At 43.2% G+C, this 57671-nt stretch carries 38 protein-coding genes (2 of these 38 running past the window's edge); 20 read left to right on the forward strand and 18 right to left on the reverse strand.

Annotated elements, in window-relative coordinates; all coding sequences use genetic code 11:
- The 5 genes from Q8W40_RS07785 to Q8W40_RS07805 all read right to left on the reverse strand — a co-directional run.
- Positions 1 to 162, reverse strand: the 5' end (the start) of a protein-coding gene (locus Q8W40_RS07785) for a DUF3147 family protein (protein ID WP_305396621.1). Its footprint begins 189 nt before the window's first position; 162 of the gene's 351 nt are visible here — the first part of the coding sequence; its start codon is at positions 160 to 162; its stop codon lies beyond the left edge, outside the window.
- A gap of 206 nt (positions 163 to 368) precedes the next feature.
- Complete coding sequence (locus tag Q8W40_RS07790; RefSeq protein ID WP_305396622.1) at positions 369 to 839, reverse strand: GyrI-like domain-containing protein; 471 nt, start codon at positions 837 to 839, stop codon at positions 369 to 371.
- A gap of 80 nt (positions 840 to 919) precedes the next feature.
- A complete protein-coding gene (locus tag Q8W40_RS07795; protein WP_305396623.1) occupies positions 920 to 2647 on the reverse strand; it encodes an ABC transporter ATP-binding protein in 1728 nt (575 codons plus the stop codon).
- Complete coding sequence (locus Q8W40_RS07800; RefSeq protein WP_305396624.1) at positions 2640 to 4424, reverse strand: ABC transporter ATP-binding protein; 1785 nt, start codon at positions 4422 to 4424, stop codon at positions 2640 to 2642. The genes Q8W40_RS07795 and Q8W40_RS07800 overlap by 8 nt, the downstream gene beginning before the upstream one ends.
- A 143-nt stretch (positions 4425 to 4567) precedes the next feature.
- The gene (locus Q8W40_RS07805) at positions 4568 to 5533 is read right to left on the reverse strand and encodes a helix-turn-helix transcriptional regulator (protein ID WP_305396625.1); all 966 of its coding nucleotides are present in this window, start codon (positions 5531 to 5533) and stop codon (positions 4568 to 4570) included.
- A gap of 253 nt (positions 5534 to 5786) precedes the next feature.
- Here Q8W40_RS07805 and Q8W40_RS07810 point away from each other — a divergent pair, with 253 nt between their 5' ends.
- The 5 genes from Q8W40_RS07810 to Q8W40_RS07830 all read left to right on the forward strand — a co-directional run bounded on the left by Q8W40_RS07810 (position 5787) and on the right by Q8W40_RS07830 (position 8788).
- Entirely contained in the window at positions 5787 to 6485 is a 699-nt protein-coding gene (locus Q8W40_RS07810; protein WP_305396626.1) for an aspartate/glutamate racemase family protein, read from the forward strand.
- 6 nt (positions 6486 to 6491) lie between these two features.
- Positions 6492 to 6860, forward strand: a complete 369-nt coding sequence (locus Q8W40_RS07815; RefSeq protein WP_305396627.1) for a glyoxalase — start codon at positions 6492 to 6494, stop codon at positions 6858 to 6860.
- Positions 6861 to 6869: 9 nt separating this feature from the next.
- On the forward strand, positions 6870 to 7529 hold the full coding sequence (locus Q8W40_RS07820) for a glutathione S-transferase family protein (RefSeq protein ID WP_305396628.1): 660 nt from the start codon (positions 6870 to 6872) through the stop codon (positions 7527 to 7529).
- A 468-nt stretch (positions 7530 to 7997) separates the two neighbouring features.
- On the forward strand, positions 7998 to 8327 hold the full coding sequence (locus Q8W40_RS07825) for an antibiotic biosynthesis monooxygenase family protein (protein ID WP_305396629.1): 330 nt from the start codon (positions 7998 to 8000) through the stop codon (positions 8325 to 8327).
- Positions 8324 to 8788, forward strand: coding sequence for a GNAT family N-acetyltransferase (locus tag Q8W40_RS07830; RefSeq protein ID WP_305396630.1), 465 nt, complete (start codon positions 8324 to 8326; stop codon positions 8786 to 8788). The genes Q8W40_RS07825 and Q8W40_RS07830 overlap by 4 nt, the downstream gene beginning before the upstream one ends.
- Before the next feature lie 71 nt (positions 8789 to 8859).
- Here Q8W40_RS07830 and Q8W40_RS07835 read toward each other — a convergent pair whose 3' ends face one another.
- Positions 8860 to 10002, reverse strand: a complete 1143-nt coding sequence (locus Q8W40_RS07835) for an acyl-CoA desaturase (RefSeq protein ID WP_101110585.1) — start codon at positions 10000 to 10002, stop codon at positions 8860 to 8862.
- 267 nt (positions 10003 to 10269) lie between these two features.
- Between Q8W40_RS07835 and Q8W40_RS07840 the strand changes: the two genes are divergently transcribed.
- From Q8W40_RS07840 to Q8W40_RS07850, 3 genes are all read left to right on the forward strand, one after another.
- Complete coding sequence (locus Q8W40_RS07840; RefSeq protein ID WP_305396631.1) at positions 10270 to 11610, forward strand: alpha-amylase family protein; 1341 nt, start codon at positions 10270 to 10272, stop codon at positions 11608 to 11610.
- A gap of 671 nt (positions 11611 to 12281) precedes the next feature.
- Positions 12282 to 16361, forward strand: a complete 4080-nt coding sequence (locus Q8W40_RS07845) for a galactose-binding domain-containing protein (RefSeq protein WP_305396632.1) — start codon at positions 12282 to 12284, stop codon at positions 16359 to 16361.
- Between the two features lie 620 nt (positions 16362 to 16981).
- On the forward strand, positions 16982 to 19294 hold the full coding sequence (locus Q8W40_RS07850; protein ID WP_305396633.1) for a methyl-accepting chemotaxis protein: 2313 nt from the start codon (positions 16982 to 16984) through the stop codon (positions 19292 to 19294).
- Positions 19295 to 19605: 311 nt separating this feature from the next.
- On the opposite strand, the gene Q8W40_RS07855 is transcribed toward Q8W40_RS07850, so the two are convergent.
- Both Q8W40_RS07855 and Q8W40_RS07860 read right to left on the reverse strand, forming a co-directional pair.
- The gene (locus Q8W40_RS07855; RefSeq protein WP_305396634.1) at positions 19606 to 20691 is read right to left on the reverse strand and encodes a GGDEF domain-containing protein; all 1086 of its coding nucleotides are present in this window, start codon (positions 20689 to 20691) and stop codon (positions 19606 to 19608) included.
- Positions 20692 to 20693: 2 nt separating this feature from the next.
- Positions 20694 to 21185 carry a molybdopterin-dependent oxidoreductase gene (locus Q8W40_RS07860; RefSeq protein ID WP_305396635.1) on the reverse strand — a complete coding sequence of 164 codons (492 nt, stop codon included), beginning with the start codon at positions 21183 to 21185 and terminating at the stop codon, positions 20694 to 20696.
- A gap of 563 nt (positions 21186 to 21748) precedes the next feature.
- On the opposite strand from Q8W40_RS07860, the gene Q8W40_RS07865 reads away from it, so the two are divergent.
- The 4 genes from Q8W40_RS07865 to Q8W40_RS07880 all read left to right on the forward strand — a co-directional run bounded on the left by Q8W40_RS07865 (position 21749) and on the right by Q8W40_RS07880 (position 30343).
- Positions 21749 to 23908, forward strand: coding sequence for a transporter substrate-binding domain-containing diguanylate cyclase (locus Q8W40_RS07865; protein ID WP_305396636.1), 2160 nt, complete (start codon positions 21749 to 21751; stop codon positions 23906 to 23908).
- Complete coding sequence (gene codB, locus Q8W40_RS07870) at positions 23905 to 25143, forward strand: cytosine permease (protein ID WP_305396637.1); 1239 nt, start codon at positions 23905 to 23907, stop codon at positions 25141 to 25143. Before Q8W40_RS07865 ends, codB begins: the two co-directional genes overlap by 4 nt.
- A gap of 41 nt (positions 25144 to 25184) precedes the next feature.
- Positions 25185 to 26525, forward strand: coding sequence for a sigma-54-dependent transcriptional regulator (locus tag Q8W40_RS07875; protein ID WP_305396639.1), 1341 nt, complete (start codon positions 25185 to 25187; stop codon positions 26523 to 26525).
- A gap of 686 nt (positions 26526 to 27211) precedes the next feature.
- On the forward strand, positions 27212 to 30343 hold the full coding sequence (locus Q8W40_RS07880) for a galactose-binding domain-containing protein (RefSeq protein ID WP_305396640.1): 3132 nt from the start codon (positions 27212 to 27214) through the stop codon (positions 30341 to 30343).
- An 837-nt stretch (positions 30344 to 31180) separates the two neighbouring features.
- Here Q8W40_RS07880 and Q8W40_RS07885 read toward each other — a convergent pair.
- The gene (locus Q8W40_RS07885; RefSeq protein ID WP_305396641.1) at positions 31181 to 34012 is read right to left on the reverse strand and encodes a galactose-binding domain-containing protein; all 2832 of its coding nucleotides are present in this window, start codon (positions 34010 to 34012) and stop codon (positions 31181 to 31183) included.
- Positions 34013 to 34863: 851 nt separating this feature from the next.
- Between Q8W40_RS07885 and Q8W40_RS07890 the strand changes: the two genes are divergently transcribed.
- Positions 34864 to 35880, forward strand: coding sequence for a TAXI family TRAP transporter solute-binding subunit (locus Q8W40_RS07890; protein WP_224055865.1), 1017 nt, complete (start codon positions 34864 to 34866; stop codon positions 35878 to 35880).
- A gap of 91 nt (positions 35881 to 35971) precedes the next feature.
- Entirely contained in the window at positions 35972 to 38089 is a 2118-nt protein-coding gene (locus tag Q8W40_RS07895) for a TRAP transporter permease (RefSeq protein ID WP_305396642.1), read from the forward strand.
- A gap of 54 nt (positions 38090 to 38143) precedes the next feature.
- Here Q8W40_RS07895 and Q8W40_RS07900 read toward each other — a convergent pair whose 3' ends face one another.
- Positions 38144 to 40306: an ATP-binding protein gene (locus Q8W40_RS07900; protein ID WP_305396643.1), complete on the reverse strand. Its 2163-nt coding sequence runs from the start codon at positions 40304 to 40306 to the stop codon at positions 38144 to 38146.
- Between the two features lie 206 nt (positions 40307 to 40512).
- Here Q8W40_RS07900 and lhgO point away from each other — a divergent pair, with 206 nt between their 5' ends.
- The gene (lhgO, locus tag Q8W40_RS07905) at positions 40513 to 41715 is read left to right on the forward strand and encodes an L-2-hydroxyglutarate oxidase (RefSeq protein ID WP_305396644.1); all 1203 of its coding nucleotides are present in this window, start codon (positions 40513 to 40515) and stop codon (positions 41713 to 41715) included.
- A gap of 101 nt (positions 41716 to 41816) precedes the next feature.
- On the opposite strand, the gene Q8W40_RS07910 is transcribed toward lhgO, so the two are convergent.
- Together Q8W40_RS07910 and yjeH are read right to left on the reverse strand one after the other, a co-directional pair.
- A complete protein-coding gene (locus tag Q8W40_RS07910) occupies positions 41817 to 43688 on the reverse strand; it encodes a methyl-accepting chemotaxis protein (protein WP_305396645.1) in 1872 nt (623 codons plus the stop codon).
- A gap of 519 nt (positions 43689 to 44207) precedes the next feature.
- Positions 44208 to 45464 carry an L-methionine/branched-chain amino acid transporter gene (gene yjeH, locus Q8W40_RS07915; protein ID WP_305396646.1) on the reverse strand — a complete coding sequence of 419 codons (1257 nt, stop codon included), beginning with the start codon at positions 45462 to 45464 and terminating at the stop codon, positions 44208 to 44210.
- A gap of 194 nt (positions 45465 to 45658) precedes the next feature.
- Here yjeH and Q8W40_RS07920 point away from each other — a divergent pair, with 194 nt between their 5' ends.
- On the forward strand, positions 45659 to 46096 hold the full coding sequence (locus Q8W40_RS07920) for an Lrp/AsnC family transcriptional regulator (protein ID WP_305396647.1): 438 nt from the start codon (positions 45659 to 45661) through the stop codon (positions 46094 to 46096).
- A gap of 68 nt (positions 46097 to 46164) precedes the next feature.
- Here Q8W40_RS07920 and Q8W40_RS07925 read toward each other — a convergent pair whose 3' ends face one another.
- A complete protein-coding gene (locus Q8W40_RS07925; protein WP_305396648.1) occupies positions 46165 to 47586 on the reverse strand; it encodes an aminotransferase-like domain-containing protein in 1422 nt (473 codons plus the stop codon).
- 96 nt (positions 47587 to 47682) lie between these two features.
- On the opposite strand from Q8W40_RS07925, the gene Q8W40_RS07930 reads away from it, so the two are divergent.
- From Q8W40_RS07930 to Q8W40_RS07940, 3 genes are all read left to right on the forward strand, one after another.
- Positions 47683 to 48642 carry a DMT family transporter gene (locus tag Q8W40_RS07930; RefSeq protein WP_305396649.1) on the forward strand — a complete coding sequence of 320 codons (960 nt, stop codon included), beginning with the start codon at positions 47683 to 47685 and terminating at the stop codon, positions 48640 to 48642.
- Between the two features lie 41 nt (positions 48643 to 48683).
- Positions 48684 to 49298 carry a LysE family translocator gene (locus Q8W40_RS07935; protein ID WP_305396650.1) on the forward strand — a complete coding sequence of 205 codons (615 nt, stop codon included), beginning with the start codon at positions 48684 to 48686 and terminating at the stop codon, positions 49296 to 49298.
- Between the two features lie 488 nt (positions 49299 to 49786).
- Positions 49787 to 50326, forward strand: a complete 540-nt coding sequence (locus Q8W40_RS07940; protein WP_305396651.1) for a GNAT family N-acetyltransferase — start codon at positions 49787 to 49789, stop codon at positions 50324 to 50326.
- A gap of 73 nt (positions 50327 to 50399) precedes the next feature.
- Here the strand turns inward: Q8W40_RS07940 and Q8W40_RS07945 are convergent, their stop codons facing one another.
- The 5 genes from Q8W40_RS07945 to xdhA are packed head-to-tail and all read right to left on the reverse strand — an operon-like array spanning position 50400 to position 57010.
- On the reverse strand, positions 50400 to 50930 hold the full coding sequence (locus Q8W40_RS07945; RefSeq protein WP_305396652.1) for a GNAT family N-acetyltransferase: 531 nt from the start codon (positions 50928 to 50930) through the stop codon (positions 50400 to 50402).
- Positions 50931 to 50943: 13 nt separating this feature from the next.
- Positions 50944 to 52260: a guanine deaminase gene (gene guaD, locus Q8W40_RS07950; protein WP_305396653.1), complete on the reverse strand. Its 1317-nt coding sequence runs from the start codon at positions 52258 to 52260 to the stop codon at positions 50944 to 50946.
- Positions 52261 to 52290: 30 nt separating this feature from the next.
- On the reverse strand, positions 52291 to 53142 hold the full coding sequence (gene xdhC, locus Q8W40_RS07955) for a xanthine dehydrogenase accessory protein XdhC (protein WP_305396655.1): 852 nt from the start codon (positions 53140 to 53142) through the stop codon (positions 52291 to 52293).
- Between the two features lie 27 nt (positions 53143 to 53169).
- On the reverse strand, positions 53170 to 55569 hold the full coding sequence (xdhB, locus tag Q8W40_RS07960; RefSeq protein ID WP_305396656.1) for a xanthine dehydrogenase molybdopterin binding subunit: 2400 nt from the start codon (positions 55567 to 55569) through the stop codon (positions 53170 to 53172).
- Complete coding sequence (xdhA, locus tag Q8W40_RS07965; protein ID WP_305396657.1) at positions 55562 to 57010, reverse strand: xanthine dehydrogenase small subunit; 1449 nt, start codon at positions 57008 to 57010, stop codon at positions 55562 to 55564. The genes xdhB and xdhA overlap by 8 nt, the downstream gene beginning before the upstream one ends.
- A 615-nt stretch (positions 57011 to 57625) precedes the next feature.
- On the opposite strand from xdhA, the gene Q8W40_RS07970 reads away from it, so the two are divergent.
- Positions 57626 to 57671 carry the start of a heme-binding beta-barrel domain-containing protein gene (locus Q8W40_RS07970; protein WP_305396658.1) on the forward strand. Its footprint extends 575 nt past the window's final position, so the window shows 46 of its 621 coding nt (coding positions 1–46); its start codon is at positions 57626 to 57628; its stop codon lies off the right edge, out of view.

Here is a 57671-nt window from a genome sequence, read left to right on the forward strand (position 1 = left end):
TTCTTTCGGTTGCCCTTCAAAATGAAGCCAAATTAATGCCAATACGGTCACTAAGGGAAGAGATGCCAAAAGCGCACCAAGTTTGTCGCTACGCTTTGCGAGCTCAGATACTAAAACAATAATGGTAGCGGTGATGAAAAACTTGGTGACAATCCATGCCATAAAAAATTCCAATTGATTGAGCAGAAGAAGGAGTACTTATTCAGCGGATATCATACTCTATATTGAATTCTTTGTATTTAACGCAGCATGATTGGCACACAGTTCCTTGACATACGGAGATAGCGGACATGCACCAACGTCATATTTTTAAGGAAAATACAGAGGTTGGTGCGGTGTTAGAAAATCAGAGTATAGAGAATAGAGGCTTATGTGGTTGGGGTAACGCCAATATAAATTTCAACTTCATCCTCGCTTTTGTACTTTTCAAAATCCGTACGGTACGCTCGCTTATATTCACAACCTTCGGTAGAAAAGAATACCCAGATTTGCTGCCAAAGTTCGACGACCATATTCGGCATGCTTCCCTTGTTACTAAAAACTAAGTACTCGCCAGATTCGACTAGAGATACTTCTAGTGTACTTTGATCACTTAGCTTATTTTGAACATCTAAATGAGTGGCTCCTGCCGTTACATCAAATTCACCAAGATGATCCGACTCGTACTGATGATAGATTCCAAAAACTTCAGATTCAGTTTGAAGGTTTGGGGCAACATTAACGTAGAAATCTTGCCAAAGAGCCCCAATTTTTAAGCCAGACGTTTTCATTTCATCATGATTGTTTGTACGGATAGTTAATCCGTGAACTGCAAATTGTTCGATTTTTTCCATGCGCATATTCGAGCTCCTGTCGCTAAACTGACGTGTGTAGCCTTTAGCTTAAAGAGCGCAAATGACAGATTGTGTCAGGAGGGCAGTTAAGATGCTTTCATTGTCCACCCATGGGCCTGCTGTTGCGCGTTCCATAGCGATTGATATAGACCAGCCGTGTTATTCAATTCTTGGTGGCTTCCCTGCTGCTGAATTTTGCCATCGTCGAGCACCAATATTTGATCGGCGTTGACAATGGTATTGAGTCGATGAGCGATCATAATGACGGTTTTCTTCTTAATCAGCGCGCTTAAGGCTTGCTGTATTTCATGCTCATTTTCAGGGTCCAGTGACGCTGTAGCTTCATCCAGTAATACGATGGGGGCATCTTTCAAAATCGCCCTAGCAATAGATAAACGCTGTTTTTCACCGCCAGATAACGTTGCTCCCCCTTCACCTATCAAGCTGTCTAGTCCATGAGGTAAGTTAGAAACAAATTCCCAGCAGCACGTTGCTTTACAAACTTCTTCAACTTTCTGCCTGCTTGGTTTTTGCAATCCAATGGTCAGATTATTGAATACGGTATCGTGGAAGAGGTAAACCTCTTGGAATACCATGCTGATTTGGTCAGCTAAACATTCAGCAGTAAGCGATTGAACATTATGACCACCAATTTTAATGTCCCCTTCACTGGTATCCCAAAAGCGAGCAATCAAACTGGTTATAGTTGTTTGTCCGCTTCCTGATGGACCGACAAGCGCAGTTAAGCTTCCCGGCTGGCAAGAGAAGCTAATACCGGATAAAACTGGGTTTTGGGCGTAAGTAAAACTGACGTTTTCGAATTCAATGCTGGGTTCAAGCTTTCGGTTTACCTCTCCTTGAGGAAGCTCTGGTTCTTCGAGTACGTCTTGAATCCGGTTAGAGGCTTGCTGCATAAAGCTGTATTCAGCAAGGTAAATTGCGATGGACATAAGAGGTTTGAAAAAGCGGCTCGACACAATCAAAAATAGGACCGCAACGTGAGGTGCTAACTCGCCGCCAGCGTATAGATAGATCAGCGAGATCAGCATTGTTGCAAATCCGAGTTCGACTAAGCACACAAAACTAAGAGGTGCCACACCCGCTACAAATTCGTGCTTAAGGCTCATTCTCTGAATATCTTTAAGCTGATTATCGAGTTTGGAGAATCGTGTACCAGCTAAGTTGTACGATTTGAGAAGTTTGATGGCGAGAATATACTCCATCAAAGAACCCGTCATTTCAGCCACTTTATCCAGCAGTTTTCTGCTCAGTATCGCCCCTGCCTTTTTCAATAAAATAAAGGTCACAATGGCGATGGGAAGACCAATGCACATTGCGAGGCTTAGTCGCCAGTCTTCAAAGGTTAAGCCTATAGCGACTAAAGCGGCCAAACTGATGGTAACGACCAATTGGGAGAAAAGATGGGAAAATATTTGCTCGGTAAAAGTGACGTCTTGTAGCATGGTTGCGTTAAGCGCGCCTGGGTCTGTTTTTAGTAAATACCCCATTGGTACTTTTTTTAATTTACCTGCCAGGTTTTGACGGATATTAATGCCGGCGTCGTATCCAAATATTTGGCTATGAACCATTACGTATCGAGCCACAACGATGCGCAAGGCAAATAAAACCAGCATGGAGCCGCAGCAAACCCAAATAAAGTTCAAGTTCGGTTGTGGCAGAAACATTTCCTTAATTACCAAATAAACCACAACGAATGGAATACCCATAAGGAAAGCTTCTAGAAAACCAACGAGGATATTTCGTGTTAGCCCTTCGTTTTCTGTACCAGTCAGAGCTTTCATTTGTTTAAGCATCAATAAGCTCCTTTTCTGTTCCTTGCTCTTTTGTTGATAAACTCCATTGACGAGATGCTTGATGAGAATGCCAAAGGGTTTGGTAAACATGGCACTCGCTCAGCAACTCCGTATGCGAGCCTTGTCCAACCAAACGCCCTTTTTCAAGAACCAATATTGAATCTGCATGTACGATGGTGGACAACCTATGAGCGATAACAATGACGGTTTTACCAACCATTAACGTTGCCAAAGCGGACTGAATGAGTGCTTGATTGTTGGCATCTGCGTAAGCCGTAGCTTCATCCAAAATGAGAATTGGGGCGTTTTTCAAGATTGCACGTGCTATGGCGATGCGTTGTTTTTCTCCTCCGCTCAGTGACATGTTTTCTCCTAGCACGGTTTCGTACCCGTTAGGCATATCACAAATGAAAGAGTGGGCTTGAGCGGCTTTGGCTGCGGTGATTATGTCATCTAGTGAAGCATTACTGCCCATAGCAATATTGTCGCGAACAGATTGGTTTAAGATGATGCTGTCTTGAAAAACATAAGCCGTGTTGTCCATTAAGTACGAAGGAGAAAGTGATTGAATAGGTTTTCCACCGATGAGTATCTCACCACTTGATGTATCCCAAAACCTAGCAACTAACATAGCTAATGTTGATTTCCCTGACCCAGAAGGGCCGACCAACGCCGTCATTGAGCCTTGATTAATTCCAAAAGAAACATCTTTGAGAACGAGATCTGATTCATCGGAGTAGCGGAAATCAACGTTCTGGAATTCCACATCAAATTGAGTCAGTGTTTCGCTTTTTTCGGGTTCAGACAACGAACGTTGTGCCATTAAGGACTGGAGCCTATTTACACCTTCGAAAATTTGGCTCAAGTATCCACTTAACATTGTGATGTTGTAGAGAGGTTCCATCATTCCCACGCCAAGCAATATACATAAGGTAAAACTCGCGACATCCAAGCTTCCTTGTGACCAAAAGAAGACGCCTAAAGGCAATAGCACCAAAAGCCCGCTGTCTAATAGCGTTTTGAATGCAGCAAAAGGCCAACCTGCGTCTTTAATCCATTGCACAACCAGTTTGTGGTAGTTATCTAGGCTTGATGTGAAAAGTTTATGAGGTTTTCCCCCGGCATTAAACGCGCGAATCACGGGCATTGCACGCACATATTCTGTAACGCTGATATTAAGATTTTCTAATGATTGGTGGTATTGTCGAGTTTTATCTTCAAATCCTTTGTACATGCTCATTTGGGTAATGATTGCGAGAGGAATTGGCACTAAAGCAGCCATCGCCATTCGCACGTCGATAAACAGTAAGAAAACAAATACCGCTATTGGCGTAATGATGGATGTAACGAAATCGGAGATGTGGTGGGCGACAAATAGCTCTACTCTTTCAACATCTTCTGAGAGGATCTTTTTGATTTCGCCAGAACTCTTATCATTAAAGAACCCCATTGGCAGCGTTGCCATATGACCCAGTGCGAGTGTTCGAACTCGATATTGAATGGCGAATGCGGATTTATGAGAGAGCATAACTGCGCCTAACAACATGGCATAACGAACCAACATAAAGGCGATGGCGTACCCAGCCCAACTCCAAGCTTGTGATACGTCAAAACTGTCACTTAGTAATTGATCCAATACCAAATAGGCGAAGTAAAATGGAGCAAGTCCGCAAAGAGCACTAGCAGCTGACAGAATTATGGAAAATACGAGCTTGAGTTTGTGTTCTGCGGAAACCTGAAAAAGCCACTTTAGACTGGCTGCTGCTTCCTGATTCATTGAACTACCTTTCTTCCTTTCAAAAGTTAGACTCATTTTGAATGAAGGAACTGGAAAGACTGCTCAATGGCGGATTATTTTAAAGTGTTGAAAAATAAAAATAATTATGCATTGTGGGGCTTGTTTATCCAGATCGGAAAAAGCTATTGAGTGAGTTTTAGGTAGTCTCTTGGTGTTATCCCAAAATGTTTTTTGAACGCGACAGAAAAATGTCCGTGATTTTGATAGCCCACCTCATTAGCTACTCGAACCACGTTACTGCGTTGTTCTAATAGTATCTCTCTCGCGCGTTCCATTCTTTGTTGGTGGAGGTAGCCAAATGCGGTTTGTTTGAAAACCTCTTTGAATCCTAGCTTCAGTTTAAAATCGTTCAAGCCGACTTTTTGCGCCAGTTCTATAAGAGATGGTGGTGCGTCCATTTGTTCTAGCAATAAGTTTTTAGCTGTATAAATCTTGTTTATGTCTGCTTGACTCAATTTTCCTGATTGAAGATTAGAAGGCGACATTTCTTGCAATACCAGCGAAAACAAATGCCAGCCAAGCCCTCTGAATTGCAATGTCTCCGCTAAGTCGCTGGTGCTGCTGGTGAGCATCTGTCGCGCAATCGCCATCATGCTCTCGTTTGCGTCAAACGTAAACAAAAAGGGTTTTGGTTGGTTTTGAAAAGCGGGAGAGAAATAGCGCTCTAGATCCTTACATTGATAGCTTTCTACGAGTGACCTTACTTGGTCGATAGAAATGTTAACTGATACACCTTGAAATAAACGGCTCTGAGCTCGTGTATAGCCGGAAACTTCATCTGAATAATAGATCGCAACTTTGTTCGGGGATATCAGAAAGCGCTCACCCAAAGACTGCAGATAGCATTCACAGCAACTGCCTGTGCTAACAAAAATGGTGATCTCTCGAGGACCAAACCCATCGCTAGAGAACAATTCGACCGGACGGTTAAATGTTCCCTGCATACGCATAGAGTGTAAGCCTTTATCTAGGTTGAATCGGTTGACTTCTAAGGACCCAAATGACGCGTTCAGCCCGTAGTAGCCTTTTTCGGCAACCGTTTCAAACATTTCGATGTGGTCAAACTGAAACCGATAGAATCCGTTCATTACAAATGAGAGTTATTATCAATAAATCGTGAGGTTAATGGTTAGCCTTCTTTATTACAAGTAGATAAATTTTCTGGGTGTGATCGATGCTTCAGAACAAAAAAATCGAACATTGAGCCTTCAGCTCATACATAGAATAAAGACTCGGCAGTGACAGTAACTTAAAAATTTATCAATAAGATGCATATTTATATCGAAGTTTTGTTGGGTCTTTGTTAATTTGTAAAGGAAATTTAAATATGAGGTTGGCGTAATGAAAGTAATAGGGATGATTGGCGGCATGAGCTGGGAATCGACAACCAGTTACTACCAAGCTCTAAATACACTGACCAATCAGCGATTGGGAGGATTTCATTCTGCTAAAATTTGCCTGTACAGTGTTGATTTTGCTGAAATTGAAGCACTTCAGCGTGCAGGCGAGTGGAGTAAAATGGCCGAGATCCTCTCCAATGCAGCGAAATCTCTAGAAGCTGCTGGGTCTGACTGCATTCTGATTTGTACAAACACAATGCACAAAGTAGCGCCAGAAGTTCAATCTTCTGTTTCCATACCTCTTCTTCATATTGCCGATCCAACGGGAAATGCTCTGGTTTCAAATGGCATTACAAAGGTAGGGCTTCTTGGAACACGTTTCACAATGGAGCAAGCTTTTTATCGTGAACGTATAGAAACGAATTTTGGTATTTCTGTTGTTGTGCCTAACGAAAAACAGCAAGCGGAAGTACACCGGATAATTTATGAAGAATTATGCCATGGGCAGATTTTAGATTCGTCCAAAGCGACGTATCTAGATGTCATTGGCTTGTTAGTAGAGCAGGGTGCGCAAGCCATAATATTAGGTTGCACTGAAATAGCATTGCTGGTTAAGCCTTCCGATACCGTCACTCCTCTTTACGACACGACACACTTACACGCGCAACACGCCGTTGAATTTGCTTTGGCTAAGGACTAAAAAATAATGACACATAATCTTAAAACCGTAGATATTAAGGTTTTTATCCCTGCAGTAAATTATGAATTGTGCAAAGCCTTTTATATCGACTTAGGGTTTGAGTTAAAAAACGATATGGGTGATCTTGCGTTCTTTTCGCTTGGACATACCAATTTTCTACTTCAGGACCTCGCAGAAGCAAAGCATACCAACGAGTTGATGATGCACCTCCAAGTTGAGGATGCTAAAGCATGGCACCACGCGGTGACTGAAGGTCAAATTAAAGAGAAATATGACGTAAATGTTTCCCCTTTAATTGAGCAACCTTGGGGAATGCTGGATTTTACTGTGGCAGACCCAAGTGGCGTTCTGTGGCGTATTGCTCAAAATATTTAAGTGGTCATCATGATTAAGTTATACGGACGTAAGACCTCGTTTAATGTACAGAAAGTACTTTGGTTTTTGGAAGAGCTTAACCTCGATTTCTCATTGATTGAGCTAGGTGGGCGATTTGGTGGGTTGGATGACCCTGAATTTTCCAAATTGAATCCGATGAAGAAAGTCCCCGTATTAGTGGATGGCGATAAAGTAATTTGGGAGTCGCACTCTATATTACGGTATCTAGCGAGCGAATACGGTGAACCGCAAACGCCTTATCAACGTTCTGAATATGAAAGATGGATGGATTGGTCCCAAGTGATTTTTCAACCCGCGTTTATGGGAACGTTTTGGGGTTTCTACCGCATGCCTGAAAGCAAACGGGATATGCGCCAAATAGATAGAGATTTAAGCACATGCGTGGGGGTACTAAATTTGGTTGAATCGACGCTGCAGCACTCGCATTTGGAGAATTCAAACCGAGAATATCCAGTTTTGGTTGGAACTAAACTTTCTCTTGCTGACGTGTGTGTAGGGGCGATCCTCTATCGATTAACCGAGCAAGGGCTTAATATCAAGCTACCTCCAAGAGTAAATGAATGGTATCAAGCGTTAAAACAGCGAGTAGGATACCAAAAGTGGATCATGAGTGATTTCACTGAACTTAAAGCGAGAGAAGATTATTAAAAGCGATGACGTTATCGCTTATACCCAAGTAACCTCAAGTTGCAGGATTCAGAGCCTCATAGTCTGTTCCAGTTCAAGGAGAAGGACGCAGTGGAATGACGAGTCCTTTCCAAGTTCTTTGACGATGAAATGGGACAGAATATGGGCTCCCAAGGGCGAGTTTAACTGGCTTTCATACTGCGTTACCGATTATTGATTTAGAACGACTAGATCTTCAAATCGGTGCCTTGTCTGAAAGCCAGTTAACTCTCGCTGAACCAAGCATCTTGAGGTCACTTGGGTATAACAGTTAGGGGAAAGGATCGATGGGGTCTAGGGTTATCAGGCCTTAGACGCCAACAAACCCCAATATCTAAGCCAATACTCAACAAATAGAGTAAGAGCTTAATAAAACTTGTATCCAGCTTTGTACGTTTATATCCAAGCATCTGGGTATAGTTACTGGATACTTTGTGAAGGAGTATATAGATGTCGTTAATTTCAAACACACCAGAGCCTCCGTATTACGCGGTGATCTTTAGCTCAGTAAAAGGTCCAAATGATGAAGGTTATGGCGATACAGCGAACCGAATGCTGGAGCTAGCAGAGCAGCAATCGGGTTATTTGGGTGCAGAATCCGCACGGGAAGATCTTGGCATTACGGTATCTTATTGGCGAGATTTGGACTCAATCAAACAATGGAAATCCAATGCTGAACACCTTGAGGCGCAAAAGCTCGGTAGAAAGCAATGGTACCAGTCTTACAAAACACGAATTGCAAAAGTAGAGCGCGATTATAGTTTTGAGGAGGACATATGATTCTGATTCGACACTATACCGAGCAAGATGCTAGAGCGACTTGGAAGTTGTTTTTCCACACTGTACGCAAAGTGAATTTAGGCGACTACAGCGAAGATGATGTAAAAGCATGGGCACCTGAACGTTTCGAACTGGCACGATGGCAAAAGCGAATGAACAGCATAGAGCCATACATTGCTGAACTGAATGGCAAAGTCGTCGGCTACGCTGATTTGCAAAAAGATGGTTTAATCGATCACTTCTTTTGCCACCACCTATACCAAGGGAAAGGCGTTGGAGCGGCATTGATGAACCATATTTTCTCTGTCGGTAAAGCGAAAGGCATAAATCGATTTTATTCAGAGGTGAGTATTACGGCAAAGCCGTTTTATGAACACTTTGGGTTTGAAGTTGTACAGCGACAAGAAATAGAGCTTCGGGGTAGAACATTAACCAACTTCCTGATGGAAAAACACGTTTAGATTGATAGCCTTACCTTGAACGCAAAAACTCACCAGCTGGTGAGTTTTTTGGTTTTAGTTCGCGTTAAAGCTTACGCGTATTGTGCGACCAATCTGTCCCAACTTTTTTGTTTGGTTTTCAGTGTCGCGCGCACTTGTTGGTAACGAACTTTGAGCAGCGACGCTTCGTACTTACGAGTCAGGTCGGTTTTTTTCGCTTCCATAAGCTGCTTTTTGACTTCGTAATATTCCTGCATTTGTTTCCATAGCGCGTCATACTCTGATTGCAGAGAATCGATTATTGTCGCGCCTTGCGGTTTGTTTTGAATGTTTTCCTTTGCTTTACGTAGCTGCATCTGTATCCGAGCACGCTCAATTCGAATGGCTGGGCAACGCGTCAGTTTACTGGCCAAGCCAACCAAGGAAAATAGCCGAATCATCCATTTGGTTGGATCGTACTGCCACCAATGAATGCCATTGCGGTAATCATTTTCAAAGATATGGTGATAGTTGTGGTAGCCTTCGCCAAACGTTAGAAATGCTAAAAATCCGTTATCCCTTGCCGTATTCTTGTCCGTGTAAGGCTGAGAACCCCAAATGTGAGCCAGTGAATTGATAAAGAAAGTCGTATGATGGTTTAGCACTAACCTAACGGCACCAGTGACCAGCAACATTCCCCAAACATCCCCATGTAAAAGACCGAGCAACACTGGAACGCCAACATTCATAGCGATAGCAAGCAGTAGGTAGTGCTTATGCTGCCACATGACGATGGGGTCTTTTTGAAGATCTCGGCAGTTTGAATAATCGGAATAAGTGGTCTTGTTGTAATGTCTTAACATCCAGCCAATGTGTGAAAACCAAAAGCCCTTTTTAGCTGAATAAGGGTCTTTGTCGTTAACATCAACGTGTCTATGGTGAACTCGGTGGTCAGACGACCAATGCAGCGCACTGTTTTGAAGAGCGAAAGCTCCACCCAAAGCGTAAACAACCCGAATGATGGGATGTGCTTCGTAGGCCTTGTGTGCCCAAAGACGATGGTAACCAGCGGTGATAGAAAGGTTACAAAAACTGAACGTGACGACCAGCCAAATCAGGTGTTCCACTCCATACCCAAATTGATACCCGTACCAAGGTGCAACCAACACCGCCAAAAGCATACTGATAGAAAATACCCCAATATTAAGCCAGATGAGGGGGGGCTTTTTTTCGGTGTCGACCATTTTTTTGTTCATTCCATTTTTCAGCTTACACATGTTCACTCAAAGATATTCAGCGAACATGTGTAAGTCAATAGTTAAGTTGTAATAATGTTGTTGATATCCAATCATCTTGAGCTCTCTGGGTATAGATTAAGCCTAGCAGTGCACAAGGGGAAGAGGAGGCATTTTAATACGGGTAGACTTAACGGGTTGAATCTTTGAGGGAATGGTTGCATTTGAATCATCTTGCTTATTAAGATATTGACTGAACCATCTGGGGAATGTGGAGCCACTTAAAGAATGTTACAAAATCAAGGGCGTTCAAATGTGATATTGCATGCGTTTGACTGGAAGTACAGCGAAATTGCTGAGCACGCAAAAAAAATAAGCCGACTAGGCTATCGTTCGGTATTGGTATCGCCCCCATTAAAATCATTGAAAGAAGGCAAGGGTCAATTTTGGTGGCAGCGATATCAGCCACAAGATTACAGGATCATCGATAACCCTTTAGGTAACACCAACGATTTTAAACACATGATGCAAGCACTTATGGCGCATGACATTTGGGTATATGTCGACGTCGTTTTTAATCATATGGCCAACGAATCGGATGTACGCTCTGATCTGCAGTTTCCTGCGCAATCCGATTTGGAAATCTACAAATCGAATGCCCCATATTTTGATGATCTCAAGTTGTTCGGAGATCTTTCACATCCATTGTTCGATAAAGACGATTTTGTCGAACCATTTGGCATTGTTGATTGGCGCAACAAGTGGGAAGTACAAAATGGTCGAATTAGCAGCGGACCAGCAGACCCTGGTTTACCCACCCTTAAAGACAACCAGCATGTTGTTGAACAGCAAAAGCATTATTTGAAGGCTCTAAAGAAGTTAGGAGTACGTGGTTTTCGAATAGACGCGGCTAAGCACATGAGCTTGCGGCACCTCGAAAAAGTGTGGGGGCCGGATATTACGGAAGGTATGCATATCTTTGGTGAAATCATTACGGATGGCGGGGCAACCAAGCAAGAATACGAACTCTTTCTGAAACCTTATTTAGAGAAAACAGAGCTCGCGGCATATGACTTTCCGCTGTTCAATACCTTGTTTAAAGCCATGAAACCGGAAGGAACACTGGAATCATTAGTCGACCCTTATGCTTTAGGTATGGCTCTATCCAACCCTAGAGCCGTCACATTCGCCATTACTCATGACATTCCCAACAATGCCGTATTCAACGATTTAGTAATGGATGAAGCCAGTGAATGGCTAGCCTATGCTTATTTATTGGGGCGAGATGGTGGGGTGCCACTCATTTATGCAGAGCCACCCGCTAGAGCAATGGCGCACCAACCCAACATCAACCGTTGGGGATACAGTTGGCAAAGTGAAAAATTAAAAGCACTGTTGGAATTCCACAATAAAATGTACGGTGAAAAAATGATATTTCATTTTATAAGTAAAGACGTCATTTTATTTTCACGTGGAACGAAAGGAATTATGGGTATCAATAAAGGTAAGAATATTCATTCAGTTGCGAACATATACGTCGACAACCGAAATATTGATAGAGATTTACTTTCCCAAATTGAGTTTTTGGAAATAAAACCCAACGATTATTTACTTCATTATTTTATGTGAGAAGTAGTCTTGTACTCAAGATCTTCGAGGGATAGGTTACCCTGAAGTCAGCGGTCTTTAAAACCGTAACTATTAACCTTAGCTTTTAGGGAATTTGGTACCAGTCAATTATAATCAGGTGATTAACTTCACATTTATATAAGTTTTCTAACAAAAATAAGTTTGTTTTTTATTTCATCTCAATATTGATATTTTCATTATGTTTATTGTTTTTTTCTATTAAAATCATCAAGTTAAAACAGCTCTTTTCCGATTATTTTTAGTTTAACTTTTTCTTCACTCCTCTTTTAAATTTGTCAGAAAATCATCTATAAATATGATTTTTAAGGATTAATTTGTCTTTCTGTTTTTATTTTATAAATTATTATGAGTTTGGTATTTCATATGTGGAAGTAAATTTTAAATGTGATAGATTGATGCGCTATTGAATGTAGCACATTATAAATATTGCCGTTACACCTAGAAATGAATTTCATGTGGTAATGATTCTCGAGGAATGGGACTAAAGGATTAGTCATAAGTAACTAAAAACTGGAACTATTTAAAAAGAAAACGAATGGTTAATACATAAAAAAGTATGGTTGGAATAATGGGGGTTTATTTATTAATACCGTATCTCTTCGTTCAGTTTTGGTGATATAAATCTTATTATACAAAGGTAGTAAAATATTATGTATCGAGTTAACTCAAAAACAATATACAAATCCCTTTTGTTTATTGGATTGTTTTTTTCATTAAATCAAGTGTTCGCAGCAACAAAGCTATATGTTTCAAAAGTAGGTAATGATAATAACAGTGGTACTATTGAATCTCCATTTGCAACTCTAGAAAAAGCAAAGCGTGCAGTGAACTTGCTTTTACAACAACCTGGAGATGATATAAATGTATTGGTAAGAGGAGGCACCTATTATTTAGATAGCCCTTTAACATTTGGACCGAGTGACTCAGGAAGTACGTCTCGATCTATCACTTACTCATCATATCCAGGTGAAAATGTTGTCATTAGTGGCGGTAAACGTATTCAGCCTACATGGCAGGGCGATGTGATTAAGCAAGCATCAATTGGTCGTAATTTAGTTTTTGACCAGTTATTTGTAAATGATAGTCGTCAGATATTAGCACGTTACCCAAATTACGATAAAAATGTAGCAGTACTAAATGGATATTCACCTGATGCTACTAGCGCAGCACGTATCGAGACTTGGAGCAACCCTGCAGGTGGGTTTCTGCGTGGAATTCACGATCGTGAGTGGGGAGGTAACTCATACAAAATACTCGGAAAAAGAGGCGATGAGTTAGATCTCGAATGGATTGGTGATAACAATCGCGGGAGCTCTATTCATGTCAACAAAAGAATGGTTGAAAACATTTTTGAGGAATTGGATTCTCCTGGAGAATGGTTTTATAACAAACAATCAGGAATACTTTATTATTACCCAGCAGACAACATAGATTTAGATAATGCGTCGATAGAAATTGCAGTACAAGAGGAGCTTATCAGGGTTCTTGGTACCTCAGAAAATAAAGTGTCGCATCTTACGTTTTCTGGATTCACATTCACACATACGCACCGAACAATGTTTACTCGACCACATGAAAGACCATTGAGGTCAGATTGGGGCTTTGCTAGAGCGGGTGCGGTATATATCGAAAATGCTCGGAATATCGCTGTACGTGATTCAAAGTTTGAACAAGTTGGTGGGAATGCCATCTTTGTCAGCGGAGATAACCAGTATCATGTATTTGACAACAATGATGTTACTGATGCTGGTTCATCTGCATTTTTCATCGCGGGTCTACAAAGCGCAGCGAGAGATCCTTCAACGTGGGATTTCGGACACAAAGCATCGATCTCAGATGAAGAAATTGGTCCTCAATCCGATGATTACCCAAAAAACATAACAATCAGTCGAAATTACATCAACAATATCGGTATCTTTGAAAAACAAACGTCTGGTGTTCAAATAACCATGAGCCAAGACATTCTTGTATCTCAAAATACCATCCACAAGGTTCCCCGTGCCGGAATAAATATTGGTGATGGAACTTGGGGCGGGCACATCATAGAGTTCAATGATATATGGGATACCGTTCGAGAAACTCATGATCACGGAGCATTTAACTCGTGGGGAAGAGACAGATTTTGGTCTCTTGGTGGATTCTGCACATTAGGCTGTAAAGGTGAGTTAAAAGAACCCTATGCATTTCATGATGCAGTTAAAACAACCACTATTCGAAACAATCGCATTAATCATCCAACGCACGGATGGGGAATCGATTTAGACGATGGTTCATCGAACTATGACATTTATAATAACCTAGTACTTGGTGGGGGCATTAAACTAAGAGAGGGTTTTGGTCGTAATGTGCATAATAATATTCTGGTTAATGACACGGTTCACCTCCACGTGGCTTATTCGAGAACTATTCCTGCACTTTTTGACCGAGTCGAAAACAACATTATAGTTAACGACCGTAGGTATGAGTTAGTTCGAGCAAATATAGAACGCGCACATACAGTGTTTGGACAAAATGTGTTTTGGAACAATGGAACTTATGTTGAACCAGATGCCGATTCTAACTCACATGACCAGACATCGATTGTTAGAGATCCAGCGTTTAGCGACGTCAACAGCAACGACTATACTATAAATGCAGACTTATCTTCCCAAGGTATTGATTTTAATGGGTTCCCCATGAACAGCTTTGGTAAGCCTGGTGACTACCCTCGTGCACCAAGTGTGAACGGAACGGGAGAGAAGGAACGACCGGATCCAGAGCCATTAATGGATGCATCTATAACGAGTATATATTCTACCGCTTTGCGATCTGCACTAGGATTACCTAGCCGTTCAGGGATTGCATTTTCTGAAGTTCATCCTAGTTCTTATGCATATAGCCAAGGGTTCCGTGAAAGTCATGCGTTGATAGAGTTAGATGGAACAAGCTTAACGACGGACAAAGATTATTTTTGGCAGGTTTATAATAAAATTGAACCTGGCACAGAAGTAAATGCAACTACCTTTGTCAATCAAATGCCAAATAAAATCTCTTTTTCGAAAACATCTCGCAACGAGATGATTAATGATACTTCTGGAGTTGTTTATAGTTCTGATTGGGAATTTAGCGAAGGACGTTCGTTTGGAGACTTTAATGATGATGTTCATTTTGCAACTTCCCTTGGTCAATCCTTTGAACTTGAGTTCTATGGAACAGGGATTGAGTACATTAGCGAAAAGAATGCAGACATGGGGACGGTCGACATCTACATAGACGATGAATATGTCGGGCAGGTTGATGCTCGTAATCCTAGCCGATTAACACAACAAGTATTATTTAGCGTCAATGATTTATCTCCAGGTCTTCACAAAATCACCGGCGTAATGACAGGTGGGCAATTCATGCTTGTTGATGCATTTAGGATATTACGTGATGGATGGAAAGCATCTAACAACGAGTTGATTAACGATACTTCTGGAGTTGTTTATAGTTCTGATTGGGAATTTAGCGAGGGACGTCCGTTTGGAGACTTTAATGATGATGTTCATTTTACAACTTCCCTTGGTCAATCCTTTGAGCTGGAGTTTTATGGAACAGGAATTGAGTACATTAGCGAAAAGAATGGGGACATGGGAACGGTCGACATCTATATAGATGATGACTATGTCGGTCAGGTTAATGCTCATAATTCTGGTCGATTAGTACAACAAGTATTATTCAGCGTAAATAATTTATCTCCAGGTTTTCACAAAATCACCGGGGTAATGACAGGTGGGCAATTCATGCTTGTAGATGCATTTAATATACTCCGTGATGGTTCAAAAATTCATTATCCGAATGTAGCCCGAGGTAAAGTTGCCGTGCAATCTAGTACAAGTTACGGTGGTGCAGCTTCACGAGCAGTTGATGGGAGTACAGATGGGTCATATTCCAGCAACTCGACTACCCATACCAATATCAGTGGGTCTGCAAATACCAAGTGGTGGCAGGTAGATTTGGAACAAGTTCATGCGATTGAGCAGATAAAAATTTGGAATCGAACAGATTGTTGTTCACATAGGCTGCAAGACTATTACGTATTTGTCTCTGATCAACCTTTTCAATCTGGTACGTTAAGTGAGTTGCTTTCAGATGCCACTATTAAATCGTATAAGTTCACTTCAGAACCTACTCCCATACCTTACCAAGTTATCAATCTACGTGGAATTACAGGTCAATACGTAAGACTTCAACTAAACGGCTCTGAAGATAAACCTTTGAGCCTTGCTGAGGTAGAAGTATTTGGTTTGCCAAACGTCGCTGAAAGTAAATCAGCACAACAATCCAATGTAGGTTATGACGGCGAGGCAGAAAGGGCGTTAGATGGTAATACTGATGGTAATTTCCATAATGGCTCTGTTACCCATACGGAATATGGTCCAGCTAGCAACCATTGGTGGCAGGTAGATTTGGGCAAATCTCATATGATTGGTCATGTTAAGTTGAGCAACCGAACGGATTGCTGCTCTTCGCGCCTAAGCAATTATTATGTACTCGTGTCGAATACGCCGTTTAGCTCAGATGATTTAAGTACATTGCTGAGTGACCCTTCGGTTGCCCATTTCAATTTCAGGACTTTATCTGAGGCTTCACAAAGTATTAACCTCAATAATACTCATGGTCGATACGTTAGGATACAGTTAGAAGGAAACCATGCTTCTGTTCTGAGTCTCGCAGAGGTTCAGGTGTTTGCGCTTGAAGGAATCCAATAGACTCAGTAATACGATGACATTGACGTCTGCAAGTCGAAATAGGTCACTACCAATTCGACTTGCAAGCGGAAGCCCAGTTGCTTGTCATAGACAAAGAAGTCACTGAAACTGTAATTTTGAGGTTACTTGTGTATACAAGTAACCTCAAAGTGTCATTTTATTTTCATGTAGAAAGAAAGGAATCACGGGGTTAAACAAAAGTAAACATATTCAAATCAGTAGTGAATTTGTACGTTGACAACAGAAATACTGAAAGAAGCTCATACTCCCAAAATTGAGTTCTTGGAAATAAAACCAAATGACTATTTAATCCATTGTTTTAATTAACCTAATCCGTCCTGTTTTCTTTAGCTCAAACTCTAAGTGCATATCCTTTAATTCTATGTGGTTATATTTAATGACTATAAAATATAACCACTCTATACAAAGGGTTATTGGTGGAATTTACTAACCTACTGCATTTTTATTATGTAACCCATTACATTCTGTACCAAACTTAAACCTGATAGAGCAATAAAAAATTAAAACATATAAAAGTCAGCAGGCTGTCGCTAATTTCTATTTATGTGGAATTTACCGCCGATAGAAATACACAATAAGAAAGCTGATAAGGTTATAAAATGAAGATCGCAACTAAAATTATTCTCGCTTGTTCTTCTCTCTGCGCGATTGGGGTTATCGTCAGCGGAAACTTCGTAGCCTGGAGAGCGTCGGATTTATCCGAGCAAGCAATTTACGATAGAGCCATTAGTCAATTAATTTCAGTCCGAGAGATAAAAAAACGGGAAATCGAAAGATACTTTGAACAGATTCAATTTCAGTTAGAAACGCTAGCAGATGATATTTCGACCCAAGCGGCATTAAGAGATTTCACTTCAACATTCAGCGAGTACCCAAAAGAAAAGGTGAGCTCTGCTGATGTGAATACACTTAAAAGTTACTACAGCGACGGATTTGGGCAAACATACCGAGACAGCAATGGTACCAAGTCGGGTAATGAGTTAAGCCGTTTGAGCCAGATAAGTGATGTAGGTACAGCACTTCAAGCCCGTTACATTGGCGTAAACCCGAATGCGCTTGGTGAAAAGCACCTCTTGAAGTCAGATACATTGAATACTCCATACGATAAAGCTCATGCCCTATACCATCCTCCCATCAAGCACTTTCTTGAATCGTTTGGGTATTACGATATTTTCCTAGTAGACAATCAAGGAAGCATTGTTTATTCCGTCTTCAAGGAATTGGACTACGCAACTAATCTTCTCTCTGGTCCTTATAAAAACAGCGGACTAGCGGAAGCGTTTAACGGCGCAAAATCTAAAGCCAAAAACGACTTTTTCTTGGTTGATTTCAAGCCATATTATCCATCCTATGAAGCGGCGGCCTCATTTATGGCTGCACCCGTATTTGAAGGCGGTGAAAGGCTTGGGGTGTTGATTTTCCAAATGCCTGTTGATGCTATTAATAGCATCATGACTTACGATGGAAAATGGGCAGATGCTGGGCTTGGTGCAAGTGGAGAGACTTATTTAGTTGGTCAAGATAGCTTACTCAGAAGCCAGTCTCGTTTCTTACTTGAAGATAAGCAAGGTTACATGCAGGCGCTGACATCCGCTGGTATTTCTGCTCGAGTGGTTTCTGAAATCGGTGACAAAGACAGTGCAATTGGTCGTCAACTAGTAGATACCAAAGGCAGTAAAGCGGCGCTTAGTGGGCAAGTGGGTAGCGAAATTATTTTGGACTACCGTAATGTTCCTGTGCTATCCGCATACTCGCCTATTACAGTGGCAGGGTTGAAGTGGGCGATTCTCAGTGAAATAGACGAAGCAGAAGCTTTGGCAGATGTTGGACGCTTAAACAGTGCTGTGTTTGCAACAGTAGGTATTAGTACTGTTGTGTTACTCGTGTTATCTGCGATAGGAGCATCGGTAGTCGGAGGGGGAATCGCTCGACCAATTAAAGCCGCTGCACAGCAAATATCTCATATCAGCAGTTCTAAGGATCTTACTGCGAGGCTCGATAACAAAGGTAAAGACGAGATGTCTGATCTCGCCACAGCCCTGAATGATTTATTTAAACAGTTACAAGGCATAATTAAAGAGTTTAGTAGCGCGACAAATGAGTTGACTGAAAATAGCCAAACAATGTCAACCGCTATGGGTGATACACGCAATGCTGTGAGTGAACAGCACAACAAGTCGGATTCTGTTGCGGCAGCTGTAAACGAATTGAGTGCATCAGTATCAGAAGTGGCGCAGTTTGCCAGCCGAGCCGCTGAGTTCGTGAAAAATGCGAATGACACAGGGCAACGCAGTGCCACCATAGGACGCGCGCTTGGTAATGAGATGGGGCAGTTGACCGATCAAATGAAACAAGCCAATCAAGCAATTGAAAGGCTGTTAAAAGAGAGTAACTCAATTGGTGAAGTGCTCGATGTAATTCAGTCGATTGCCGAGCAAACGAACCTCTTGGCTTTGAATGCTGCGATTGAAGCTGCGCGAGCCGGAGAGCAAGGTAGAGGCTTCGCCGTCGTAGCGGACGAAGTTCGCTCACTCGCAAGCCGAACTCAAGCATCAACTGAAGAAATTCGTGGCAAAATTGAGGCGTTGCAAGGAGAAACGCAAGCTGTCGCCGACGGCATCACTAACGCGAATTCGTCTGTAGAGCGAGGAACCGAAAGTTGCCGACAAAATACGGATATGCTTGATCAAATCACGAATATGCTGACCGAATTGAATGACATGAATTTGCAGATAGCAACGGCTGCCAATGAGCAGTCTTCCGTTACGGATGAGATCAGTAGCAGTATTACGTCCATTGCTGATGCATCGATGCAGGTTTCAAACCAGACCAATGAAATAGATAACGTTGTTTCTGGCTTGTCCGGCCAAGCGACAGAGTTGAACAAGAAAGTTGGGCAGTTCCGATACTAAATTCCATTAATCCAAACTAAAAAAGCAGTGCTGTATTATCAGCACTGCTTTTTTGTTTCTCTGTATCCACATTCACCTCGCGCAATCCTATAAAATCCCGTCTAATCTTTCGTTTATTAGCAAGAAAGCTTTTAGTAAGAGAATTTTTAACAAAGGAGCTTTGAGGAGTCCATCGCTTAGCTTCTATGGAATAGAAAGCCCTAATTTGAATCTAAAGATCGGGTTATTGAATCTAGATATAGGGTTATGATTACAGCCAAGCATCATGAGTATCGTACATAATGGCTTGTCAGCACTGCTAACGTTGAGTGTTAAGCCGCATCATCAAAGAAATCATAACAATTACCGCCATTGGATTTTGCCTGATACATAGCAATATCTGCCGATTTTAGAATGTCGACCCAAGATGCTTGGTATTCACTGTCTAAACAGATACCTATACTGACCCCAACCTTGCAGTCTATAGAGCCAACACGTATAGGCTTCGACAAGGATTCAATAATGCTTTCTGGTAACAATTGAGGCTCTGTCTGGCTTTGTCTAACAATAGCAAACTCGTCGCCACCTAACCGTGCGATAAAATCTGTGTCATTACATGTTTCTTTGAGACGTGCGCTGATTTTCTTCAACAAATGATCACCAACATCGTGACCATAAGTGTCATTGACGAGTTTGAACCCGTCGAGATCCAATAGCAACACAGTAAATTGCGCTTGATTCTGGCGTTTTAAGTCTTTGAGTTTGTTTTGTAAAGCGGCTCGGTTTGCTAGCCCTGTTAAAGAGTCGTGGTAGGCTAAGTGGCTTATCTTTTGGCGGTCTTTCAGCGTCACGTATAATAGAAAGCCTCCACATAGGGCTAGTCCTGCGTAGCTGTATCCCATAATACTGTTTAAACGAACCAGTTCATAATCACGTAGGTAATTATTTTCTGCTACACGTTGGAATTCTTGATTCATCAACGCGTTAATTGTTTCAGCCGTTTGTTGCCCTTTCGCCAAATATTGTGAGAAATGAATGGCATTAAATGAATCAGAAGTTGGATCCAGTGTTTTAAATGATTCAAAAGTACCAATAATAATCTCTAATCGACCTTGCTTTTCCATCAGATTAGCCGATTCCGACCCAACTAGTAGAATTTCAAAAGCGGACCATGTTAAATCATAGCTGGTAATTAGGTCGTCAATATTGGTTGTTCCTCTGAAATAATCTTTAGCAGCCGTCAGATATTCTTGATGCAGCAACATGAGTTGCACTAAAGCTCTGCCAGTAGAATGTTCATTTACCGCTAATAAATCCAAACTTTTCACTATTTGGGTAACGCTGACCATCGCACATAACAAAAAAAGCACCGCTACAACTATCAAGACTGGGGTTTGAAAACGGCTGGGTAGAGGCATTATCAAGGTTCCTTCGAAAACACTTCGACATTAATCAGCTGCCACACCATATAGTCGTTAAATATTTGAGGTTGGAGTTCTTCGTGATGATCTTTAGGCAAAATAAGCCACAATGGTCCTTTTCCGCGAACCGACATTTTTTTACCGTTGTCTTCCCAAGCTAATATAGGGGCGAATTGACGAATGCGTTCAAAATCAAGCGTCACTTCGTACTTATCGAGTGCTTTCAAAGTCAGCCACGAACCTTTTGCTTTGGCATCATTTAAGATGTCTTCTAGCTTAGGTCCCTTATAGGTATGGGCTTCATTCGTCCATGGCGTGTTGGTAGTAATTAATAATTGAGGAAATGATTTGATGTTTTCTAAAGTGTAACTGGTAGGATTTTCGACGTCACCAGTAACACTTAACACTTTATTTTTACCTTGCGCGGAGGTAAGTCCCGAAAAAACAAGTAAAAATATTAGGACAGAGAAATTTTTAAGTCTTACGCGCATATTCCCTCCATGAGAATTTTAAAATCAGAAGTACTAAACAACTTATTATTTTAAGGTCAAATTCCGTTTGATTGTATGAATTTTGAGATTTGTCTTGTAATCAAGAATAGCATGCGGTTCGCCAATTATCCTGAACTTTACAGATATTTAGTGATCTTTAATCTTGTTTGGAAAACTTGAAAATCGGCGGGGAAGCAATGGTTTTTAACAATCAGCTCAATATTTGTTTTTACAACAATGAGTTCGATCCAAAAGAAAATATGTATAACGCGGAAAATAAGGTTTTTATTATGGGGATGAGAACGAAAATTAATATATATGCATATTATTTAATGTGAATTCCTACGCTATTCACTAAGTTAAACTATATTTAAAGGTTAGAATTATAATCTTTAGTAATTACTTTTGAAGTTGATCACACATGAGTAGCAAGTATTAACGAATTGGAATCAATATCACCGGTGACTGAGTTAAAATTAGCCCCCGTTATATTGTGACACTCAATCCATATCATTCTTGGATTTTCACTTTCAGCTCAAATTGAAGAGGATACTCTCCCTTAGATGTATAAATTTTCACATATTCTACGTTGGATTTTTCCATTAGTAGTGACGTTGATATTAGTGGCTAAAGCTCAGGGAGAGGAAGCACTAACAGCCAAAGAGAAACTGTTCCTAGAACGGCATCCAGTATGGAAGGTACATTCGGAAGATTATTGGCCTCCGTTCAATTATCGAGAATTTGGTGAGAGGAAAGGCTATTCAACGGAATTGGTACTTTTGCTTGCTCAGCAAGTGGGTGCAAAAGTTGAATTTGTTGATGTGGCAGACTGGGCTGAGGCGTTAGATAAACTCAAGGCAAAAGAGCTTGATATCATTTCTAACATGACGCCTACCCAAGAAGGTAAGCAATTCGCCAAGTTCACCGATTCAAGAACCATTACTGTGACAAATGCTCTCGTATCGAGTGATGCTATAAGCCCTGTAACTAAATTGTCTGATTTGATAGGAAAATCACTTGCGGTTGTGCAAGGGGCAGCAGAAATTCCCGTTATCCGAGAAAACTACCCTGAAATTCGTTTGGTAGAAACCCAAGATACGCTTCATTCCATTGAAAAAGTGGTGAGCGGCAGAGTCTCTGCCGCACTTGATAGCGAGCACGTTTTACGCTTTTACCTCGAAAACTACATCGATTCTCCCCTCCGTGTTACTTCTCTAACAGAGAACGTTAACCTGGGAGTTTATTATCAAACCCTAGCGGTTCGAAAAGATCGTCCAGAGCTTGCATCTATTCTTGATAAAGCCTATTTGTCTTTGTCGCCTGAAACCATTCAATCGCTTAAGCGTAAATGGCTGACTAATAACCAGACAAACAAAGTCAATGTGCTCAACTTAAACCGAGATGAGCGCATGTATCTGAATGAAAAACAAGTCATACGATATTGTACTCACCCAGATTTCTTACCTGTAGAGGGTACTTTGGATGGAAAAGCGCAAGGAATGACAGGTGAGTATGTTCAGTATTTTGAGAAAAGCCTCGCCATAAAATTCGAACACGTGTTAAGTGCAAGTTGGAAAGAATCGCTTCAAAACATCGAAGCGGGTAAATGTGATGTACTCACTCTAAGCCGTCCAAACAAATCTCGTTTGGATTACATGACCTATACCCAACCCTATCTTTCTTTGCCTGTCGCCGTCGCTATTCATCAGAATACGCCTTATGCCGCTGAAATCAGTGCGCTGGTGGGGAGATATGTTGGCTTTAACCGAAATCATGGTCTTGCGGATGAATTTCGTGAGCGTTACCCAGATGTTAACTTTGTTCCTGTAGACTCGGCATTTACGGGGCTTCAAATGGTTGAGAATAAAGAACTCTTTGGGTTTATCGGTGCACTTCCAGTTGTGACCTATCACCTGCAAAATTACTTCCCTAATCTTATGGTGGGGAGCCGGATGAATCAGTCGTTTCCCCTGAGCGTTGGTGTAAATAAAGCCGAAGAAAAATTAGCTGACATCCTCAATAAAGCCATTGAGAAAATGGACATTCGTTTGCATTCCTCCATTCTAAATTCATGGACACCAGTAAACTACAAACCTGTGAGCGATAAAAGACTGGTTTGGGCAGTGCTAACTATTGGTTTCATCGTGGTGTGTGCGATAGGGTACAGCTACTATGTGTTGCAGATGAAGTATCGCAAACTAGAAGAGCTCTCCACAAAAGATCAGCTCACGGGGCTGTATAACCGTTATACCATTGATACCGTTTTGGCAGAGCAAGTCGCGCAATTTGGTTTTAGTCGTAAACCCTTCAGCGTGATTCTCGGGGATATTGATCACTTTAAAATATTGAACGATCGCTATGGTCACCTAATCGGAGATCAAGCTTTGATAACCATGTCCCGAGTGTTTGAAGAAAACATATCAGATTCTGATTTGGTGGGGCGATGGGGAGGAGAAGAACTGATCGTTATCTGCCCAGGAAAAACCGAAGAACAAGCGGAGTACTTAGCTGAAACGTTGAGGCTTGCGATTAATGCAGAACATTTTGATGAAGTTGGCACTATGAGTTGCAGTTTTGGTGTTGCTCAATACTTCGCGAAGCATTCCATCACCGATTTAATGCAAAGGGCAGATAGAGCCCTCTATCACTCCAAACGTATGGGACGAAATACCGTTACTAGTTACACCGACTTTCACCTTCAATATAAAGGTGATGCGACATGATTTTTGATGAAAACTTTAGCCTTCGCCCTGTTCCTTATTACGCGAGAAAGCGGACGCTGGCTTTAGGTCTAGTGCTGGTTGGTCTTACTTTCTTCTCTGCTAGTATGCAAGCGGGTGGTGTGGTTTGGGGGGGATTATCAACGTCAGACTTTATCTGGGTAGTATTGGTGGGCAACATTATGCTGGCTTTGTACGCAGGCCTACTCGGTTATATCGGTTCAACAACAGGGCTATCAACTCATCTTCTGACCCATTTTTCGTTTGGGCATAAAGGCTCTTGGCTTCCCTCTTTGATATTGGGTGGTACGCAAGTTGGTTGGTTTGGCGTTGGGGTTGCCATGTTTGCCATTCCCGTGAGTAAAGTTATTGGGGTGGATGTGCGCATTCTGATTGGAGTCAGTGGCTTGCTAATGGTTAGCACCGCCTATTTTGGTATGTCGGCCCTCATATTTCTCTCTGCTATCGCGGTTCCATCCATCTTATTGTTTGGTGGTTATTCCGTTATGTGTGCACTTGAAACCTTTACGGTAGGTGCGCTCTATGGTGAATTGAATTCTATTCCAAATAAATTGAGTACAGCAGAAGCCTTAACCTTAGTAGTGGGGACTTTTATTAGCGCCGCCACCTTAACCGCTGACTTTGCGAGATTTGCCAAAAACCATAAAAAAGCCCTGTTCATTACAGTATTGGCCTTCTTGTTTGGTAACTCTGTAATGTTTGTGTTTGGCGCACTGAGCAGTTCTAGCATCGGGTATGCTGATTTGTTTGATGCCATGCTGGCACAGGGATTATTGATTCCAGCCATTGTTGTTTTAGGTTTGAATATATGGACAACCAACGACAATGCTTTGTATGTGTCTGGACTGGCATTTTCGAACATCACGCGCTTACCTAGTCATCGTTTGTCGGTGCTTAACGGGTTGCTTGGCACCTTATTTGCGCTTTGGCTTTACGATCACTTTATCGAATGGCTACATTTTCTTTCTCTCGCCATTCCTCCCGTTGGTGGGGTGATCATTGCTGACTTTTTAATGCGTCGTCATCAATATCAAGATTACGCTAGCGTTGAATTTCAAGAAGTGAATTGGTTGGGCATTTATGCGTTTGTGATTGGTATCATCGGAGGCGCTATTCTACCCGGAGTTGTCCCCGTAAATGCCGTAATCATAGCTATGTTGTCCTACTGGGTGTTACATTTAAAGCCTGTGAAAGCGGCAATATGCAGAGCGTCGTAATCACAGGACCTAACTCCAGACATTAAAAGGCAGTATTCAGAATGGATTCTCAAATCGTACTGATTGAAGATGATGACATCGTTCGCCAAGCAACCAGCCAATGGCTACAACTCGCAGGATTTTCCGTTACCGAATATGCCGATGGTACGTCGGCATTAGAAGGGATTTCGCCTTCCTTTTCAGGTGTTATTGTCAGTGATGTAAGGCTGCCTGATTACGATGGCTTGGCATTAATGAATGCTTTGCTACATCGAATTCCTACGGTGCCTATTGTGTTGGTTACTGGGCATGGTGATGTAGACATGGCAGTAAAAGCCCTTCGTGATGGAGCGTTCGACTTTCTTGAGAAACCGTTTGATCCTGATCGCCTTGTTGATACTGTAAGCAATGCATTCTCCTCATTGCAAGCCAATCAAGAAAGCCAGCAAAGGCTGGAGTACTTGGATCAGTTAGACGGGTTAGAGCAAGTTCTGATTGGGCAAAGTGACGTTATGGTGAATTTGCGTCAGCAATTGGCGAAAATAGCGATGATGGACACGAACGTCATTATTTATGGTGAAACAGGGTGTGGGAAAGAATTGGTGGCGAATTGTCTCCATAACCTCAGTACACGAACTGGTCACCGATTTGTGCCCATTAACTGTTCGGCGATTCCTGAGAATTTGTTTGAAAGTGAGCTATTTGGTCATGAAGCGGGTGCATTTACTGGTGCCGGTAAACAACGAATCGGTAAGTTAGAGTATGCCGACAAAGGGACTCTGTTTCTGGATGAAATTGAAAGTATGCCTTTGTCTATGCAAGTGAAAGTACTCAGAACGTTACAGGAGCATACGGTAGAAAGGGTAGGTGCAAATAACCCGATTCAAATCAATCTACGAGTGGTTGCGGCAGCGAAAGACAATCTATTTGGCCACTCCAATTTCCGTCAGGATCTCTATTATCGGCTTAATGTTGCACAACTTTCGCTTCCCCCTCTTAGGGAGCGCGATAAAGACGTCGTCATTTTGTTCGAACATTACACCCGTCAGGCGAATCCAGAATGTCGCCCAGCGACGCTCAGTGATAAACAGACACTATTGAGTTACCGTTGGCCGGGCAACGTTCGAGAGTTACGAAATGTGGCGACGCGTTTTGCTCATGATGACCTTTCGGTCGCTGATATTCTGTCGGAGTCGGCATCGTTATCATCAGAACCTGTTATAAACACCTTATCTTTAGCAACCCAAGTGCATAACTTTGAACGTAAAGTGATCGACAAATCGTTGCGTGAGCACAAGGGGAACATCACCCAAGTAATGGCTGAATTGGACCTTCCAAGGCGAACACTTAACCAGAAAATGCAAAAATACGGTTTAAGCCGGCAGGACTACCTTTCTAAGTAACCGATTTAAAAAGCTTTATACCCTATCTGAGATGAGCGAAATTTCCTGATAGCTCAGTGGAGTTCCGCTCAAAGGTCAGATAACTCATCTCAAGTCATATTTCATTAGCCTGTTGTTATTTTCGACAGTGAAGATCAGTGACGTCTCCGATTGCCTATTGAGATCAATATTGCATTGTGCATGAAATTATATGTAACGAAGTGGTTTTTTACTCATTTTGAAGTCTGATTTTTTGATGACAACGCATAAGTGTATGAAGAATCAACCAATGTTAAGTCGATGGAAAACATCATAAGACTTGGTATTTAAATAACCTCCCGAAATCAAAGATATCAATAAATATATTTAAACTCATCATGTTAGTGTGGGTTTTACTCAATGTAGATACCTTTCATCCTGTCATTAATACGTGCATTTTTGCGCATGAGTTAAAGCTTGTACTTACGTGACATGTATCATTATTGTAAATATAAAATTAAATTTTATATTTACATTCTTGAGGTCCCGCCCATACTTAAATTCGTGGGAATCATTCTCACTATTGTCCATAAATGATGACAGCGGGATTGAAAGGGCTTCCGTGAATTTCCTTTCTTTTGCGTCAAAATGGACAGAAAAAGGCGCATATTTTGCGCGAAAAATTGAATAAGGTTTAGTCACAACAAACTCAAGGAAGAGGTATTTTCGTGAAGCTGAATTATTTACCGTTACTTTTGTCTGCTTTGGTCTCGCAGAACATTCTGGCCGCCGAGCCGGAAGATGTTCTTCCGGTGCCATCAGAGAGACAACTATCGTATCTTGATAATGAGATGAATGCATTTTTCCATTTCAGCCTTAATGGGTACTACAACCGCGAATGGGGAAATGGAACAGAAGATCCTGAAATATTCAACCCTCACCAGTTCAATGCAGACGAGTGGGTACAAGCTGCAAAAGATATGGGTGCGAAAAATATCATTTTGGTTGCCAAGCACCACAGTGGTTTCCATCTATTCGATAGCCCTTATTCTGACTATGACGTGGCAAATACACCTTGGGGAAGAACTCAGGCGCCACCGCGAGATATGATGAAAGAGGTCAGAGACGCTGCGATTGATAACGGCATTAAATTTTCTGTCTACTTGTCCCCGTGGGATCGTCACCATCCGAACTACGTTGTTTATAGAGACGACTACTCTAGTGAAGATGACTACGATCAAGCGATGAAGATTTATGACGATTTTTTCTCCAATAGTTTGCAGTATGTCCTTGATAATTATGGTCCGATCCATGAAATGTGGTTTGATGGTGCCGGCACGGGGCCTCAATTTGGTCGGACCGGCTTGGATTTCGAGCGCTTTATCCAAACAATCAGGAATACGTCACCTGAAACAAACATAGCAATCGTTGGACCAGACATTAGATGGGTTGGCAATGAACACGGAACAGCACCGGAAAATGCTTGGAGCATCCACCCGCTTTCTGACCGTGACGACAGATACAACGAAACTGGTGTGGTATTAGATGGTCGCTTCAGAGGAATGTCCTCTTCGGAGCGTTTGAACTTTTATCCTAATGAGTGTGACACGCCTATCCTAGAAGACGATCACGGGCATATTAAGTGGTTCTGGTGGGATTCTCATCGGGTAAGGAGTCAGGATACACTGTTTAATACTGTTTATTTTGACTGCGTTGGTCATAACAGTAGCTTGCTGCTCAATTTGTCTCCAGATACCGAAGGTAAAATTCCTCAAAATCAGTCGGTTGCTGCAAAAGCCCTGGGTGATTCCATTCGCATGACATTTTCTAACAACCTTCTTTCCGGTGCGTCAGTTAGTGCGAGCAGTATCCATGAATCGACGTACAATCCGAGTAAGGTCCTTGACGGTAATAAGAATACCTACTGGGCGGCGCAAGATAAAAGTGGATGGCACCATACACCTAGCGTCTCTATTCAGGAAGAGTCGTTAACATTTACAATGGACACTCCGATCAGCTTTGATGTGTTTTCAATTTCTGAACCCATTTTTAAGGGGCAACGTATTACTCACTTTTCAGTGCAGTCCCGTTTAAATGAAGGAGAATGGAAAACCATCGTTGATAAAGGGCTTATTGGAACCAAGCGCTTAGTCAAACTCCCTAGCCAAGTGATTGCAGACGAGCTCAAGGTGGTAATTGATGGATCGCGAGATGTGCCGCTCATATCAGAAGTGGGTGTTTATAAACACGAGCAAAGTAAAGTGGACGTTACATTTAGCCCATCTGAGACACTTCAGCCGCAACCATTTGAAGTGACGCTTACCTCCCCAATAGATAATGATACAATCTACTATACAACGGATGGTTCAGAGCCTACGTACAACTCACCGGTTTATACAACCCCAATTTCCATTTCTCAGCCAACGACTATCAAAATACTCAGCCGTTCAGCCGGAATTAAAAGCAGCAAGCAATATTTCTTGGGTACAGCTAAAAACCTGGCGATAGACTCTCGTGCAGTGGTGTACCAATCTAGCGTTCATGCTTCTGGTGCAGGTCCAGAGCGGGCTGTTGATGGTAATGTCAGTGGTCATTGGGGGCATCGTTCTGTTACCCATACAGGAGAAGCCGCAGGAGATGCTCAAGACCCGTGGTGGGAAATAGATTTAGGGCGAGAAGTCTTTGTTAGTAACATTGTTTTGCATAACCGAACCGATTGTTGCTCTGAACGATTGGACAACGTGACGGTTCTTGCTCATTTTGAGCCGTTAAATAGCAAGGTGCCACTTCAAGTCAAAAATCATCAAGGCGTGTTTGTAGGTAACACGGGCGAAAATGTCGGTAGCAGTGTATCGATTCCGGTAAATAGGCAGTCTCGTTTTATACGAGTTCAGGCGGAAGGCAGTGACCGCTACTTATCACTTGCAGAAGTACAAATAATGGGAATAGAGAGCAGCGATATTGTTCATAACGTCGCCAAGAATATGTATACGGTACAAAGCTCAAATCTTGGCGGCGAAGATACATCGAATAAAGCTGTTGATGGTAATACAAATGGCAATTTTAGAAATGGATCAGTGAGTCATACCAGTGAGAATGGAAGTGTAGGTGATACATGGTGGCGTGTGGATCTAGGTGAATCTAAACCCATTTCCCAAATCCGGATCTTTAACAGGACGGATTGCTGTTCAGATCGTCTAGCGAATTTCGATGTGTTGGTATCAAACAACCCGAATATTGGAAGCAATGTGGCTTGGAGTCATTACCAAGGGCAACCTGTTGGTGACTCATTGAACTTAAATCTCAACAACGTACAAGGTCGTTATGTAACGTTGAAAAAACGCGACAACACTATTCTTTCGCTTGCTGAAGTCGAAGTCATGTCAACTGAACGGAGTCTTGGTTTGAACGTATCAACCTTTAAGCAGGCTTCACAAAGCTCGGAACATAGTTCTGGAGCGGCTGCTTCACGGGCAGTGGATGGTATCGATAGTGGTATTTGGGGGCATGGTAGCGTTTCACACACAGGAGATAATGACACAAATGCATGGTGGCAGGTCGATTTAGGTGACAAGCGTACTATAGGATTGGTAAAACTCTTAAACCGTACCGATTGTTGTGGAGATAGGCTGGAAAACCTTCGTGTTCATATAAGTGATAGCTCGTTTGGTAATGCGACGAATGAGGATATTATGGCACGTGATGATGTGGTGACGGTTAACTACAGTGGTCCAACTAAAGCGGAAATGGATATTGTAGCGGGTTACTCAGGTCGTTATCTGCGTATCAGTCGAGATGGTGTGACTGAACCTTTGCACATAGCTGAGGTAGTGGTTATTGAACCCATCGTCGGAGATTGAACCAACACTTGAAGGTAAGGAGGAGGAGGCTAACTAAGCCTCCTTTTTTTATCTGAAAATAAAAAAGCCTGACTTAGGTATTGGGCAAAAAGTGATATCTGGTCGTGCGTTGTGAAGTTCTACTCACTTTCAGCATGTTGGTGTGCAATATAGTGAAGTATTTATACCGCAAGGCTCGTTGAGTTGGTTGTCCCGACCAAAATGCGTACTAGCGCACTGGAAATCATGTTCAGATAAATAGACAGACTGCGATAGTCAATATCGACTAAAAACTAACCAAGCAACCTGAACAAGGGCTTCTACGACTTTTGCTCATGTTTCCTGCCATCTAATTGGTGGTTAGATCTCGTGCATTCTTCAGCTCGGATGCAGGTATCCAAAGTCGTCATCATTACATATTGGAAAGGGCTTGGTATTAAACTGCGTTCTTTCTCGGGTACTGAAACAGAAATGAGCCTCTGAATCCTGCATCTTGACGTCACCTAGGCATATACAAATATGAATGAGTATTTGATCAGTATCGCTGATTTCCTTGTCACATCTACGATGTTAGTTGTTTATTGAGTAGAACAACTGCACACCCAGCCTCTGCCTTGTTCAAATAACCCACAACTAGTTGTAAAAACAGAGACGAGAAAGTCTTCAAGCGAGTTCATAGCAAGGCATACTTTGCCTGCGCAAACTTAGAACGGCTATAGATCTTAATTATTATTACTCTAGTGGGAGGTGAAAGCGCTGGTTTTTTGGGTTTGTGGGATATATCGGGAGAAAAGCCAGTGATGTAAAATCACTGGCTTTGATTTGGTTAGGTATTTTTACTTTTATATCTGAAAGTTATTACTCAATCTCAACTTCCGCGAAGCTTAGTACGCCAGTATTTTCTTTTCGAATTAAGACGTGCCTTGCTGAAACGGTTGGAATAAGTACTTCGGCTACATCGCTGATTACATTGACCTTAATAACATGCTTTGATGCATTAATGTTTTGGCTTAATGAAGCCGTTGTATCAGGAAGGTCATCATACAACATGATGTATACATCATTGGTTCTTGTTAAACAGCAATCAGTTCGCGAATGAATTGTGATTTTGTTGATAGCCTGAGTATTGCCTAGATCCACGCTCCACCATGGTTCAGCCTCACTTTGAGTATGTGTAATTGTCCCTGTGCCGAAGTATTTACCAACAACGCCATCAACTGCTTTTTCAGCATATCCACCTACGAGTGTTGAGCTTTGTGAAGCATTTTGGTTGAGCGCCAAGTTATTTGAGACATCAGGGGCTTTCAATACGATAACTTCTGCGAGAGAGAGAATACCTTGACCCTCAATCTGCACGCGGATATAACGACCATTCAGAATTGAGGAAATGTTCCAAGACTTCCCTACAGCATCACGACTGTATTGAGTAATATTTGTATCATTTTTAAGTTGTTCAAGTGTTTTCCCCTGCATTGAGGTATCGGATACAAACACATAGACATCTTGAAGCCTGCGGAAACAGCAGTCAGTGCGGTTAAGCAACGTAATATTGGTAAACGCTTCCTGCGCACCAAGGTCAATTTCCCACCAAGGGTTGAGCTCGTTCGCTGTGTGTGTCACGGATCCATTGTGGTAGTTACCATCAACGTTTTGGTCAATGGCGCGCTGGGCGCTGCCGCCATATTGGGTAGAGCTCTGGGTCGCTGTGCCATTTACGGTAAGGTTTCGTGAGTATTGGAGTACCTCTATTTCTGCAGTATTCAGTACCCCATAATCTGCACTTTGAACTTTTACGTAGCGTGCATTGCCATTGACTCTCGAAGAGAGCACACGTCCAGATTCACTTTTATCCAGCAACGCAATGTTTTCAAGTGCCTGTAGATTACCTGTTGAATCCCAGAGAGAATAATCAATCGGGGAATCACTCCAGTGAACCGCAATTTTATTCAGTCGATCAGTGCAACAATCTGTGCGGTTCCACACGCGAACTTCATCGACATGATGAGTGCTTTCCAAATCAACAGACCACCAAGGTTGATCCTCTGTCTGCGTGTGTTGGAGCGAACCCCTTGAAACGTATTCTTGGTTAACCAAGTACTGGTTTTCACCTGAATAGTCGCCATCGACGGCTTTATTACTGACAAGACCGCCAAAGGTTGAGCTTTGAGAAGTGGTTTTCCCAAACGCGACATTGTTACCGGGAATTTTCTGATTTATAAATACCAATTCATCTTTGATTTCATTGATATCTTTCATGTGTTCTCTGATAAATTCTGGCATGGTTCCAGCTTGTACAATAGGAAGGTTCAGCAGGAATGTGCCATTGGGTGTAAGCGTTGTTTCGTAGAGAATTTTTGCAAGAAAATAAGGATCTTTTGGACCCCCTGAAGCATTAAACGAGAACCAGTTACCCGCAGAAATGCCAGAGTACATGGTGTTGAACCCTTTGACATGAATAAATTCGGGATCCAGTCCATCAGCTAATGTTTCTAGTGACGTTAAGTCTGCAGTGTCGTTCGAGTATTCCTTATCATTATTCACTATTATTGTTGATGGTGATATGTGACGGATAAAGTCACGCAGATCTTGATAAGGGACATAGTCATAAGATGCAATCTGTCCCCATGCGTCAAACCACAGTAAAGGTACCTCGCCATATTCCGTCAACAGCTCGCGCAACTGATTTTTAATAAATAGTGGATCTTGCGTCCGCTTCGTCCAGTTAATTACTGTCAGCCCATTGCTGGTATCAACACCTTCCGGTCTTGGAGCTGTCGATGTCGTGTTTATCTTTGGATCGCGTCTGTCCCATATAGAAAAATATATCGCGGGTGTTACGCCCACTTCCCTAAAAGACTCCATGTACTCGGCAACAACATCACAATCACAAGGTGAGTTTAGAGAATTATGATCGGTGTATTTCGTATCCCAAAGAGAAAAGCCATCATGGTGCTTTGCAGTAAGCACGGCATAGGTCATGCCAGCTTCTTTTACGATATTCGCCCACTGGCGAGTGTCTAGATTTGTCGGGGAAAAGTTTGATACTGGAACGAAAGGATCTGCCCACTGCCTGTAATCATAGGTGGACATATTGTAGTGCAGGAATGCACCATATCGGTGTTCATCAAGGAACTCTTTTACAGGGAGGGGCGGAAGGGTCTCGTCACCGAATATTTCTACTTCAGCAAGTGATAGATAGCCGTTATCCGGCTTTTTAACCATCACGTACTGATAATTTTCAGACACTGCTTGTGAAACGATATCGTTTGTGTTGTCAGAATAAGAAATTGACCGTACACCATTGTGATTGTTCAACTCAGTAACAGTCATCTCTGACATATCAAAGTTGGAGAGATAAACATTAAAATTGCTATTCCGCTCTTCGCAGCAATCATTGCGAAAATAGATCTTTATCTCTTTAAGGTTCTTGCTGGTTCTGAGGTCAACTTGCCACCAGGGTTCGATCTCATTATTGGTATGTGTAACTGAATCAAAATTGTAGTTTTGGTCAGTGCGCCCGTCTATAGCCCTTTCAGCAGTTCGACTAGCATAATCTGAGCTTTGCGTTGCTATACCCGCGAGTGCGTAATTTCGTTTATCTCCTGTATTTGCTGGTGATGCAATTGCACCTCCAGCAAACAATAGCATCGCGCCGGATAGCAAGATTGGTTTTAAGAATGCCAAATCCATTTGGGTACTCCTTTGAGTAAGCTTTTTCATTGATCAACGATGTTGTCCGTTAGTTCTATAACCTTTAAGCCCATAAGACACAACTAGTACAAACCAAACTTAATGTAGCATGTTGTAGTTTTGTGTGTTTTGTTTGAGCTTCATGCGGCTGTTTGGCATGTTGTGTTCGTTTTTTAGGCTATCTTATAGTTGTATTCATTGCAAATAAAATAGATTGTTTTATATATGAAATTATCCGGTGATCGGGTAGGTAGATTTGTATAAATGGATTAGCTATACCCAAGTAATCTCAAGATGCTCGATTCAGCGAGAATTAACTGGCTCTCAGGTAAGGCACCGATTTGAAGAGCGAGTGGCTCTAAATCAATAATCGGCAACACAGTATGAAAACCAGTGAGGCTCCCCCTCGAGAGCACATATTCTGTCCCATTTTCTTCGTCAAATAACATGGAAAGGAGTCGTCATTTCTCTGCGTTTCTTCTTGAACTGAAACAGAATATGAGGGTATGAACGTGCCAACTGAGGTTACTTAGTCAATCTGTAATGAGCGAAATTTTGCCGATAGCTTGGTGGAATTGTGTTCAAAGGTCAGATAATTCATCTCAAGCCATATTTAACAAAGAATTTACATAAAACGCGATGAGCAAGATTTTGCTCATCGAATTTAACTCGTATAAGCAGAATTTTGCTCATTTAGATAGGGTGTTGTTTTAAATTCTATATAAAACAATAGGTTATTTTTTGGCGCGTATGTTGCTATAGGGAATGGAAACAACAAACGCTCACAGGATTCAATTAAGCGATCGCGCTTGAAAGAAAAGGTGAGCCAATAACCCTACATGGAGCGTAACATGTTAAAAAACAAACTCGTAAAATCTCTTCTTCTCGCCACCACACTTGCGGCTTCGGTTTCTGGTGTCGCATCAGCAGCAGAAAATCGCAGTTACATTTTAGCAACAGCATCGACTGGCGGTACTTACTACCCAGTTGGGGTTGCATTGGCAACACTAAGTAAAATTAAGTTGGAGCCTAAGCATAAATTCGCCCTATCTGCCATCAGCTCAGCAGGGTCGGGTGAAAACGTAAAACTGCTTAGAGAAAACGAGGCGCAGTTTGCTATTCTTCAGGGTTTATACGGTGCTTGGGCATGGAATGGCGAAGGCAAAGTGAAACAATCTGGTCCTCAAAAGAATTTACGCTCTGTTACCATGCTTTGGCAAAACGTTGAGCATTTTGTTGTTCGTTCTAAGTTTGCAAAAACAGGAACAGTGAGCGATTTGGCGCAGATGAATGACAAGAAATTCTCTATTGGTAAAAAGAATTCGGGTACGGAAGGATCCGGTCGTCAGATTATGTCTGGCTTAAACGTTGACCCAGATAAATTTAACCTCGCCTATCTGGGCTATGGTGCCAGTGCCGATGCACTACAAAATGGCGCTATTGATGGTATGAATACCCCAGCTGGTGTACCGGTTAGTGCAGTTACTCGTGCTTATGCCGCGCTTGGTAACCAGATTCAAGTATTGAACTTTACTGACGCTCAAATCAAAGAAGCCAACAATGGATACGAATTGTGGACGCGCTTCGTCATCCCTGCAAACACTTACCCGGGTCAAGACAAAGACATCAACACGATTGCGCAACCTAACTTCTTAGCCGTTCGCGACGACATTAGCGACGATGATGTTTACATGCTGACTAAAACCATTTACGAGAACCTAACTTTCCTAAATGGTATTCACAAAGCAACCAAAGCAATGGCGATTGAAAAAGCGATTTCTGGTTTACCTGTACCATTACACCCAGGTGCGGCTCGTTACTACAAAGAGCAAGGCATCACTATTCCATCACACCTAGTTGTTCAGTAACCGATAGCCCAATAACCCTCACTGCACCCGAGCCGAATTCCCCCCGGCTTGGCTCGGGTACAGTTTTTCTGCCGTACCTGAGGAAAATATCATGGAAGAAAAACAAGACGTCGATTTGGCGCAATTTGAGCTGCCTATAAGAACGGATTTTCCGTGGCTAACGACGTTTATCACGGCTGTAGGCATTGTTCTGGCTGGGTTACATATTTGGTTTAATACGTTAGCGACACTGCCGGAACTGTGGGTTTCAGCTACACACTTTGCAGGGTTTTCCTTAGTGTGCGCTCTGCTTTACCCTGCAAGAAAAAGTTGGAAGAAGAGTCGATTTGCTCTCGCCATTGATATGATTATTGCCGCTGCTGCGGTGTCCTGTTTGATTTACATCCCTCTCGCTGAAGACGCTTTGTATGATCGTGGCGTGAAATTCGTTACGTTGGATTGGGTGTTTTCGCTGATGAGCATTGTCATTGTGCTAGAGGTGATTCGACGCACGATCGGCTGGTTCATTCCAGTGCTTATTATCATCTCACTGACTTACGTGGTTTGGTGGGGGCAATGGGTTCCCGGTGTATTTCACTTCCCAGGGTTAAGTGCAGAAACCTTACTTTATCGCAGTTTTTACAGTTCAGAGGGCATGTTCGGGACGATTTCCAGAATCAGCTGGAGCTATGTATTCATGTTCATTCTCTTTGGCGCATTTCTAGTCCGATCTGGCGCGGGTGATTTCATTATTGATGTTTCCCGTGCGGTCGCAAACAAAGTGATCGGCGGTCCTGGGTTTGTGGCGGTTATGGGTTCTGGCTTAATGGGATCTGTTTCGGGTTCCAGTGTGGCCAATACGGTTTCAACGGGTGTTATTACCATCCCGCTTATGCAGCGAGCTGGTTTTCCTTCAAGGTTTGCAGCAGGTGTCGAAGCTGCCGCTTCAACGGGTGGGCAGTTGATGCCACCAGTGATGGGAGCCGGCGCTTTTATCATGGCATCTTACACGCAGATTCCTTATGTCGATATCGTGGCAGTGTCCATTGTTCCAGCCATGATCTACTTTCTCTCTGTCGCGTTCTTTGTTCGGATCGAGGCAAAAAGAAGTGGTGTGCACCAAGTAGAAGCGAACAGTGTACCAGTGCTTAAAGTGTTGGCTTCGGGGTGGCATTACCTGATCCCTCTAGTGGTGCTGGTTTACCTACTCGTTTCTGGCTTTACACCAACGTATGCTGCGGGTATCTCTATCATATCGGTCGTTGTTTCCTCTTGGCTGTCGCCGAATAAAATGGGCGTTAAGGCTATTTTTGAAGCACTGGCTCAAGGGTCGAGAAACATGGCAACCACTGCTGTGCTTTTAACGGGTATCGGGCTTGTGATCAACGTGATCAGCACAACGGGTGTGGGTAATACGTTCTCGCTAATGATCAATGAATGGGCGAGCGGTTCCCTCATGATCATGTTAGTACTCATTGCCTTAGCATCATTGATTCTGGGAATGGGTTTACCTGTTACCGCAGCGTATATTGTACTCGGTACTTTGTCGGCTCCTGCTCTTTATAACTTGATCGCTCAAGACCAACTGCTAGAAATGCTGACGTTAGGGCAACTACCAGAGCAAGCAAAAGCCATATTTATGCTGGCAGCGCCTGATCAACTTGCATTGTTGAATGCACCGATGGCTGTAGAAAAAGCGCAAAGCTTGATTGCATTGGTTCCAGCGGAGTTTTTACCCACCTTACTTGAGCAAGCGATAGGGATAGAGAAAGTTGGCCTAGCCTTGCTTGCGGCGCACTTAATAATCTTTTGGTTATCGCAAGACAGTAATGTCACGCCGCCAGTCTGCTTAACCGCGTTTGCAGCAGCAACCATTGCACGAACGCCTCCGATGCGAACAGGCCTCACTGCATGGAAAATTGCAAAAGGGCTGTATATCGTGCCTGTTCTGATGGCCTATACCGCGTTGGTGAGCTGGGATCTTATTTCGGTGATATCGATTGGTGTGTTTTCTGTATTCGGAGTTTATGCACTTATCGCGGCTCTAGAGGGGTATTTAGAATCTCCTTTGAGCTGGTGGTTAAGAGTTGTTGTGGCAGTTCTTGGTGTTGTGATGATGTGGCCAGATGTTCCATTAGTAATACGTGTTGCCGCTGTCGCTGTATTTATCGGCTTGTTTTATTACAGTTACCAAAATGACAAAGTGGCAGGAGAAATTAGGGCTAGCTAAATGGGTTTCCTATTTTATTTGGCAGGCAGGGGCGGTTGACCTTTTGAGATGAACCTAACTGGCTTTCTTCAAGCTTAATGTAAACGTCATCCCTGATTCGAATACGGGGGTGGCGTTTTTTATTGGGCTACTGCTGTTGTTTTTTGCCCATACCTTTCCTTGCATTTCCTTCATGCTATTTGCGGATATTGCCAAGCCCAATCCAAGCCCTTGTCCTACCTTTTTACTGGTATAAAAAGGTTCGAATAGGTGCTGCAATGCTTCGTCTGTAGAGCCCGTACCGTTATCTCGAATATGTAGCTCTATGGTGTCCTGTAAAACCGTACTCTCTATCTTCAGCATTGGCGATGTCGATTGGTTCATTGCATCAACCGCATTTGAAATAAGATTCCCAATAACCAGAGCAAGACGGTGCGGCTCCCCTAATGCATCTGGCATAGGGCTAGGCCAATTCACGGTGACTTGAACCGATTTTAGTGTGTCGGCGTGCAATCTAAGAACTTCTTCTGTGATAGCCGAAATGGAAAGCGGAACAAGCTCTTGTGAGCGGCTGTAGGAGAACGTTTTAAGTTCACTGGTCATCGTCGCCATTCGGTCAATTAAGCTGTCTACTAATTTCATGTTTGCCTTGAGTAAGTCGGTTTGCTGGCGTTCTATCAGCACACCGCTGCTCGAAAGCAAGGTTCTAATACCCGTTAAAGGTTGATTGAGCTCGTGTGTAATGGCACTCGACATTCGACCTAATGCCGCCATTTTGCTGTTTTGAACCAGTTCATCTTGCGCCGCTTCGAGCGCTAAGGTTCTAGCTTTCACACGTTCTTCTAATTCTAGATTTGCCTTTTGAAGGGCATTTTCTGCTTTCTTACGCTTGCTGATATCAATAAGGGTGGCGAGGTAACCAGATTGCGCACCAAACGTCATGTAAGTCAGTGAGAATAGAGTGGGGAAGCGAGAGCCATCACTGCGCTGTGCCATCACTTCAACCGCGCTGAGTTCGGTAATGTCTTTATTTCTTTGCGTCTGAAAACCAGCGTGCTCTGAAGATCTAGCGTTCTTTGAAGTATCAATGCGAGTCGATAAATTCTTAAGCATCGACATTACCGTGGTATTGCCCATCATGGTTTCAAATAACTGCCACGCTTCCATATTGGTAGCCAACGGTTCAGACAAACCAAAATAGCGCAGCGCCATGGGGTTGATATAGGCAACGCGACCTTGTTCAGTCAGCATCATCAAGCCAACATCGGTCTTTGAGATGATGGTGCGCAGCTGCCTTTCGGAATCGGAAATCGCCTGTTGCAGCGCTTCTCTAGAGCGGATTTTTTGTCGTCTTTCAATCGTTAACAAGATCACGACCAGTACCAAGAGCATCAAAATCGCCGCTATCAGCATGACGGTGTTGACCGTGTCATCAAGTTCTTTAATTGGGGTCAGATAATGAATATTCCACTTGAGGTCATCTAAGCTTACGCTTTGAACCAAATAAGGCTGGTTTTCAATAGAAACGAGGCTCACTTCTGTCCCGTCGGGTAGTGAAAACGGGGTGAGCGGCGGCATTGTGTCCTTGCCTATTTGGTGGTTTAAACTAGATTGAGAGCTCGTGAGGAAAAATCGTTTTTGGCGATCACTGATCAACACAAACTCATTGTTAGCTAACCAAGATTCAGACAATGTTTGAAGGTTTATTCTAGCGACTGCGATCCCAATCAGTCCTTGAGAACCGTAAATCGGAGCGGCGCGGTAATAGCGCGCTTGCCCTTGAGAAAGGTAGCTCAGAGTAACAACCTCTCCCCCTAATTGCTGCATTAAAGACGTAATTGCCGCGCCGTCGGAGTCACGCCATTTATAAACTGGGCTGCTACTGGCAACGAAATCGCCATTCGAGTTGAGCAAGTACCATCCACGGGTTTGAGACGCTTTATCCAATTGAGCGAGGTAGGTTTCAACGGCTTCTCTTTGTGAGACATCGCCTTCCAATAGTGATCGGCTGGGTTGGTGCTCTGCAATTAAATAGGGCAAAAAATCGTACCGAGCTAAGGTACGCCGGATATCGCCAACATAGATGAGTAATCGATCCTGACCACTTAGATGTGTGTTGTCTAACAGCCAGCCTTTCGTGGTGTCTCGGATAAACAGTAAAGTTAGGCTCATTGCCAGAATGATTAGAAGAATAACAGGCAGTTTTCGAAACGGATAAGACGGTTTTCTATTCTCCATTACTTTTTGTTCTCGGTCACTTTATGCTCTCAACCATTTTATCTTGTTAGCCACATTATTTACCTAAAAAGTCATCGCACTAAGGCGCATTTTGCCCTTAGTCACTAATTGACACTGAGTTTAGCAAAAGAACTGTCTATGGCGGTCCGTATGTAACAAAATTGTGAGTTATAGCTTTGAGTATCAAGTCTTGGAAGGGGTTTTCTGTGCAATATGATTACGTTGTATTAGGTGGGGGAATTGTGGGGGTGTCAACAGCTTGGCAGCTTCAGCAAAATGAACCTAACGCGAGAATTTTGCTTGTCGAAAAGGAAAAGCAACTCGCCATGCACCAGACTGGACATAATAGCGGTGTTATTCATGCTGGGGTGTATTACGCGCCGGGCAGTTTAAAGGCTCAGTTTTGTCGCGAGGGTGTGGATGCAACCAAGGCTTTTTGCCTGAAACATGACATTCCTGTCGAAAACTGCGGCAAACTATTAGTAGCGACAAACTCGGTTGAAGTTAAACGAATGGAAGCGTTGTTCGAGCGATGCCAAGACAACGGTATTGATGTCGAAATGTTATCTCAAGAGCAGCTAAAAGAACGCGAGCCGAACATTACTGGGTTAGGGGCAATCTATGTGTCGACCACCAGTATCGTCAACTACACCAAAGTTTGCATGGCGATGGCGGCTGAGTTTACCGAAATGGGTGGAGAGATCCGATTTAATGCCAACGTTACGCGATTAATTGAGAATACTGAAAGCGTCGAGGTTTGGATGGATGGCGGCGCAGTAGAAACTCAATTTCTCGTCGCGTGCTGCGGCTTAATGGCGGATCGCGTCGCGAAGCAAATGGGTTTACCTACCGACTTCCAGATTGTACCGTTTCGCGGTGAGTATTATCGATTAGCAGAAAAACATAACGACGTTGTTAACCACCTAATCTACCCCATCCCTGACCCGGATCTTCCATTTCTCGGTGTACATTTGACTCGGATGATTGATGGCTCTGTCACAGTAGGACCTAATGCGGTGCAAGGTTGGAAACGGGAAGGGTATGGCGCGCTCAATTTTAGCTTGAAAGACACCGCTGAAATGGTGCGTTTTGAAGGGTTTTGGAAAGTATTGGCAAAGCACTTGAAGACAGGGTTAGAAGAAACCAAAAACTCGTGGTGGAAGCCGGGGTACTTGAAGCTAGTTAACAAATACTGCCCTGTAATCGAGCTTAATGATTTAGAACCTTATCCGGCTGGCATCCGTGCTCAAGCGGTAATGAAAGATGGGAAATTAGTTCATGACTTTTTGTTTGTGGAATCCAAACGCAGTCTTCATGTCTGCAATGCTCCTTCTCCCGCAGCCACATCTGCTATCCCTATAGGGAACTACATTTGTGAAAAAGTGGCGGAACTGAAATCCGAGAAATAAGAGTCAAGAAGCTAAATAACTAGTTAGCTAGGAAGCTAAGAAATTAGGGACAAAAAAATGCCTGACTGTTGAGTCAGGCATTTTTATTTATCAGCGGTGTGTTAGACGATGAATTTGCTCATAACCTCGTCTTGGTCGCGAACGTGTTGAGTTTGCAACGCCATCGCCTCGTTTGCGCCTTCAGCAGCAACCGCTACTTGCGAAGACAAATCACGAATGTTGATGGTGTTATTATTGATTTCCTCAGCAACTAAACTTTGCTCTTCTGCCGCAGACGCGATCTGAATGTTCATATCACTGATACGTTGAATGGCACTTCGAATGCGATCAAGCGATTCGTTCGCCTCTTGCGCCTTGGTTACTGTGTCATCAGCCGTTTCTTTACTCTGTCCCATTGCACTTGCTACGGCTGTCGCACCCGATTGAAGTTGTTCAATCATGTTACGAATTTCAGTCGTTGATTCTTGAGTACGTTGAGCTAGTGTTCGAACTTCGTCTGCAACAACGGCAAAACCACGACCTGATTCACCAGCACGCGCCGCTTCAATTGCAGCGTTAAGTGCCAGCAAATTGGTTTGGTCAGCAATGTCGTTTATCACTTCCAAAATGGTCTCGATGTTTGCAGTGGCAGATTCAAGTTGTTTAACTTGTTCAACCGCTTCATCGATTCGGGATGACAAATTACTGATGGCTTGCGTGGTGTATCCGACCACTTTCGTCCCATCTTCTGTCGCGCCGTCTGCATCTTTCGCAGCCGAAGCCGCACCTTGCGCGTTATTTGCCACGTCGGAAGACGTTGTCGCCATTTCGTTCATTGCAGTGGCGAGCTGTTCTAGCTCTTGCATCTGAGTCGCCATCGCTGAGGCTGATTCTTGTGCGCCCACTGCGGTGGTTTCGGTAACGTTTCGTATTTCGACGCTCAACGCTTTCGTACGTTGGATTCGTTGCTGAAGCGTTTCTGCGAATGTATTAAACCCAGAAGCCAATGCCGCAAATTCTGAATCGGTGTTGGTATCGAGGCGTTTGGTAAGATCACCCTGACCAGACGCCATATCTTGAATGGCGTCGTTTAAAGAATCGAGTGGGCGCATCAGCACTTTAATCAAGAACAACAGAGCAAAAATACTTATGACAAGAGCAATAATGGTATAAACGATAGAACGATTTTTCAGTTCACTTACCGCCGCGTACGCAATGCTTTCGTCTACCATCACGCCAACATACCAATCTTCGCCTGGGATTTTTGAAAAGTCTGTTGCGTAAAGCTGTCCATTCAATTCTATTTCTTGAGTTTGTTCCTGAATGGAGACATTCGGTAAGAAGGTGTTCATCTGCTTACCGTTTTTATCTACGTCTGGGTGCGCGATAATCGTACCGTCGCCTGACACGATAAATAAGAATCCGGCATTAAAAAGCTCAACCTTATTGACGACATCGGCAAGACCCGCAAGGCTCACGTCATAGAATATCGCGCCGGCAAATCGCCCATTTTCTTTCACTGGTACGGCAATGGAAACTAGGATTTCTCCGGTTGCAGAATCGGCATAGGGAGCCGTGATGATCAGTTTTCCGGAATTTTTCGCGTCAATATACCAAGGTCGACGTCTTGGATCCCACTCAGAACCAGGGTTCCAGCCTGGGTCATTATTCACGTTTGAACCGTCAGCCTCATAGCCTAAACCAGCAAGAAGAAAGTTTTGTTTAATACTTGATTGGCTGATAACACTTTGTACGTAGTCCCGATTTTGTAAATCAGTTTGTAGCATGTCGGTTGCATACTGCGACAGTTCTTTTTTGCCCTTAATGTCTGCTGCAACCGTATTTCTCACCCCGTCTACGATCTCACTAACACTTTGAGTTACCTGGTGTTCAAGCTCAGACTTCATGGAGAAGTATTGTTGAATCGTCAGCAAGCTTAAAATGATTAACAGCAATATCGACGAAGCAGCGACGACTTTATGGCTAAATTTCATAGTTTTCCCTCTACAACACCTAAACAAACAAAGATTATTCCCTTGAGTTTAGCTAAAGTGTTTTTATTTTCCGTACTCCCCAGAGATAGCGGAAAGAATATTATTATTAGTGAAGGCGACTGAATTACATTTATATCAGCAGCAATTAGAGTATGACGTAAAAATGTAAAGATTTCTTACATAAAATTGACTTTATTTTGTGATTTTAAGTCGATTAATTGATTAATTCGCGAGTCGAAAATTCATTATTTCCTTTTCAGCTCTCTGAGTTAAGCCTGGAGTTCACTGAATCTCTTGATTTTTGGGGACTTTTGAAATTTTTCATGTCAAGTGTATTCGGAGTTTTGTATCGTATGATTTCAATTTACTGTGAAATTAAATGCTATGAGATCATGAAAAAATATGAGTGTTAATAAGTTCTAAGTAGAGCATTATTGATGAAATAATGCTCTGTAGGTTAGCGGTATTCATTAAAGGTCGGCGGGTTACAAATAATACTTATTTGGGCTATGCAAGCGCTTAACTAAATACTGGCGGCTCTTTGCGTTTTCTTGCATTTGGTATTTGTAGCAAAGTAAAAATTATAATGGCGTAAAGCATTGCCCACCCTAAGCAAGCAAATACCAACACACATAACACCAAAGATAGCCACGCCAAACCTTTCGACACACCAGAGAGCAACTTCACGGCCGATAGCATTGCAAGAAGATAGATTAGGACAAATATGCCATTAGCCAGTTTAACAAACATCTCTAAATCCAGACCAACAACTCGACCAAAAAGCAGCGATAGAAGCAAGGTAACACTGATAACGTACGTTGCATTTGCAGGTACACCTCTGGCAGAAACTTTGGCTAGTTTTCCTTCTGGCTTGTACTGGCGAGCTTGACTCCAAAGCATGCGCGATAGGCTTTGAAGGTAAAGGTTAACGCTGGCAAAACAAGCTAGAAACGCCACGATGCTAATAACAATACGGCTGCTTTCACCAAACAAGTGGGCTGTAATCCACGGTATTGCACCTGTTTCCATTTCTACTGTGCCATAGGCTTGGAATTTCAACACAACAACGGAACACGCCCAATAGGTTAGCCCTGCGACAAAGCATCCTAAAATGATGGCGATAGGAAAATCTCTCTCAGGGTTCTTAAACTCTTCTCCCATGTGTGCAAAAGCTTCAATACCCACAAAACACCAAAACATAACAGCGAGTGCAGAGCCAACAGAAACCCATTCAACGGAAGAGAAAGAAGGCATGGTGAGGTCGGAAGGTTGAACCTCACCTTGCCAAAAAAACAGGATGATCAAAGTGAACAGGCAAAGCGCAATAAGTGTTTGAAGCTGAGAAGAAGATTTGCTGCCCAATAGGTTTACACCTAACAAGAGTGCGACGGTGAAGCACTCTGCGACAAATTGAGAATCTCCTACCTCTGGCAGCCAAGGTTTTGCAAAACTGGCAGCGAGAGCGACGGCTGCGGGAACACCAACCGGGATGACCGACAAAAATAACCAAGCGACACTTCGCTCTAGTTTGGCGTTGAAAGCCAGCTTAACAAAGTGCGCGGTTCCGCCAGCATTTGGGTAACGGCGACCCAGCATGGCAAACGTTAAGGCGATAGGGCAGATAGCCGCAAATAATATAACCCAAGACCAAAGAGATGACTTTTCAGCAATGCCTGCCGTAATGGCTGGGATCATAAACAGACCAGTGCCAAGCAATGTGGTGGAGAGCTGTCCTATACCCGAGATAAGGGTGATTTCTTTTTTGAGTTCTTGCACTGTTTCGTCCATGAAAATGAATTGGTATAGAGTGTCTAAACTTGACTTAATTCCAGACTATATTCTTTAAGCTCAATATACATCTGGCAAAATGACGAAACACTCCGTTAAAATGACACTTTTAACAGACACTTTGTATTGGTAGCTCAATTCCTAACCGTTTAAAGCAGTCAAATAATAATAAAGGGAAGCAATTGGATAAATTTGATAAGGAAATCCTGTCGATTTTGGCACAGGACGGTAGGCGTTCAGTCAGTGATATTGCGCGCGAGGTGAACCTGTCTCGTAGTGCTGTTACGTCCAGAATGAAGAAGTTGGAAGACGATGGTGTCATCTTAGGATACCAAGTAAAAATCGCCCCGCCGGATGCGTCGCTGAACGCGTATATTGCACTTTACTTCGATACATCAAGAGCAGAGCACAGTTGCGATACGTATGGCGCGAAAGTGGCGGACATTCCGGAAGTTAAATGGGCACACGCCATCAGTGGTGAAACCGATATGATGGTTTTCATTGAAGCGCCAAGCATGAAACGTTTGAATGAAATTCGTGATGAACTTCAGGCATTACCTCACTTGAAGCATCTCATTACACATACCGTATTAACGGAATTTTTCAATCGCCGTTTTTAATACGATGTGTATTTCCCACAATGGAATAACCCAACCTAGAAGCACCCAAATTTAACGGCTTGAAATAGCTAGGTATTGAGCAGGCTTGCAGTCAAATTGGCGAACTCTGTTAATCCATCTTGCCAGCTTTTGTTGGGTTTAAATCTTGCAAAACTTAGCCTAATGCAATGGTCATATTGTTTCGTCGTCGTAAACAGTGAACCGGGAAACAGGCTTACTTTTCGTTCTAAGCATGTTTGATAGAGCAAGTCGCAGTCCAACGCTTTTGGGAATTCAATCCACACAATATAACTGCCATTAGAGACGTTCATAGAATACTGGTTTTTAAGGCAATCATGAGAGTCCAATGCTTGTGTTAACCAAGGAATAAATAGCTTTTGTTTTTTTGCGTAATGCCGACGAATTTTCATTAAGTGCTGACGGTATTTTCCTGTCGATAAAAACTCACCAATGGCTGCCTGCATTAAATTCAACGATCCCATGTTATCGCTGAGTAAGCGCTTTTCGATAACGGCTCTGTGTTTACCTGCGACAATCCAACCTAGCCTCAAACGTGAATCCAACGTTTTAGATAAGGAGCTGCAATACACGACCCGATCTTTGGTATCCAATGCCATAAGAGATGGTAAGTGCGTGTCGAAGTACAGTTCTCCAAAGACATCATCTTCAACGATAGGAAGCTCCCCAGTGACGTCAAGAAGCCGCTTTCTTGCTTCCAAAGGCATCACTGAGTTGGTGGGGTTGTTAAAGCTTGGCGTGACAAGCAGTGTTTTTATGTCCCACTCCTTTTGAGCGGTGATCACCGCGTCAATATCAATCCCTGTTGTTGGGTGGCTTGGGATCTCGATGACTTTCAAGCCCAATGATTCCATTAAAAGTAAATTGCCAAAATAACAGGGAGACTCGACGGCGACGATATCCCCTCTGGAGGTTAAGGCTTGCAGGCATAAGCTAATGGCTTGCTGCGCCCCGTGAGTCACTAAGATATCCGTTTGAGAGCAATTGATTTCGTGGTCTAAACAAAGTTTCCTTAGCTGATCAACGAGCTTGTCGTTACCTGGGGGAAGTTGGTAGTGACAAGGAATATGAGCTTGATAGCGGCTCTGGCGACCTATCTCGGCGTAAAGTGAGCGAATGGCAGGGAAGTCAATATCGGGGTGTGCACAACCCGCTGGCATTAGGTGATCACCAAGTGGCGTTTTTAAAATGGACTTAGTTTTAGACAGCAAGTCGACATAACCGGGTGCTTCAATATGGGCATTTAATGAAGGCTCCGACTCTCCACGAACTCGGTATCCAGAGCGCGCTTCGGCATACAAAGTTCTGGCTGCCTCTAGTTCTTGGTATGCACGAATTACGGTATTTCGTGATACCGAGAGTTCCATACTGAGTGTTCGAATGGATGGGACTTTTTCCCCTGTTATCCATCGATTCTTAGCGATCTGAGTATGCACATACTCAATAACGTCTTGATACTTTTTGCTGCCCATTTATCGCCTCACCCAATCTGTACCCATTAAGTTAGGTTCAACTGTACCTTTTTTGAATATCTGTATCCAATAAAGTAAGAAAAAAAGGAGATAGTCATGCCATTAAGTCTTATACCTTGGATATTTGTTGTGTTGTGGGCATCAGGTTTTGTTGGTTCTAAATTGGGCTTACAGTTTACTGACCCAGCCACTTTGTTAACCATTAGAACGGCATTGAACGTTTTAGTGTTGGGTGTGCTAGTGGTCGTACTTAAGCGGAAAACGCTCAGCCCAAGAAAGACATTCCACGCTTGTATTTCAGGGCTCATGATTCATGGCATGTACCTTGGTGGCACCTATTCGGCTATTAAGCTAGGAATGCCCGCCAGCTTGAGCGCATTATTAGTAGGGCTACAACCCATCCTTACAGCGGTCACTTTGGTTGCGGTCGGAACTACCTATTTACGCTGGCGTCAGTGGCTTGGCTTAGCGTTAGGCTTAGTTGGTATCTTTTTGGTATTGCATGGAAAAATGGAATGGGAAGATACGGCCAACAAAGGGTGGGCGTTTCTCTCTATTTCCATCGCTTTGGTTGGAATAACTTTTGGAACGCTTTATCAAAAGAAATTTTGTAACGGGACAGACTTAGTGACCTGCGTGACTTGGCAATATCTTGCGGCGCTGGTTGTGTTCGCTATCGCTGCTTATGCCTTTGAACCGCTGGTTGTTCACTGGACACCAACATTTGTCGCCACTCTGGCGTGGCTGGTTATTGTGCTTTCAGTATTGGCGGTATTGTTACTGCTCTATATGGTGGAGCATGGCGAGTCAGAAAAAGTCGCATCCGTATTCTATTTAGTTCCCCCTGTCACTGCTGTGCAGGCTTGGCTTTTGTTTGACGAGCGTTTTGATTTCATCGGTGCTCTCGGGTTTGGCTTCGCTGCGTTGGCTGTTTACTTGGTGGGCTTGAAAAAACCGACTCGGTTAAGAAATTCGATCAGTTTAAGAAGAAAGTCGAATGATCACAAAAACGTATCAACTCAACAAGAAGACTTGCAAGTGAACAGCGCTAAGTGAGAGAGTGACGCTGTAATTCAGACAACACAAAAGGATAAACAATGACATTAAGCGTTTGGCTCTCTTTATTCGCTATTTGTTTACTGGGTGCTATGTCTCCAGGGCCAAGTTTGGTCACGGTATCTAAACATACACTAGCGGGTGGACGTAAGAATGGTCTTGCGGCGGCGTGGGCTCACGCGTTTGGTATTGGGATCTATGCGCTGGTCACGATCATTGGATTGGCGGTTGTTTTACAGCAGTCCCCTATCTTATTCAAAACCATCAGCTATTTAGGGGCGGCGTATCTCGCTTACCTTGGGTTTAATGCTTTGCGTTCTAAAGGTGGGGTCGCTGCTCGTTTGGAAGCTGGCGAGCGTGTTTCTGTTTTCTCTTCCGCACGGGAAGGCTTTTTGATTTCGATTCTTAGCCCCAAAATAGCCCTGTTCTTTATCGCTCTGTTTAGCCAGTTTGTTGTGTTAGGGAACGAGTTGATGAATCAAGTGTTGATTGTAGCAACTCCGCTTATTGTGGACGGCTTATGGTATACACTCATTACCTTGTTGCTTTCCATGCCGCTTGTTATCGATAAAATTCGCGAGAAAGCGGTACTCATCGATCGTATTTCTGGCGTTATATTGATTGGATTAGCTATACGCGTTGTGTGGGTCGTTTAGGCTCACACTTTTGCTTCTACTCACCGGCAGATTATTCTTTCAACTGCGCTAAAACACCCCTCTTAATCTTCTCAAATCTCGGCACTATCGAGCTTTCAGCCGTATGCCAAAATTTAACCACTTTCTCCTGATTTGGTCATATAACCTTAGTTTTATATATCTTTTAGCCTATCAAACTAGACATATATGATTTTATTTTCTGTAAATGTAGTCATTTTGGGTAAAAAAAGTGAATAATTTGGTTTGTTTTGCTTTACTGTAGTAGAAACTAAAAAAGCAGTAGAAAACTGCGCTGTATTTAAAGTTAATTGAGCTCTCTGCCCAAGAGAGCGCAAATGGAATTAACTGATATTACATTGACGTATTTTTAGACCGTGGTTGTTGTAAAAAGCGAAGACGTAAACAAGTAAGTTGTCGTTCACGCGTTTTGACCCAAGTTATGAATACCGTTGGTGTAGCATGGAGTAATGGCACTCAAGGAGGAAAGAGTGGAATTAAGGCAAGCGAATTACCAAGATTTCGAGCGAATTGCGCAGTTACATGCAAAAAGCTGGCAACAACATTATCGTGGTCTGGTTACCGATGCTTATCTAGAGCAATACGCAGAAGACGATAGAGTTATTGTTTGGCAAACACGCTTGACCAACCCGTCGTTTAATCAAAATGTCCTCGTTCTAGAAAATGAAGGCGAACTTTGTGGGTTCATTTGTATTTATGGCAACCACAATTTCGAATACGGAACAATTATCGATAATCTGCACGTCGACTCGGCCTATCAAGGGCACGGTCTCGGCACTAAGCTGATGTTAGAAGCGGCTAAGTGGGCGGAAAAATACTTCCCAGATTCAGGTGTGTATTTGGAAGTTCTTGAACAAAACGTTGCAGCGAAACATTTCTATTTGGCACTTGGGGCGACTCAATCTCATCTGAGTGATTGGAGTGCACCTTGTGGCAGCAAAGTGAAAGAAGCCGTATTTATCTGGTCTTCACCATCTGTGTTACTAAAAAAAGCCGAAACGTTTGTATAACCGCTTTTCTGAGCCTGCACTAAAATAGGTGCCCTCAGAGCGTTTTGGTTTAAGGTGTTTTAGGTTTGTTGAATTAGCCCGCTAGCGAATCGATATCGAACCGATAAAAGTCTGTATCATCCGAATTGGACTCGGTTCGATAAAACCCTAGCTTTAGGAGAAGAGAAGACGACGCAACGTTGTTTTTCTCGACCCCGCCAATTAAAGCCCGCACCTGCTTGTTTTGTTTGCACCAAGCGAGTAATCCTCCCAGCATTTCTTTTGCCAAGCCCTTGCCTTGGTGCGTTTCGCCTAGAAGATACCCTAAATGAAGTTCATCGTTGTCGGACTGATATAAAAATATGAAACCGCATAAAGTGTGTTCCGGTGTTAGGTAGACCGCGAGTGTTTGACCGTCTTCGGTGATTTTCTTCACCCACGACTCAGCCTTTTCGGCGTCATCGATTCCTTGAAAATAGGGGGGAAGTGAAGCCGTTACGTTTGGTGTAAGTATGTCGATTACATCACGAATGAATTCGCCATCGTGCCTAAGTGAAGCCACGACAGTTTCAGTCACAAGACGCTGGGTAGAAAATACAAAGCTATCGTGGGTATGTGTCGGCATGAGGTTCTCGATTTTATTTGGGTGTATTTGAAGAATAAACGCTTTCACCCAGAATGTATGTCTCACATACGGTTCTGTCGTCTCCTAGGCTCATCAATACAAACAACTTCTCTTCCAGTGTTTTGGTTTGGTTCATGCGAAATTTCATCAGTTGCGTAGCATGCAGATCCAACACCACAAAATCCGCTTCTTTGCCTACTTCTAGGTTTCCGATTTTGTCTTCTAAGTGCAAGGCTTTTGCACCACCAAGTGTAGCCAAATAAAGTGATTTTATAGGGTGGAGCTTTTCCTGCTGTAGCTGCATGACTTTGTAGGCTTCACTCATGGTTTGCAGAATGGAAAAGCTCGTTCCTGCGCCTACATCGGTGCCCATCCCGACCCGAACGCCAAATTGTTCAAGCTTAGGAAGTCGAAATAAACCCGATCCAAGAAACAGGTTGGATGTGGGGCAAAAGGCAATGGCTGATTGGGTGTCTGCCAACCGCTGGCATTCACAATCCGACAAATGAATGCCGTGGGCAAACACGGAACGTTTGTGCAGCAATCCATAGTGGTCGTAGACATCTAGGTAACTTTCTCTTTCAGGGAAAAGTTCCAATACCCAGTCGATTTCCTTTTTGTTTTCGGAAAGGTGAGTGTGCATATAAACATCTGGGTACTCTTTCAGAAGCCTACCAACGGTTGCGAGTTGTTCGGCAGTGCTGGTGGGGGCAAACCTTGGCGTAACAGCGTAGTGCAAACGAGAACGTTTGTGCCATTTTTCGATAAGTGCTTTGGAATCGGCGTAGCCCGACTCCGGTGTGTCTGTTAGGGAGTCGGGTGCGTTCCTGTCCATTAACACTTTGCCCGCGATCATTCTAAGGTTGCGTTGTTCTGCCTCTTCAAAGAAGACATCAACCGACTGTTTGTGCACGGTTCCGAATACCAAAGCCGTGGTTGTGCCGTTGCTTGCCAGTTCATCCAAGAACAATTTGGCAACTTGCCGTGCGTATTCTGGGTCTTTGAACCTGAGCTCCTCTGGGAATGTGTAGTTTTCTAGCCAATCCAAAAGCTGTTCACCGTAGGAGGCAATCATCCCTGTTTGAGGGTAGTGAATATGAGTATCAATAAACCCTGAGGTGATCAGCTTGTTTTCAAACAGCGTGATTTCTATTGAAGGTGACAATGTAGGTAAGATGGTTTTCGCATCGCCGATTTGATCGATAATGCCATCTTTAACGACGATAATACCGTCTTCAAAATACTGATATGAATTTTCCAAATCCACTTCCTGTGGATCTGCCACGCTGTGCAGCACGGCGCTACGAAAAGCGTGCGTTGTGGTCGTCATGTTGCTTCCTTTAGATCATGCCCAGTGGCTTTATGCCTGTTTTGGCTGTGTAATGCGTTGGAGGTCGTCATCTTGTGTGCGACTCTCCTTTGTTTCTGTATCGGCGAATTCTGCTTGGTGGTAATGGGCGATCAACTCTCCTGCAACCGATATGGCGATTTCCTCAGGTCGTTTTCCTGGAATATCACTGATGCCAATTGGGCTGGTCATTCTGGCGAGCTGACTATCGCTGTAACCACGTTGTCTTAGCCGCATATTGAACTTTTTACGCTTGGTCGATGAACCAATTACGCCAAAATAGGTGCTGTCCCCTCTATCAAGGATAGCCCTTGTGAGGTCAAAATCGAGTTGATGATTATGAGTCATCACCAGAAAGTAGCTGTTTTCACGAGCAAAGTTGACTTCTCCTACCGGGTCGTCGCTTACGAGTTGCTCTACGCTATTAGGTAATTGGGAAGGAAATTCATTCTCTCGTTGATCAATCCATGTGATCTCAAAATCTAGTGTGGCGATCACGTGAACTAGGGCTTTTGCAACGTGACCAGCACCAAATAGGTATAGGTGACGTTTACGGGTGCCTATCGGTTCAAAGCATAGGGTAGCCATACCGCCGCAGCATTGCCCCAAGCGAGCACCAAGATTGAACGTATCGATTTTGACATCAGTGGCTTTCTCTTCAAGCATTGTTCTGCTTACCTGAGTAGCAATGTGCTCAAGATGTCCACCACCGATAGTGGCAATCAGCCGGTCGGCGGTGACCAGCATTTTTGTTCCAGCCCCTCGAGGCACCGATCCACGTTCATTTAGCACGGTTACCATCACACAAGGTTTATTCGCGCTTTCGAGTTTCGCTAACTCTTGAATCCAGTTATCGCAGTACATAACTTGTCCCTCTTGGTAACGCGGTGACTATGCTGTTCTCTTGCTTGAGGTTTTCACGCTTTCACGCACCTTTTCGATTGCCATGAGGACTCGTTCGGGTGTGGCTGGCGTGTCTAAGTGAGGACGAACGTTTTCGCTTACGTCATTTTCTACAATCACATATCGAATGGCATCTTTCAGCGCGCTCCATACCGACATAGCAAGCATAAACGGGGGTTCGCCCACGGCTTTAGAGTGGAAAACGGTGTCTTCTGGATTTTGTCTGTTTTGCAGTAAATGCGTTCTAAAATCGATGGGCATATCCGCCACCGCTGGAATCTTATAGCTGGCAGGACCGTTCGTCGTCAGCCTACCTTCATCATTCCAAACCAGTTCTTCTGTCGTAAGCCAGCCAGCGCCCTGAACAAATGCCCCTTCAACCTGGCCAATATCGATCGCTGGGTTCAACGAAGCGCCGACATCGTGTAAAAGGTCGGCGCGCAAAATCTTGTATTCACCTGTCAGTGTATCGACGATGACTTCGGAGCAAGACGCGCCATAAGCGAAGTAATAAAACGGTCTGCCTTTGGCTTTTTCGTGATCGTAGTAAATTTTGGGGGTTCGGTAGAAACCTGTACTAGAAAGCGACACTTGGTTGAAGTACGCCAGTTGAATGAACTCATCAAATTCGATAAGGGTTTTGCCCGCCTGAATGATGCCGTTCTTGAATTGGACGTCTTCCGGTGCAACCTTGAAGTGCTCGCTGGCGAAGTTCACCAAACGTACTTTGGTGTGTCGTGCTGCGTTTTGTGCTGCTTTGCCGTTCAAATCGGTGCCCGAAGACGCTGCCGTTGGTGATGTGTTTGGGACTTTTTCAGTATTGGTGGCGGTGATCTGAATACGGCTGATATCAACCTGAAATTCCTCTGCGACAATTTGCGCCACTTTGGTATTCAAACCTTGTCCCATTTCCGTGCCACCGTGGTTTAGGTGAATGCTGCCATCGGTGTAGATGTGGATAAGCGCACCAGCCTGATTCAAAAAAGAGGCGGTGAAGGAGATTCCAAACTTAACCGGTGTGATGGCTAAGCCTTTCTTTAGAATAGGGCTTTGTTTGTTGAATTCGTTGATCTCCTCGCGACGCTGGTAGTAGTCGCTAGTGTCAATCAACTGTTCAGTGATCTCTGGCATAAAATCACTGTCTTCAACTGTTTGGAAATAATGAGTAACGTTACGTTCGCTTTTTCCGTAGTAGTTCGCTTGGCGCACTTCCAAAGCGTCTTTGTTTAAGTAAGCCGCTATGTCGTCCATGATGTGTTCAATGGTCATCATGCCTTGCGGCCCGCCAAACCCTCGAAATGCGGTGTTGGATGCGGTGTTGGTTTTGCAGCGATAACCCGTAACCGTCGCCTCACCCAAGTAGTAAGCGTTGTCTGAGTGGAACATGGCGCGATCGACTATAGAGCTTGATAAATCGGGTGAGTAACCACAGTTACCTGCTACATCGATCTCGATGCCTGTTATCGTTCCTTGATCGTCAAACCCTACTTTGTACTGGTTGTAGAACGGGTGACGTTTCCCCGTCATCATCATATCTTCGGTTCGGAACAAACGCATTTTGGTGGGGCGATTGGTTAGTTTAGCAATCACCGACGCCATGCATGCTGGATAGGACGATTGAGTTTCTTTGCCACCAAATCCACCGCCCATGCGGCGTACATCAATGAGCACTTTGTGCATGGGAATACCCAATACGCCAGAAACCAGTTTTTGAATTTCGGTTGGGTTTTGGGTGGAAGAGTGGACGATCATGCCACCGTCTTCTGTGGGCATCACGGTGGCGATTTGAGTTTCTAGATAGAAATGTTCTTGTCCGCCCACATGCAAGCTGCCTTCAAGCACATGTTTTGAATGAGAAATGGCTGTTTTAGAATCCCCTCGCTTTTGCTGGTGGGTATCGGTGACAAACAGTTTTTTCTCTAACGCTTCTTCTACGTCTAAAACGGCGGGCAGTATTTCATACTCGATAACTGCTGCATGTGCCGCTTTTCTTGCAACTTCAAGATCGTTGGCTGCAACGGCAATGACAGGTTGCCCAACATACTCAACTTTTCCATCGGCGAGTAGAGGATCCCCTGGCAGTATTGCGCCAATATCTAAGTTACCAGGAATGTCTTGGCTGGTAATTACGATGGCAACACCTTCAAATTCGTAGCATGGTGAAAGGTCGATACTAAGAATGTTGGCGTGCGCATGGGGGCTGAGTAACGCGTAGGCGTGCAGCTGATTTGGGAATTCTAGTTTATCGTCAATGTATTTGGCTTCGCCTGTGACTTGCAGGGCAGCGCTGTCGTGTTTCACGCTTTTGCCTACGCCTGTTTTTAGATCTTGTTTGAATAACGCCACCATTTCTTCGTGGCTAATGGTTGCTTTAGGCGAATTAGACATAAGACGTAACCCTAGTTTCGATCGTGTTATTTTGGTGAGCAGATTCTATATAAAAGCGTCGGAGTAGGTTTGCTGCACTCAAAGCACGGTATTCCTTGGTCGCACGGAAATCGCTCAACGGCTCAAAGTCGTCCGCAATGGTTTTCATCGCAGCGAGTACCGTTTCTTCAGTCCAAGCTTTATCCACTAGTGCCTGTTCGCAGTGCGTTGCACGTTTAGGAGTCGCGGCCATACCTCCAAATGCAATTCGCGCTTGTTTTACTACGCCATTCTCTACGGTTAAGTTAAACGCACCGCAGACTGCCGAGATGTCATCGTCTAAGCGTTTTGAAATTTTGTATGCCTTAAATGTTTGCTCTGTTGCCAGAAGTGGAATATGGATAGATTCAATAAACTCGCTGGGTTGCTGAGCTGTGACTTTGTAACTCACAAAATAATCTTCTAACAACATAAGCCGAGAAGATTCCCCTCGGCGTAGTGACAGTTGAGCACCTAAAGCGATGAGTAAAGGGGGCGTATCGCCAATTGGAGATGCATTAGCGATGTTGCCGCCTATGGTGCCTTGATTGCGAACTTGAAGTGATGCAAATCGATGAAGAAGCTCACCAAAATCTGGAAAGTGCTGAGCGAGTGACTGGTATGCGTCATTCAGCGTGACGTTAGCGCCTAATATCAATTGTTTACCTTCAACTTTGCAGCGCTTCATGTCCGCAACTGCAGCGACGCTAATTAGGGTTTCAATAGGGCGTCTAAACTGAGTCACTTCCAGAGCGAGATCGGTTCCCCCCGCAACCAACTTGGCGCTGGGATGACGCATGTACAGATCAGCCAATTCGTCTGTGTTTGTTGGGAGGAAGGCATGGTGATCACCACATTGCAATTCCCCTTTTTTGATGGAGAGAGCAGTGAGTTTGGCGATGGTTTCTTCTTCCAATATTGAAAAGTGGTCTCTGAGTTGTTGATTGTTGCTGAGTGACATCGCCGCATCAATGATAGGTCGATAGCCTGTACATCGACATAAGTTGCCTGCAAGTGCTTCCAATATATCGTGCTTGGTTGCTGTCGTTTTGTTCTTGGTGAGGGCAAACATAGACATGATAAAGCCAGGTGTACAGAAGCCGCATTGTGAGCCGTGAAAGTCCACCATTGCCTGTTGCACCGGATGTAAGCACCCATCTGGATTTTTTAGATCTTCAACGGTGATTAGCTGCTTTCCGTGTAAAGATGAAACGAAAGTCAGGCACGAGTTAATAGATTGGTACACCAGTTTTCCATCGACCACTTCACCTAATACAACGGTACACGCTCCGCAGTCACCCGAACCGCATCCTTCTTTTGTTCCGGTTTTATTCAGTTGTGTTCGCACGTATTGCAAGACAGTTGTGTTTGGCGACACATCTTTAATGTGTATCACGGATTGGTTAAGCAAAAACGAAATCACGGTTTCTCCTAGCATTGTATCGATCAATAAAAGCTGACCCATAGGTCAAGTTTTGAACAAACTGACCTGAAGGTCAACAATTTGTTAACGTTTTTGATACATTTGTGCTCAAGTAACCTATGGATGCTTGTCTTTGTACAGCGAATGGGTATGGCGACAATTAAAAATATGAGTCAAGAATAGAGATGTTTCTTAATTTTCTACGTGACCATAATATTTGTTTGGAGATGATGTAAAAAAGCCATGTTATAAAGTCAGGTAACTCAATATAAATTGAGTTTAATAATTGTTTTATTACTTAAGTTGTCATTGACTTTAAAGTTTTAAGACTTAGATTTTTGTGTTTGTGTTAATGCAAATTATTGTTATTTAAAGATTTTTACAATTTTTTGAAGTCTTTTGAACTAGCTTGAATAAATATAACAGAGATTTTTTATTTACCTTTTTAATATATTTGTTTGTCTATTTTCTCAAGTCTATTCATGTGAATAATAGGTACACACAATGTAACATTTGTTTCATTTTTATTGAGTGTTAAAGTGTTTTTCTATATATATTTAAATTTAAAGTTAGTGAATAATATCGACCAAATAAACAACAATTTGGAAGCACAAAATGAAGAAGTATTTTGCAGCAGCAATGGCGGCAGCTTTATCTTTAC

It is taken from the genome of Vibrio penaeicida (genome assembly GCF_030689305.1).
Lineage (GTDB): Bacteria > Pseudomonadota > Gammaproteobacteria > Enterobacterales > Vibrionaceae > Vibrio > Vibrio penaeicida_B.

Bases quoted from the DNA above. Each gene is read 5' to 3' on its own strand.
- Q8W40_RS07790 (WP_305396622.1), bottom strand. From the start codon at position 839: ATGCGCATGGAAAAAATCGAACAATTTGCAGTTCACGGATTAACTATC.
- Q8W40_RS07795 (WP_305396623.1), bottom strand. From the start codon at position 2,647: ATGCTTAAACAAATGAAAGCTCTGACTGGTACAGAAAACGAAGGGCTA.
- Q8W40_RS07800 (WP_305396624.1), bottom strand. From the start codon at position 4,424: ATGAATCAGGAAGCAGCAGCCAGTCTAAAGTGGCTTTTTCAGGTTTCC.
- Q8W40_RS07805 (WP_305396625.1), bottom strand. From the start codon at position 5,533: ATGAACGGATTCTATCGGTTTCAGTTTGACCACATCGAAATGTTTGAA.
- Q8W40_RS07810 (WP_305396626.1), top strand. From the start codon at position 5,787: ATGAAAGTAATAGGGATGATTGGCGGCATGAGCTGGGAATCGACAACC.
- Q8W40_RS07815 (WP_305396627.1), top strand. From the start codon at position 6,492: ATGACACATAATCTTAAAACCGTAGATATTAAGGTTTTTATCCCTGCA.
- Q8W40_RS07820 (WP_305396628.1), top strand. From the start codon at position 6,870: ATGATTAAGTTATACGGACGTAAGACCTCGTTTAATGTACAGAAAGTA.
- Q8W40_RS07825 (WP_305396629.1), top strand. From the start codon at position 7,998: ATGTCGTTAATTTCAAACACACCAGAGCCTCCGTATTACGCGGTGATC.
- Q8W40_RS07830 (WP_305396630.1), top strand. From the start codon at position 8,324: ATGATTCTGATTCGACACTATACCGAGCAAGATGCTAGAGCGACTTGG.
- Q8W40_RS07835 (WP_101110585.1), bottom strand. From the start codon at position 10,002: ATGAACAAAAAAATGGTCGACACCGAAAAAAAGCCCCCCCTCATCTGG.
- Q8W40_RS07840 (WP_305396631.1), top strand. From the start codon at position 10,270: ATGTTACAAAATCAAGGGCGTTCAAATGTGATATTGCATGCGTTTGAC.
- Q8W40_RS07845 (WP_305396632.1), top strand. From the start codon at position 12,282: ATGTATCGAGTTAACTCAAAAACAATATACAAATCCCTTTTGTTTATT.
- Q8W40_RS07850 (WP_305396633.1), top strand. From the start codon at position 16,982: ATGAAGATCGCAACTAAAATTATTCTCGCTTGTTCTTCTCTCTGCGCG.
- Q8W40_RS07855 (WP_305396634.1), bottom strand. From the start codon at position 20,691: ATGCCTCTACCCAGCCGTTTTCAAACCCCAGTCTTGATAGTTGTAGCG.
- Q8W40_RS07860 (WP_305396635.1), bottom strand. From the start codon at position 21,185: ATGCGCGTAAGACTTAAAAATTTCTCTGTCCTAATATTTTTACTTGTT.
- Q8W40_RS07865 (WP_305396636.1), top strand. From the start codon at position 21,749: ATGTATAAATTTTCACATATTCTACGTTGGATTTTTCCATTAGTAGTG.
- codB (WP_305396637.1), top strand. From the start codon at position 23,905: ATGATTTTTGATGAAAACTTTAGCCTTCGCCCTGTTCCTTATTACGCG.
- Q8W40_RS07875 (WP_305396639.1), top strand. From the start codon at position 25,185: ATGGATTCTCAAATCGTACTGATTGAAGATGATGACATCGTTCGCCAA.
- Q8W40_RS07885 (WP_305396641.1), bottom strand. From the start codon at position 34,012: ATGGATTTGGCATTCTTAAAACCAATCTTGCTATCCGGCGCGATGCTA.
- Q8W40_RS07890 (WP_224055865.1), top strand. From the start codon at position 34,864: ATGTTAAAAAACAAACTCGTAAAATCTCTTCTTCTCGCCACCACACTT.
- Q8W40_RS07895 (WP_305396642.1), top strand. From the start codon at position 35,972: ATGGAAGAAAAACAAGACGTCGATTTGGCGCAATTTGAGCTGCCTATA.
- Q8W40_RS07900 (WP_305396643.1), bottom strand. From the start codon at position 40,306: ATGGAGAATAGAAAACCGTCTTATCCGTTTCGAAAACTGCCTGTTATT.
- Q8W40_RS07910 (WP_305396645.1), bottom strand. From the start codon at position 43,688: ATGAAATTTAGCCATAAAGTCGTCGCTGCTTCGTCGATATTGCTGTTA.
- Q8W40_RS07925 (WP_305396648.1), bottom strand. From the start codon at position 47,586: ATGGGCAGCAAAAAGTATCAAGACGTTATTGAGTATGTGCATACTCAG.
- Q8W40_RS07930 (WP_305396649.1), top strand. From the start codon at position 47,683: ATGCCATTAAGTCTTATACCTTGGATATTTGTTGTGTTGTGGGCATCA.
- Q8W40_RS07935 (WP_305396650.1), top strand. From the start codon at position 48,684: ATGACATTAAGCGTTTGGCTCTCTTTATTCGCTATTTGTTTACTGGGT.
- Q8W40_RS07945 (WP_305396652.1), bottom strand. From the start codon at position 50,930: ATGCCGACACATACCCACGATAGCTTTGTATTTTCTACCCAGCGTCTT.
- guaD (WP_305396653.1), bottom strand. From the start codon at position 52,260: ATGACGACCACAACGCACGCTTTTCGTAGCGCCGTGCTGCACAGCGTG.
- xdhC (WP_305396655.1), bottom strand. From the start codon at position 53,142: ATGTACTGCGATAACTGGATTCAAGAGTTAGCGAAACTCGAAAGCGCG.
- xdhB (WP_305396656.1), bottom strand. From the start codon at position 55,569: ATGTCTAATTCGCCTAAAGCAACCATTAGCCACGAAGAAATGGTGGCG.